The organism is Conservatibacter flavescens (genome assembly GCF_002795425.1).
Lineage (GTDB): Bacteria > Pseudomonadota > Gammaproteobacteria > Enterobacterales > Pasteurellaceae > Conservatibacter > Conservatibacter flavescens.
On the sequence record NZ_PHHA01000006.1, the window covers coordinates 1 to 57,671 of the forward strand.

Genomic DNA, 57,671 nt, shown 5'->3' on the forward strand with positions numbered 1-57,671 from the left:
TAGGATCATCCCGCTACAGAATAGGGAGTTAATTTTAATTTCTGTCTAAAAATGTTAGAGGCTTGCATGATGTGATCCAGTAATGCTTCTACTGCCCAATATTTTGTAAGTAGCTCTTCTTGCATCACGCGGGAATGATAATATTTAAATGTGCCGATTTTGGTGTGCATTAATTTCGCGATATTTGGATAGCCAAAACTTTCTGCGGCGCCGCAAATGGCTAAAAAATGGGCGAGTTCTTGTACCATCGGATCTTTGCTGTGTTTATGTTTATACAAATACGCATAAAGATCGGGATGAATATTATTGAATACCCCTGAGAATCCTTCCGATCCGGCTTTCATGGCTTCAAATGCGATAGCGGCATTGGCGTTGACGATGGTTAAGTTGCTATTTTGGGTCAATGCGACACGACGTTTTATGGTCTCTAAATCGCAAGAGACGTCTTTTAACACGAGCATATTATCAAATTCGGCAAAATAGCGGATTTCTTCATCAGTTAATAAGCGACGATAAGGCGCGGGGCATTCGTATAATCCCAATTTGATATTACTTGGTAGGCGCGCGAGCAGTTGTTCAAAATGTGTTTTTAAGGCTTTTGTGCCTTGATTATGGCAATCTAATCGGTTGGTAATTAAAATCACTGCATTTACGCCGGTTTGATAAATCGCGCTGAGTTCTTCCACTTGTTCATCTAAACTTTGGCCAACATGTGCCGAAGCCACAACCGGTATTCGCCCTGCTGTTTGCGCAAGTACGGTTTCGGTTATTTTGATCCTTTCTTCTAAGCTTAAAAATTGGATTTCGCTAGATTGGCATGCGGCAAATAAGGTATCTGCACCATTGTGGATATACCAATCGGTTAAGTCGCGTAATCCATCATAGTCAATTTCATGGTTAGCCTGAAATGGGGTCAACATAACTGGGATAATGCCTTGAATTGTTTTCATATTGTCACCTATATATTAATGTTGTGCTTTAAAGTTTTTGATTATGCCCCATACTTGTAGCATCACAATCAGTAAGAAGAATATCGCTAATCCTGCAGACACCGGACGCTCGACAAAGGCCATTAAGTTGCCATCTGATTTTGTGAGTGAGGCTAATACATTTCGTTCTAGCATTGGACCTAAGATCATACCGAGAATAATCGGTGAAATTGGGTAATGATTTTTTTGTAAAAAATACCCTAAAACGCCCATAACTAGCATAACAACAACCGCTTCCATTGAGTTGTTAATGGCGTAAGCGCCAACGATGCTAAATATGATCACAATGGGGTAGAGAATATCTTTGTTAATTTGAATTATCTTTTTTAAGAAATTCACCACAATGAGGGCTAAGGGGATAAGAGCAAGGTTTGCCAATAAGAAGATAATAAAGACTGCATATAATTTCTCAGGCTGAAATAAAAATAATGATGGCCCTGGTTGCATGTCTTTCATATACAGTACGCCGATAATAATCGCGGCCGCTGAGTCGCCCGGAATGCCAAACACTAATGATGGGATCCAACTTCCGGCTAAACTGGCGTTGTTGCTACTTGAGGCATCAATAATACCTTCTTCGGATCCTTTTCCATATTTTTCAGGTGTTTTGGAGAATTTTTTAGAAATGGCGTAGGAGATCCATGCTGCAATATCTGCCCCCGCTCCCGGTAACGCCCCAATTAATGTGCCAATAATGCTACTGCGCGCCACGCTGCCTTTGCGTTTATTTAGTGCTGAACCCACGCCTTTAAAAATATTTAATCCGGCTTTTTCTTGTAGCGCTGGAATTGTCGAGAGATTCTCGGTTTTATTGCGATTAGCATAATATTCTATGGCCCCTGAAATGGCGAATAACCCAATCATAGCCGGGATAAAACTGACTCCCTCATACAGTGAAACCAAGCCAAAGGTAAAGCGCGGTTGTCCTGTAAACTCATCAAAGCCAATGGTTGAAATGAGAATACCAAATAATAGGGTTAATAGGCTTTTTATAATAAATTTGCCTGCGATTAAGGTTGCGCAACTTAGTCCTAATAAGGATAACCACATATATTCAAATGAACTAAATTTTAGGGCAAATTGAGCCAACATCGGCGCGGCTAACCCCAAGATTAGCGTGCCTATCACGCCGCCAATCACAGAACTGGTTAAGCCTAATCCCAATACGCGATTGACTTTACCTTGTTTGACTAATAAATAAGAATCGTCGACATAAGCTGCGGATGCTGGTGTACCGGGAATACGCAATAACGCACCGGGAATATCGCCCGCATAAATGGAAGACGCGCCAACAGAAATCATTAAGGCTAATGCGGGTATGGGTTCCATAAAAAAGGTAAAAGGTACCATTAACGCAACAGCCATAGTTGCTGTTAGACCCGGAATTGCGCCGACAAATAAACCAAATAATCCGGCCAGCATAATGGCGATGATCGCGTTTAGATCAATATAAGCTAGCGCATTGACTAAAATATCCATAATCCATTCCTATTCAAATAATGCGCCCGTTGGCAGTGCGACTTGTAATACTTGTGCAAATACGCCGTAGATAGCCGCGCTTACCAACATTAAGAAAAGTGCGGTCAATATTTTATTTTTTTTCACCCATGGCAAGGCCATCAATATTAATATCAAGCCGGTTGTAAGAATAAAACCGATACGTTCGGAGAAAACGATATAAAATACAATGGCGAAACACACAAATCCCACTGCTTTTAACTGGTGATTTAGGTTGATGGATTGCACCACATAAGCATGTCTGATTTTTAATTCCATCACAAAATCCATTAGCGAAAATAACGCAACCAAACACCCGATAATGGTGGGATAAAATGCAGCGCCGTAGGCTGAAAAATCGGCATAGGTTATATAGCTATAACTCGCGATAAATAGGCCAAAGATACATAAAATTAAAGGGGTAAATAATCTAACCATCTTGTTATACCCGTTGTTAGCAACGGGTATCCTCACGTCAATAAATCATCAAATATTATTGAGAAGACAATAACTCTCCAAACTTCGCCTCCTCACTCGCCATAAATTGTTCTAGGGGCTGGCCATATAACTCCCCTACGCCAAATCCTTGTTTGTTGGCAAATGTTTGTAATTCGCCTTTGGCATAGACTTTTTTCATGGCATTCACAAGAGTTTCTTGCACATCCTGTGGCAAGCCTTTGGGCGCACTTAATACATTCCAACCGTATAATGCCCATTTATATGGCGTGACCTCTTGGTAGACCGGAACATCCGGATATAAAGGATCGTTTACTTCTGAGGTGATAGCCAGATGTTTTACCATGCCGGCATCTGTCATACTTTTGGCTTCCCCTGGTGAAGAGGTGATAAGATCCACGCCGCCTGATACCAGTTCTTGTAGTGCCGCACTTGCGCCTTGAGCAGGGACAAATTTGATTGCATCATTGGGTAAACCCGCACTTTTTAATATGCCTAATAAGTTTAAATGCCAAATGGAATTTAAACCGCTACCGGAGGCTTTTAGCTTGCCTGGATTGTCTTTCGCATACTGTAATAAATCGTTAATGTGATTAAATGACGAATTTTTAGCAACTTGTACACCGCCATTTACCACTGCTAAACGTACGATCGGGGTATAATCCTGATAACCGAGATCCGCCATTTTTTGATGACGCATTAACGCAATTTCTGCGGTTAGCACACCTAAGGTATAGCCATCTGGTTTGGCAACTTTGATGGCATTATGCCCAACTACGCCACTTCCTCCCGTACGATTAACCACGTTGACATTGGTTCCTAATTCTTCTTGTAATCCTTTCGCGACTAAGCGCGCAATCGTATCGGTGTTACCGCCCGCTCCCCAAGGCACAATAAGGGTGATTGGTTTTTCAGGATAAGCCGCCATTACCACAGAAGATGCAAAGATTGTGCTGATTAATAGTGTTTTACTGATGCGTTTTTTCATCGTTCACCTCATTTATGTAGGAAGGAATACTCAATCTATGATTTCGCTATAGATTGTTGCTGTTTAAGCTTGACCAAATGCCCTTTAGGCATATTAGAAGCCCCAAATCGTTCTACGCATAATGCCGCATATGCGGCGGCATAATCCGTCGCTGTAAATAAATCATCGCCCAATGCTAAACGTGCTAATAATGCACCATTAAACGCATCTCCCACGCCTGATTTATCATTCACTACCGCCTTATAAGCATTCACTTTCTGCACGCGCCCATTTGTAGAAGCCATTGCTCCTTGTGCACCCAACGTTAGCACAACATTAGGAACGCCCATTTCATGCAATATATTAATCGCCCGTAATGCCGAGTTTTCATCGCTAATGGCTATCCCCGTTAATTGCTCTGCCTCATATTGGTTGGGCGTGAGTAAATAAAGTGCGGTCAATATATCTAAAATTTCTGGTACAAATGGCGTGGGATCCAATACGATTTTTCGCTGATATTGCTGTGCGATTTGGACGACGGCTAAAATTGCCTCTAAATTATTTTCCATTTGTAACGAAATCAGTTCAGCTTGTTTAATCTCTTCTTCAATAGCATAAATATCTTCTAAATGAATTTTTTTATTGGCACCGCTATTGACGATAATTTGTTTTTCGCCATCATCTCTCACCAATACAATCGCTAGCCCTGTTGGTGATTCTGACGATTCAAAAATAATATCTTTGATCAGACGGTGGCTGTTTAAATATTTTTTTGCATATTGATAAAACTGGTCTTGCCCAATTTTTCCAACATAGGTTACCGGCATATTATTTGCCGCAATGGCAAGGGCTTGGTTAATCCCTTTTCCACCAATCATATAATTACTGCTTTGGCTTGAAATTGTTTCGCCCAATTTAGGGAAATCCGAAATTTTGACGGCAATATCAATGTTAAATGAGCCTAAAATTAAAACTGTATTCTTGCTTAATAAGTTTTTATGGATATGTTCCCGGTAAATATTTGCCACATCGGGATCGAAATCCTGAAAAAATAAAGATTGAATCTCGTGGAAATCTAGATTCATACCTGATTTTTTGATAATTCCGCCACGTACACGGGTTAATAATCCTTGTTGTTCTAATTTGTGAATATCTTGTCTGATCGTCTTTGCCGTTACGTCAAACTTTTTCGCCATGTATTCCGTAGGAATCACATGTGTCGTTTCCATTAAGAGCTTTAAAATAAAAAGTTGCCGTTCGTTTTGTGTAATATTTTTCATCACAAGCACTATACTGGCTTTTAGAGAGGAATAATGTGACGGAACAATAATTTTTAGGTGGGAAATGAACATTTAGGTTCATTTAAATGTTCATTAAAAAAGAAATCAAATAACTGGCTCAATTAAACATCTAGCAATACCAAAATCGCAGCTTCTCCTCCCCATTCTTTTGGCGCTTGATGTAATGCTCTTACTTTGGGGTGTTGAACTAACCAGCGAGGGATTTGGCGCTTGAGTGTATAGGTTCCGTAGCCGGTCATAATACTTGCACAATAGACATGTTCGCTTTCACAAGCTTGAATTAATGCGGCAAGTTCTTGTTTTGCCTGTTCGCGAGTTAGACCATGTAAATCTAAAAATAACTCTGGTGAAAAATCACCTCGTCGTAACTGTTTTAAAATATAAGAATCTTCACCTTCTCTTAAATATTTGACCGCACTTTCATCATTTAGAAGTGGCTCATATTCATCTGAAAAATAAAACAATGTGTCTTGTTTTTCTCGAATTTCTCGAATCTCTGCTTTTTTCTTTACATTCACGGTTCTCGGTGGCACAAAGGTATTTTGTGTTAGTTTTTTAGTGCCTTTAATCGACTCTCGAAATAATGCAATATCTTCCGCATCTAGCATAGTGTTTTCTCAATTAGATAATAGATAATTTAGTCTATGCCTCACTATAACATGCTAACACTCATTGACTCAAATATGTTATAAATAGCATCTTATGTTAAGATCACTGGATCTTATTTAGAGGAATAATTATGTCTGAATATGTGGATGTCGATTTAGTCGACAAAGATCTCCATACCATTAAAGATTACTTACGCTGGACTTATAGCAATTTTAACCATGCCGATATATTTTACGGACATGGGCAAGATAATGCTTGGAGCGAGGCGATGCAATTAGTATTAACAGCCCTACGTTTACCTTTAGATACGCCTTCCGATTTATTCGATGCGCGCCTGACACAAACGGAAAAAGAACGATTGATTGATTTGGTGATTAAACGTATTGAAGATCGAACGCCCGTTCCTTATTTAACACAATCGGCTTGGTTTTGCGGATTGGAATTTTATGTTGATGAACGTGTTTTAATTCCACGTTCGCCAATTGGGGAATTAATCCAATCGGGGTTTGCCGGTTTAATCAAATCTGAACCTAAACGCATTTTAGATATGTGTACAGGCAGTGGGTGTATAGCTATCGCTTGTGCAGATCGTTTTCCAGAAGCCGAAGTTGATGCGGTGGATCTCTCTGTTGATGCCTTAAATGTGGCAGAAATGAATATTGAACGTTACGGCTTAACCCATCGCGTTATTCCATTACAATCGGATCTTTTCCAGCAGTTGCCACAAGATCAATATGATTTAATTGTGACGAATCCGCCTTATGTGGATGCGGAAGATATTGACGATATGCCCGATGAATTCCGTCATGAACCGCTAATGGCACTCGAAGCCGGTGAAGATGGTTTAATACTGGTTAAACGTATCTTGGCCCAAGCGGCTGATTATCTCAGTGATGATGGGGTGTTAATCTGCGAGGTAGGAAATAGTATGGTGCATTTAATTGAACAATACCCTGATGTTCCCTTTAATTGGTTGCAATTTGAACATGGGGGAGATGGTGTATTTGCAATTGATAAAGCCACGCTGTTGCAGTATAAAACGCGATTTAGCCACTCTTTAGCATAAGAGGGGAACAATGGATACACAACAGGAAATCCAAGAGATGCAAGATCAGTATGGTCATTTGATGGCTTTGCTTCCTGCCCTTGAAAATAGTGTGGAACTCTGGCGTGAGGCGACTCAAAGAATGCAAACTCTTTGTGATTTTTATTTTAATCCAAAGTGGCTAGAATATTATGATGCTGCGGATCATTTTCAAATTGACACAAAGGGCAATTATAGTGTGTTGTCACAAGATGCAATTTGGAATCTTCTCGCTGAATATCAAACATTAACTGAACAGATAAAGCCTTTATTAGAACGTCTTGATTAGGTGAGCAAAACGTTATTTCTTTTAGGGCGTGCAATACGCCCTTATCCTTAACTGGGTTTGCCAGCGGTCTGAGACACCGTTATTTATTAAATAGCTTTTCAATCACTTTTAACACCAAATTACATTTAGGCACAACAGAATCTACAACTAAATATTCTGTTTTCGCATGCATATTACCGCCTGTAGGCCCTAAGCCATCAATGGTTGGACAACCTGCAGAAGCGGCAATATTTCCATCACTCATTCCCCCTGCATCAACCCAACTGATTTTACAGTCGAGCTCTTTTCCAGCTTCATCAAATAACAATTTTAATTTTGGTAAATACTCTTCATCTATCATTGGCGCTTCATCATTGACCAATCTTTTTTTCGCTGTCACCCCATCCACCAGCGGATTTTCCAATATGGATTTCAGCTGTTGTTCAAAAAACTCAACAGACGATGGTTTACGATAACGCATTTCAATGGTCAGTGAGGCAAAATCCGCAATCACATTGTGTGCCGTGCCACCATTGGTCATCACACAATTAAAGGTATGTCCGGCTTCAAAATCATTAAGTTTAGAAAATGCGACAATAAAATTTGCGGCTTCAACTAACGCTGATCGTCCTCGCTCTGGGTTATTCCCTGCATGTGCGGCAACGCCATGAAACTCAATATCATAAGTGACCATGCCTTTACGGGTGGCAACCATTGAACCATCTTCGCGAGCCGGCTCCATCACAAAGCAATAGCGCGACTTTTTAGCATATTCTCGAATACTCTCTTTCGCATACAGCGATCCGATTTCCTCATGAGAATTCAAATAAATGGCGATATTATATTTGCTCAAATCTAGCTCTTGCGCTATATAAAACGCCAATAAAGCACCGGCCTTGTCATCAATAATGCCTAAAGCATTAATGTGATTTCCTTGTCGAGTAAATGGCACATCTTTTCCTGAACCCACTGGAAATACCGTATCCATATGAGCGACAAATAAAATATCATACTGTTCAGCGGCTAAATTATTACTCACTAGCAAACAATCGGTGACTTTATCGGTTGCCATAGGGATTTTTTGATGAGATAGGCCAAGTTTTTCCGCTTTTTGAATAAACCAATCAGCAACTTGATTCACCCCTTCTAAAGCATAACTCGGACTTTCGATTTCCGTTAATTCTTTGAGTTCTGCTAAAAAAATATCTAATTGTTCATTGCGCATGCTCTTCTCCTATACCAAAAACTGCATAACAAACATAGCAAGATAAGCATTCACAATACAAATGCCAAATAAAACCGGATAATGTCTACCGGGTACGCCTAATACGCCTAAAATACGTCCCATATATTGCACGGTTGATCCCACAAGGGCCATACCAGGTAATAAAATGGCGATATGTTGTGCGTTTAATGTGCCTTCCTGTACTAAAGCCACCAACACACCAGCTGCCCCACCCCAACTTAAAAATGCCGCTAAAAAGACAGCAATAGATTCACCTGGCAAACCCAATGGGGTCATGATAAATCCAACATATTCTCCTAATAATTTTAACAGGCCTGAGGCATTTAAAATGTAAATAATGACAAATGCCATTAACACATTAGGAATGGTGCTATGAACCGCAATATTCCAACCTTTTCTTGCGCCTTCCACAAAAATATCAGTAATTAATTTTTTCTCTTTTATTTGTTCACTCATACTTCTGCCTCATCCTCTTTTACAAATTTTTTCACATATAAACGCATTAAATTTGCGCCAAAAATCTTAAATATAAAAATCACGCCCAAACACATCGCGATAGAAACAGGTGCGACATTCCCAAACTGATCACTCACTTGTAAAAGCGGCGCAAAAGATGAAAGAAAATTGGTTAACAATGCCCCTGCACTAAATTGAAAGGCCGAGAAAATTAACAATTCTTTATGCGTAATTTTGTCTTCATTACGCAAAAATTTAGTCGTTGAGCTACCTGCATCCGTACTTTGTGTGCTCGCAATCAGAGAAATGGAGCATACTCCGGGAATCCCCATTAATGGTTTTAAAATCGGACTGAGCCATTTTGAAGCCGCAGCTAAGGCCCCGTAATGTTCAAAAATAGCCACAAAACCCAACGCTAACATCACACTTGGCACAAGGGTGAGCGCAAATAAGAATCCACCTTTTGCACTCATTCCCCCTGATGTTTTCAACCAGTCGGGAAATTGCCCCGTGAGTTTACTAAAATCAAAAATGCCTCCCCATAAATCTTTGGCAAAACCGCCAAAGAAAATGACTGCACAAACCAAAGAGACGGTTCCAGCAATCAACATCTTAGGGCTTATTTCTTCTCTCATATTTCCTCCATTAGATAAAATTTCTCATCATACTATAATCGAAAAACCCTTCATAAACTGTGAACTATTTCACGAAATCACATTTCTGAAAAAGGATAAATTTATGCTAAACTGTTTATTATTTATTGTCTAACCATGAGCTATGTTGCATAAAATTAAACGCTTGATTAACCATTGTTTCCGCCATAGGATCAATTCGTCCAATAAACAACGCTTGAATAATCAAGACATGAGCTTGCTCGCCAGTAATTGTAATGGAGCGTTGATCTTGCATGATTTAGGGCAAAAATTTCATTCTCCTTTTGTGAATCTATATCTCACACCTAAAGACTTTATTCGTTATTTACAAAATATCCCATATTATCAAAATGTTAAATTAAATTTTGAGCAAGAAAGCCCTTATCCCATCGCCAAACTAGAGGATATTTCCATACATTTTATGCATTACCATTCTATTCAAGAAGCCGAAGAGAAATGGTATACGCGTAGCGCTCGGATCAATGACGACAATTTATTTATTATGATGACAGATCGCGACGGTTGTACTTACCAAGATTTACAAGCTTTTGATCAACTGCCTTTTCCAAACAAAGTTGTCTTCACTCATCAAGCCTATCCTGAGTTTTCTTCCGCTTTTTATATAAAAGGATTTGAGGCGCAAGGACAAGTAGGAGACTTATTTGAATACGCTGGCTGGTTTGGCCAAAAATATTACGATCAGTTTGATTATGTAAACTGGTTTAATCAGACTGCTGTCGCAAGGAAAATTCATCAAAAAGCCTGATTTTTTGTGAAAAAAGCCGTAAAATACCCGATGAAGTTTGCCCCTAAAGCAAAATCTTGCTAAAGTGCGGTAAGAAAATAAATTTTTTATTAGGAAAAAAGAATGAGCCAAGAATATTTAGATTTTGAACTTCCTATTGCAGAGCTTGAAGCGAAGATTGAATCTTTGCGCTCTGTAGCAAGCCAAGATGATAAAATCAATTTAGATGATGAAATCGCACGCTTGCAGAAAAAAAGCGAGGAATTAACGAAAAAAACCTTTGCTGATTTAGATGCTTGGCAGGTTTCACGCATGGCACGCCACCCAAATCGACCTTATACCCTTGATTATATTGAGCGTATCTTTACTGAATTCGAAGAATTAGCCGGTGATCGTGCATTTGCTGATGATAAAGCGATTGTTGGAGGATTAGCCCGTCTAGACGGCCGTCCAGTGATGGTTATTGGACACCAAAAAGGCCGTACGGTAAAAGATAAAGTCAAACGTAATTTTGGTATGCCTGCTCCAGAGGGCTATCGCAAAGCCTTACGTTTAATGCAAATGGCTGAACGTTTTAAACTGCCAATTATTACTTTTATTGATACACCTGGCGCATATCCTGGTGTCGGTGCGGAAGAACGTGGTCAATCGGAAGCGATTGCGCGAAATCTACGAGAAATGTCAACATTGACCGTGCCTGTTATTTGTACTGTCATTGGCGAAGGTGGATCTGGCGGTGCGTTAGCTATTGGCGTGGGTGACAAAGTCAATATGTTACAATACAGCACCTACTCTGTTATCTCGCCTGAGGGTTGTGCCTCGATCTTATGGAAAAGCGCAGAAAAAGCTTCAACAGCCGCTGAAGTGATGGGACTCACCGCCACGCGCTTAAAAGAGTTGAGCTTAATTGATAATATTGTCAAAGAACCATTAGGCGGTGCACACCGTAATTTTGATGAGATGGCGGCGAATTTAAAACAACGCTTACTCGAAGATTTGGCAGATTTAGATGTATTAGATCAAGAAAATTTACTCGATCGTCGCTACGAACGTTTAATGAGTTACGGCTATTGTTAAATTTTGTCGTTCTCAAAAAAGTGCGGTCAAAACGACCGCACTTTTCTGTTTTATATAACAACAATAATAAGGAATAAATATGAAAAACGTACTCTCTATTCAATCCCATGTTGTCTATGGTTATGCCGGAAATAAATCCGCAATTTTCCCTATGCAACTACTTGGTGTAGACGCGTGGGCGCTGAATACCGTGCAATTCTCTAATCACACTCAATATGGTAAGTGGACCGGTATGGTCATTCCTAAAGAGCAAATTGGTGAAATTGTACGTGGTATTGATGAAATCGGTGCGTTAAAGTCTTGTGATGCGGTTTTATCGGGTTATATCGGTTCTTCCGACCAAGTGCAAGAAATTATTAATACGGTTCAAAAAATTAAAAAAATTAACCCAAATGCGATCTATCTTTGCGACCCTGTAATGGGACATCCTGATAAAGGCTGTATTGTGGCTGATGGTGTAAAAGAAGGATTAATTGATATTGCCCTGCCAGCCGCTGATCTTGCTACGCCAAATTTAGTGGAATTACGTGAGCTTTCGGGATTAACTGTCGAAAATTTTGAACAAGCGTTAGCCGCCGTAGAAGCTATTCGTGCTAAAGGGCCAAAAACCGTTGTAGTAAAACATTTGAGCAAGGTTGGCAAAGATCCAAAACAATTTGAAATGTTATTGGCTAACGAACAAGGTATGTGGCATTTAAGTCGTCCATTACATGATTTTTCTCGCGATCCTGTTGGTGTTGGTGATTTAACCGCGAGCGTATTTTTAGCGAATTTACTCAATGGCAAATCAGATTTAGAGGCTTTTGAACATACGGCGAATGCGGTAAATGATGTCATGCAAATTACCCATGATATTGGCTCCTATGAGTTACAACTGATAGAAGCTCGCCATGTCATTGCTAATCCAATCAGCCAATATCGTGCAGAAAAAATTGCTTAATCAGTTGACCCCTTATCAGAAAACAAAAAATATTTTGCCTAGCATGGTGTTGCGTGCTAGGCAGATGTCTATACCCATGAATGAATAAATAATATTTCCTCTTGAATTTAGTCAATTCAGACCACATGTTGTTTTCATTACAGGCGTGAACGATACGCCAACCCTATTCGCATTAAGTTTATAAGGAAAAATCATGTCAAATCCATTACTTACCGAAACCCATTTACCCCAATTTTCGAAAATTGAGCCACAACATATCCAACCCGCTATTGAGCAATTAATCCAAGAATGTCGTGAAACTACAGAAAAACTCTTAAAAAATACACCGCACTTTACTTGGGAAAATTTTTGCCAACCTTTAGCCGAAGTTAATGATCGCTTAAATAAAGCCTGGTCACCGGTGGGACATCTCAATGCGGTGAAAAATAGCCCTGAACTACGTGAAGCTTACCAAGCTTGTTTACCCCTTTTATCCGAATACGGAACATGGGTGGGACAACATCAGGGGCTGTATAATGCTTATGTGCAACTAAAAAATAGCCCTGAGTTTGAGCATTACTCTGTGGCACAGAAAAAAGCCATTGAAAATAGTCTGCGTGATTTTAAATTGTCAGGAATTTCTTTACCGACAGAAAAACAACAGCGTTATGGCGAAATTGTCAGTCGCCTTTCCGAGCTCAATTCCCAGTTCAGCAATAATGTTTTAGATGCAACAATGGGTTGGGAAAAAATTATTGAAGATGAAAATGAATTAGTCGGTTTACCTGAATCAGCGCTTGCCGCAGCCAAATTGTCTGCAGAGAGCAAAGGTTTAAACGGTTATCGCTTCACCCTCGAGATTCCAAGCTATTTGCCTGTAATGACTTATTGTGAAAACCGCGCATTACGTGAAGAAATGTATCGCGCATTTGTAACCCGTGCTTCTGAACAAGGCCCTAATGCCGGCAAGTGGGATAATACGTCCATTATGGAAGAAATCCTAAACTTACGAGTAGAATTAGCAAAATTACTGGATTTTAACACTTATACGGAATTATCCCTTGCTACCAAAATGGCTGAAACACCGCAACAAGTTTTAGATTTCCTTGAGAATTTAGCCACACGCTCTAAAGCTCAAGGTGAAAAAGAGTTAGCTGAATTAACTGAGTTTTGCAAAAATTTTGAAAATGTGACCGCACTTGAGGCTTGGGATATTAGCTTTTATAGCGAAAAACAAAAGCAGCATCTATTTGCGATAAATGATGAAGAGCTTCGTCCTTATTTTCCTGAAGATCGGGTGCTTGCTGGATTATTCGAATTAGTCAAACGCATTTTTAATATTCATGCTGTCGAACGTTTTGATGTGGATACTTACCACAAAGATGTGCGTTTCTTTGATTTGCTTGATGAGACAAATACGCTACGTGGTAGTTTCTACTTAGATTTATATGCACGCGAAAATAAACGTGGTGGCGCGTGGATGGACGATTGCGTTGGACGCAAACGAAAAACAGATGGTTCTATTCAAACCCCAGTAGCTTATTTAACCTGTAACTTTAACAAGCCTATTGGCGATAAACCTGCTTTATTTACTCATGATGAAGTCACTACTCTATTCCATGAGTTTGGGCATGGTATTCATCATATGTTGACACAAATTGATGTGGGAGAAGTTGCTGGTATTAATGGTGTTGCTTGGGATGCGGTTGAGCTACCAAGCCAATTTATGGAGAACTGGTGTTGGGAAGAAGAAGCTCTCGCTTTTATTTCAGGGCATTATGAAACAGGCGAGCCACTACCAAAAGAAAAATTAGCTCAATTACTCAAAGCCAAAAATTTCCAAGCTGCGATGTTTGTATTACGTCAATTAGAATTCGGCCTATTTGATTTCCGCTTACATCATCATTATGAACCAGGAAAAGCCAATCAAATTTTAGATACCTTACGTAATGTAAAAACACAAGTATCGGTGATTAAAGGTGTAGACTGGGCAAGAACACCGCACAACTTTAGCCATATTTTTGCTGGTGGCTATGCTGCTGGATACTATAGTTATTTGTGGGCAGAAGTCTTATCTGCGGATGCTTACTCTCGCTTTGAAGAAGAAGGCATTTTTAATCAAACCACAGGTAAATCATTCTTAGATGAGATTCTTACACGCGGTGGTAGTGAAGAACCTATGGTATTATTTGAACGCTTTAGAGGGCGTAAACCGACTTTAGATGCCTTATTAAGACACAAAGGAATCGCATAATTGAAAAAGAGATGAATTTGACGTTCATCTCTTTTTTTTCTATTTATTTGACCCTTCTGGGTGTAAACCAATCCCTTGGTGGCGTTCCTGTAATTTTGCCATCACATCTGCCCATTCTAAATTACTGTCGTGTAATAAAACCGTGAGATGATAAAGCAGATCAGCGGTTTCAGAGACTAATTCTTCCTTGTCTTTTGAGATGGCGGCAATCACTGTTTCTACCGCTTCTTCCCCGACTTTTTGTGCAATTTTTTTCGTGCCTTTAGCATAGAGTTTTGCGGTATAAGAACTTTCTGGATCAGCTTTTTTACGCTCTGCCAACATACGTTCTAATTTGGCAAAAAATATGCCATTTTGAACTGCTTGTTGTTCAAATTGGTGAAAACAACTCTCCGCCCCAGTATGGCAAGTTTCACCAATGGGATCAGCGAAAATCAGTAAGGTGTCGTTATCGCAATCCAAACTCATATCCACCACATTGAGAAAATGCCCTGACGTTTCGCCCTTTGTCCATAAACGGTTTTTAGTGCGAGAAAAAAACGTTACTCGTCTTTCTTCAAGGGTTTTAGCAAGTGCGTCTTGGTTCATATAACCAAGCATTAACACCTCAGCTGTATGGATATTTTGTACAATAACGGGAAGTAAGTTATCGACTTTTTGCCAGTTGATTTTTGTTTGCATATTTTTCCTAAAATTTGACCGCTTGTTAAATCTTGTAGGGGCGGGTCCTGTGCCCGCCCATAAACATACTTTTATTCGGGCGGGCACAGGACCCGCCCCTACAATTATCTACGAACTTCCGTACCTTCTTTTGCGAGATATTCCTTCAACTCGCTGATATTGATAATCTGCTTATGAAACACACTTGCCGCTAATGCCCCATCTACACCAAGCTCAAAAGCCTCTTTAAAATGTAGCATTTCCCCTGCACCGCCTGAAGCAATTAACGGTACGTTGCACACTTCACGCACTGCTTTTAATTGGGCAAGATCGTAGCCATTACGCACTCCGTCTTGGTTCATCATATTTAACACGATTTCCCCTGCACCACGTTTTTGTACTTCTTGTACCCAATCAAGGGTTTGCCAGTTGGTTTGACGAGTGCGTTTTTCATCGCCTGTGTATTGGTTTACCCAGTATTTGCCCGTAGTTTGCTCAAACCAGCTATCAATCCCAACCACAACCGCTTGCACACCAAAACGATCTGCAAGACGAGAAATTAAGTCGGGATCGGCAAGGGCAGGTGAATTGATCGAAATTTTATCCGCACCAAACGCAAAAATCTGTTCTGCATCGGCAACCGTTTTGATCCCACCTGCCACACAGAAAGGAATATCAATCACTTCTGCCACGCGTTGTACCCAGCTTTTATCGACCGTACGCCCATCGCTCGAAGCGGTAATATCGTAAAAAACCAGCTCGTCCGCCCCTTCATCCGCATAGCGTTTTGCAAGCGGTACAATATCGCCGATAATTTCGTGATTGCGAAACTGCACTCCCTTGACCACCTGCCCGTCTTTTACATCCAAGCACGGAATTATCCGTTTTGCCAACATTCGATTGCCTCCGTTACACTAAATTTACCTTCTAACAAAGCTCGCCCAACGATTACTCCTGCCACGCCTGTGCCTTTTAATGCTTCAATATCGGCAAGCGAGCCAATCCCCCCTGATGATTGGAATTGGATTTCAGGGTATTTGGCACAGATTTCACGGTAGAGATCCACATTTGAGCCAGCTAATGTGCCATCACGGGAAATATCGGTGCAAAGGACGTGTTGTAATCCAACTGCTTGATATTCTTCAATTAACGCTTCAAGCGACACGCCACTTGCCTCTTGCCAACCGCTAATTGCAATGATTTTTTGACCGCTTGCGTCAATGTTTACGTCCAACGCTAGCACGAATTTTTCCGCACCGTACTTCTCAAACCAGCCTTTGACCATTGCTCGCTCTTTCACTGCTGTTGAGCCAATCACCACACGATTTGCTCCCACCGCTAATAGATCTGCTACATCTTGCTCGGTGCGAATACCACCGCCCACTTGAATAGGGCAATCAATCGCCTGAATAATCTCACCAATCAATTTGGTTTGACGTTTTGCTGGATCTTTTGCTCCAGTGAGATCGACTAAATGTAATTGCTCCGCCTCCTGTGCCACATAATCGGCAAAAAGTGCGGTCGGATTAGAAGAATAATTGGTTTGCTTGCCATAGTCCCCCTGATGCAAACGAACCACTTGTCCATCAATTAAATCAAGGGCTGGAATAATGATTGAGTGTTTCATTGTTGTGTTTCCTATTGTGTATTCTTATTTCTATTTTTTCGTTTTTTGATTTACCGCCTGAATAAGCTGTGCAAAATCAATCGCATTTTTTTGGGTAATAACTGATTGCCCTGTTTCTTGCTCTAAACTTTGGCGAGCAATCTTCGCAACATTTCCACCTCGTTGAGCCACTTTGCGATTTTCGTCTAGACCTTGAGGGTGGCTAATTTGAGTAATATCTTTTGTTGCCGTTTCTGCCAACATATTTAAGACTAATTCCGTTGTGGACATATTATCTCGCAAGTTTTCTTTTGTTAATCCCTTAAAATTTTTATATTCTCTGGTTTTCATTCCGCTCCAAGCTTGGGTGATTTCATCTGTTAAAATAGCATATTCTCTCCCTGCTTTTACACCGTGATCTTGCCAAGCATCAGTCAATTCCTTACGCACTTGAATTGCCTGTAAACGTTGGTTAATCCATTCTCGTGAATAGCCTTTTTGTAAATAGGTTTGTAATGCTCGATCAATAATTAATTCAGGATCGACTACTTCATCTAATCGCTCTTTACCCACTTCAGCTAGCCACATTTTAAACGGCTCGGCTTTAGGGCTTGGAATAGATTGGATAATACGGAAAATGCCTTGCATATCTGCTACATCAGTTTTATAGAATTTACCGTCTGTCGAACGTAATTTCAGTTGTCGACAAATTGTCGACAACTCAGCAAGTTCTTCTTCTGACATCCGTTTCTTAACACGATACCAATAATCACGTGGTTTTGTACTGTCAGTAAGAATTGCGACAACATCAATGATGCTGAATAACCACTCCTCTTGGCTTTCGTCCCAGATAGATCTTACCTGCTGATTTTCAAATAATTTTACTTCATTCATAAATACCTCAATGTGTCTGTTTAAATCAATCTATCTTATTATTCTCTATAAATTAAACTAAACAGAGAGTTGAGAGCTTGCGATCAGTATCACAAAATTAAATATTTTCCATAAAATTACGCAGCAATTGCGAACCTGCTTTACCAGAACGTTCAGGGTGAAATTGCACACCGTAGAAATTACTGTGTTGTAATGCAGCAGAGAATGGCACACCGTAATCACAGGTGGCAATAGTATGCTTATTTGGCAACACGGCATAGCTATGTACAAAATAGAAATGGCTGTCTTGCTCGATCCCTGCGAAAAGCGGGTGATCTTGCTCGTAATGTACCTTATTCCAGCCCATATGTGGCAATGGCAAGCCTGTATTTGGAAGCGGTTGCGTATTGCCTTGCATGAGGTTTAAGGTCGGTACATTTCCCTCACTGGAAAATTCAGTCATAAGCTGCATACCTAAACAGATCCCAAGTATGGGTTGAGTAACATTTTGGATTGTTTCAATCAAGTTACGATCATGCAAAATCTTCATCGCTGCCGCCGCTGTCCCCACACCGGGGAGCAATAGCTTGTCTGCCGATTTGATTTTGTCTAAATCACGACTAATTTCCGCCTGAATACCCAAACGGTCGAATGCAAATTTTACAGATGACAGGTTTGCACAGCCTGTGTCGATGATGGTAAGATTGGTCATTTTTTATCCTACAATGAAGTTAATCTATCACTAATCTTTTGCTCTAATTCGTAAACAAAAAGAGTTAAATCAGTTTTTAACTCTACTATTTCTTCTTTAGTTAAAGGCATTTCATACCCATCAATATTCATACCAAATCTATGAACGATATTATGTCTTTTATCTAAATGTTTTTGAATATTTCCAAAATCAGGTAATGGATCTATCACAAATCCTTTAGCCAAAATGGGAGTTAATGATTTAATGTTATGCCATACAATTTTATTATCTAACAAATCATACAACTCTTTTTTTACATCAATTCTTTTAAAATAAATATCGGCTAATGACATTTTTTTCTCAAATGCTTCTAAATTATTAATTAAATGACTTTCTAAATTTAATTTATCATTACTCAAATACTCCTTGGTTATTTCCCATAAATAGGTTTCAAAAGCAGTAATTAACAAACTGAATACAGAAGCTTTAATTAAAAAATCATCTTTTATATTCAGCAAATCAAAAGCTCTTGCTATTCTTAACTCAAACCTATCAAGTGCAGTTTCTTTAATCTCATAAAAGTCATCAATAGATGGAACAGGAGACCATTTATTACCAGCTATATCATATAGCTCTTGCGCTACATTATTTATAATTTCATCTGAAACAATATCACCAAATTCCCAGAATTCATCAAATGGATCAACTAGTGCACCATGTATGGGAATATATCCCCCTTCTTGAGATACATAGGGCAAAGATTCTGCTGGATCTTCATATTGGTTTGTGAACCATTGATACAAAGCTTCATATTGTTCTTCTGGAGTTGCTGTTTTTAACCAATCCATATCAATTTGATTTCCTTGAACAGCGTTCTCCGGTAATTCAATTCTATCTCTTTCAAAATACATTTTATAGCCCTCATACAAGCGGTCAAATATCCCAAAAACTTTGCAAACTCTAACCTTACTTTTTTTCCTAGCACTTGCGTGCTAGGTTACGCATAATGCTGTCGCTCTGCGACAAGTTAGTTATATTGGTTGCGGAGCAACCGCACTATGCATAACCCTATACATCAGTGTAGGGTTACAACACTCCTTTACTACTCGGCAACTCATTCCCCTCTACCCGAATACACTGTCTTAATGTACGTCCAAAGGCTTTAAACAGGCTTTCGATTTGGTGGTGAGCGTTGTCGCCTTTCACTTTTAAATGCAGGGTTGCCATCATTGCAAATGCGAGAGATTGGAAGAAATGTTCGGTCATTTCGGTGCTGAAATCGCCTACTTTATCCCGTTTAAATTTCGCTTTAAATTTCAGGTAAGGGCGTCCCGAGAGATCCATTGTGCATTCTGCTTTACATTCATCCATAGGCAACACAAAGCCAAAGCGTTGAATACCGCGTTTATCGCCAATCGCTTGTTTGAGTGCCGCCCCGAGTGCGAGGGCGGTATCTTCAACGGTGTGATGTTCATCAATATGCAAATCTCCTTTGCAAGAGACATTCATTCTAAATCCACCGTGGGTGGCGATTTGATCGAGCATATGGTCGAAAAAACCGACACCTGTGTGAATTTGGTTTACGCCAGCTTCATCTAACCAGACTTGTACCTTAATATCCGTTTCTTTGGTCGTACGCACGACTTCTCCATAGCGGGGGGCATTGTGATTATTGGCAACAGGCAGAGCGAGCAATTTTTCGGTGATTAGATCCCAATTTAATTTTTCGGGGTGATATTGTAATGCTTGAATGCCAAGGTTTTCTGCCAGTTGTACATCGGTTGCACGGTCGCCAATCACAAAAGAGCGGTCGGGATCGAATAAGTTTTTATCGATATAATTTTTCAATAATTTCGTTTTAGGTTTACGGCATTGGCAATTATCTTCAGGCTTATGTGGGCAAATCAAAACATCATCAAATTCAATGCCTTGCGAGCGGAAAATCTCCATCATCGCATTATGTGGCTTGTCAAAATCTTCCTGTGGAAACGAAGCTGTGCCTAAGCCGTCTTGGTTACTTACCATCACCAAGCGGTAGATTTTTTGTAATTTTAGCAAGGCTGGGATAACATTTTTCTCTAGCTTGAGTTTTTCAAGACTGTCGATTTGAAAGTCGGTTTTCGGTTCATCAATCAACGTACCATCACGGTCGATAAATAAGGTTGGTTGCATATTTGGTTCTCCTGTGTAATGTCAGATGCTGTATCGCTATAAGTCTTTTTCAAAAAATTCTTCGTTAATTTCAATTCCTGCTTCGGTTAGTAGGAATTTGGCTTCATCAATAAAATTCTGTGTTTTATGATGTTCTTTTTGATTTTTGATGTAATTGATGATTTTTTCTTTATCTCGTTCGCAATAAGTCAAAGAGCAATATCCCCGTGACCAAGCATAAAATTCAGGAAATAAATGTTTATTTTCATCAATCCATTTATGGGTTGTCGTTTTTAATTTCTGCACAAATTCAGCAACGCTAAGCGTAGAGTGAAGCTCTACCAAAAGATGAAGATGATCGGGCATTCCATTCACTCGATAAAGTACCGATTGATGCTCTCTCACAAAGCCCCAAATGTAGCGATAAAGATATGCTTCATTTTCTTCCACAATACTCGGCACGCCATATTTTGTACGGAAAATAATGTGGTAGATATTTCTAGTGTAGCTCATCGTTGCTCCTTAGGTGTCGCAGAGCGACATTACTATGCGTAACCACGCATGCTAGTGCGTGGTATTTGCTCATATCCTAGCACTTCGTACTAGGTTACGCATAGTGCTGATGCTCTGCATCAGACTGTTTTTATAGCATTCATCGTTTTTTCCATTTCGTCTTTCGTGCCTATCGTAATCCGAATACAATTCGCAAGCCCCAATGCTTTATGCTGATCGCGTAAGATAATGCCTTGATCCCATAGGGTTTGAAAAACCTTTTGACCATCGGTAAATTTCACTAAAATATAGTTAGCTTCGCTATCGAAAATCTGTACCACATTTGATAATTTGCTTAATTCCTCAATCAGCCACTGGCGATTGGTTAATACTTCCGTAATACGAGATTGTACCTGCTCTATCCCTTCTGATGATAAGGCTTGGGTGGCAATATCAGCGACAGGAACAGGTAATGGATAAGGGGCGATCACTTTTTGTAGTACGCTAATCAGCTCTTCATTGGCAAGCGTGAAACCGCAACGTAAGCCTGCTAAGGCAAAGGCTTTGGAAAGGGTACGAATAATGGCGAGATGAGGATAATTTTTCAGTTCTGTTACAAGGCTTGCTTCTGGGCAGAAATCGATATAGGCCTCATCCACCACCACAATGGCTCGACCTTGGGTCATTTGCAAAAGTTTGAGCAAATCAGACCGCTTAAGCAGATTACCTGTTGGGTTATTTGGGCTACAAACAAATACGACTTTTACGCCCTCAAGATTTTTCTCAATTTCCGTTAAGTCTAATTGAAAATCGGCAGTGAGGGGGACGGTTTTTGCGGAAATACCGCACGTTTCGCTACTGACCGCATACATTCCATAAGTCGGTGGGCAATATAATACGAAATCATCTGCCTCACAGAACGCTCGAATAATTAACTCAATACTTTCATCACCGCCTCGGCTGACCAACACATTTTCTGGTTGCACGCCTGCGTAACGAGCATAGCCTTCAATCACAGCTTGAGGTTGCGGATCGGGGTAGCGGTTAAAAGTGCGGTCAGATAAATCAAAATTTGGCGAGGTCGGGTATTCATTGGCATTTAGCCACACATCGCCCTTACCTCCAAGTCGGCGAGCGGATTGATAGGGCGTTAAGGCTTGAACATTTTTTCGAGAGAGTTGTGAGATTTGCATATTTATTATCCTTGTAGGGGCGGGTCCTGTGCCCGCCCGTAAGCATATCGAATATTCGGGCGGGCACAGGACCCGCCCCTACAGATTATTTTTCAATTTTTTCTAACCGAATACTCACCGCCTGTTTGTGGGCTTCTAGCTGTTCAGCAGCAGCCATGAGTTCAACCGTTCTTGCGAGATCTTTAAACCCTTGTGGGGTTAATTCTTGTACAGTCATTCGTTTGCTGAAATCGGCTAAGCCCAAACTTGAGCTTGTGCGAGAGTAGCCGTAAGTTGGCAATACGTGGTTAGTGCCACTCGCATAGTCGCCCATACTTTCTGGTGAATAAGCCCCTAAGAAAATTGAGCCTGCATTGTCCAATAATGGCAATAGTTGGCGTGGGTTTTCGGTTTGTACAATAAGGTGTTCTGGTGCATAAGCATTACTGATTTCGACACATTGCGGTAAGTTATCAGCGATGATAATTCGGCTATGTTCAAGGGCTTTGCAAGCAGTCTCTTTTCTCGGTAATGTTGCAAGTTGGCGTTCAATTGCTTGCTCGGTCGCCTCTGCTAAGGTTGGGCTGTCTGTTACCAATATAACTTGGCTGTCTGCTCCGTGTTCTGCTTGAGAAAGCAGATCGCTGGCGACAAAATCAGGATCGGCAAATTTATCCGCAATCACTAAGACTTCTGATGGCCCAGCTTGCATATCAATCGCCGTACCAAATTGGCTAACTTGGCGTTTTGCCTCAGTAACAAAGGCGTTACCCGGCCCAAAAATTTTATCCACTTTTGTTACCGTTTCTGTACCAAATGACATGGCAAAAACCGCTTGTGCACCGCCTACGGCATAAATCGTATCAATACCACACAGGTTAGCGGTGTAGAGAATTTCATCGGCAATTGGTGGTGGCGTGCAAAGTACCACTTTTTGACAGCCTGCAATTTTGGCGGGTATTGCCAACATTAACACTGTTGAAAAGAGAGGGGCAGAACCACCCGGGATATATAAGCCCACTTTGTTGATTGGGCGAGTAACAACTTCGCATTTCACACCGGCTTGGGTTTCCACTTCAATAGGCTGTGGTTTTTGAGCAGCGTGGAAGGTCTCAATATTGCGATAGGCATTTTGAATAGCCTGTTTTAGCTCTGCTGAAATACGATTGGCAGCTTGCTCAATATCTTCTTTTGTAACAATAAGGCTGGATAATTTCACCTTGTCAAATTTTTCGGTTAGTTCAAATAACGCCTTGTCGCCATTCGCCAATACATTTTCTCGAATCGTCTCTACTACTTGCTGGATATTTACTGATGAGCTAATCGCAGGGCGAGTCAGCACTTCTTTACGTTGTTGTTCTGTCAGATTTTTCCAAATGAGGGTTTGCATATTTTTTCCTTTTTTGACCACTTGTAGGGGCGGGTCCTGTGCCCGCCCGTTTATTATTTGGTTTGCGAGCTGGCACAGGGCCTGCCCTACATATTGATTACCCCAACATTTTCTCAATCGGTAGGACTAAGATCGAACTTGCCCCAATTTCTTTGAGTTGTTCCATTGTTTCCCAAAACAGGGTTTCTTGGCTTACAACGTGCATTGCAACACGGGTGTCGTCCTGTGCTAAAGGTAGAATGGTTGGGTTCTCTGCTCCAGGTAGTAAAGCGGTAATTTGTGCCAATTTATCTTTTGGAGCGTGCAACATAATATATTTGGATTCGCGTGCTTGGGAAACGCCTTGCATACGGGTGAGCAGTTTATCAACGAGTGCCTGTTTTTCGGCTTCCAAAGGCTCGGTACGTTGAATTAAGCAGGCTTTCGAGCGATAAATTACCTCAACTTCTTTTAAGCCATTTGCTTCTAATGTTGCCCCTGATGAAACTAAATCACAAATCGCATCAGCTAAGCCTGCACTCGGGGCGACCTCTACCGAACCGTTTAGTAAGGTGCTTTTGCAAGGGACATTTTGCGTTTTCATATAGCGTTTAAGCAAGTTTGGATAAGAGGTGGCAATGCGTGCGTTTGCAAAATCTTGTATGCCGTTGTAAGGACGATCACGATCAATCGCAAGGGATAAACGACAGCCACCAAAGTCTAATTGACGTAATTTTTGATAGCTAGCAGTCTCACCTGCAGCAATACGGCCGAGTTCTTCCTCTTCTAATACATTTTCCCCGATAATCCCAAGATCGACTACACCGTCAAATACTAAACCGGGAATATCATCATCACGCACGCGTAAAATCTCAATCGGCATATTCTCCGAATAAGCGATAAGGCGTTGCTCATTCCAATTGATTTTTACACCGCATTGGCTAAGCAACTCAGTACACTCTTTACTTAAACGGCCTTTTTTCTGTAGTGCGATTCTTAAACGATCTGTCATATTATGTCCCCTATTTCCTGTATATTTGTTATAAAAAAAATCTCCCGAAATTGCTTCCGAGAGATTTTTCTGTGTGGCTTTTATATCGCATTCACTCACTCGGAAGGTTTATCTTCCAAGCAACACCAAACGCCCGAAAGATAATCAGGTATCATGGTGATGATGGTGAGAAGTGCGGTATAAATTCATGTTTTTTCCTTAAAAAATAGACTGAATTCAAAATACTAAATCAAGCAAATGATTGCAAGCGTTTTTTATAAAATTTAATAAAATTTTTCTAACCCAATTTTGCTTTTACAAAAAACAATACCGGTCGATGTTGTAAATCTTTAAACTCGTTATGCCATTGAGGTTGTTCAGCAAGCATGGGTTCGGCGATTTGTTCGATTTGAAAACCAGTTTGAACAAGATTATTTATGATAGTAGCAACCGTGCGATGATAAGTTTTAAACGGTTGCTTAAACCAATTTCGCTCGCGCGCTCCCTCGTCTCGGTAATGATTAAGTCGATACGCAGTTTGTTGTTTATTTTCATCTTTTTCCCAACGACTTCCCTGTTTATGTGCTGTCGCAATCGGGTGTTCTTGTGAGAAAATCAATATGCCGTTAGGCTTCAATTTGCTTTTGATATCCGCTAATAATTTCGGAAAATCCTGCACATAATGAAAGGCAAAAGAACTTGTGATGACATCAAACTCCCCTGCGTCAAGTTGAGCTAAATCGCCCATATCCAACTGTTGCAACAAAAAGTGCGGTGGATTTTGAGAAAACTTTTCTAAATTCGACCGCGCTTTAGCTAACATCGCCGCCGATAAATCAATCCCCGCCACAAACATGGCTCCATGCTGCAAATAAAGGCTTAAATGCTCACCAGTACCACAACCAAGATCGAGCAATTTTTTGCCGTGCAAATCCGGCAACAAGCTCAACATCGTGGGCTTTTCAACAATTTCATTCAAGCTGATGGGGTTAGCACGTAATTTTTGATATAAATCGAAAAAGCCATCGCTATCGTAAATACTCTGTGTCATGTATTACCCTGTAAATACTGGCACGATACCTAATTTCATTCCCACTTGAGCAGCAATATTGATTACCCCAAATAGAATAATAAAATAAATCATAAAATTACCGCCATAGACCTGATATTGGCTTTGTGCAAATTTTTCACGGCTCGCTTTAACCAATAAAGCCGGCACAATCGCGGCCCAAATCGTAGCGGCCAATCCTGCATAACCAATAGCGCTCACAAATCCATAAGGGAATATTAAACTTAAAATTAAAGGAGGTAAAAATGTCACGATAACCGTTTTAGTACGGCCTAATGCACTATCATCAAATTTAAATAAATCGGCAATATAATCTGCCAATCCGAGCGTGACTCCCAAGAAAGAACTGGCTATTGCAAAATAAGTAAAGAAATTCAACGCGACTTGAATATAATCTGTTTGCACATATTGCCCTAGCGCTTGTACCAATGTTGCGACATCACCATCTTTCGCGATCACGGGCGCGAATGCTGAACGTGGTAAGTTCCCCTGTACCGCAAATTGCCAAAGAATATAAATGGCCAGTGCCAAACCTGATCCAATGAAAATAGCCTGCATAACACGCTTACCATTACGATGATAATATTTAACTAAGCCAGACACATTTCCATGAAAACCAAATGAGACCAAACATACTGGAAAAGCGACCAAAGCATAACGTAAATATTCCTGTTCACCTTGCGCAATGGTATTCAATAATACGTCTATTTTGATAGCGCCTAATAATCCTGTAGTCGAAAACAAAAAAGCAATGATCATGCCAACAATCAAGATAACAGATAAGCGCCCAACCATTTTTGTAGAAAACCATACAAAAGCAGCAATAATTAAACAAAAAATCAATGAGGCAGAAACTCTTCCGATTTCGACCGCACTTTGTTCATTACTCAATAAACTGTTGATAAACCCTTCTGTTAATCCCCCACCAGAAGTAATATAGGCATAGGTTAAAATATATAGCACAAAAGCGACGGACAATCCGTTAATAGCATTCCATCCCTGACCAAGCAAATCTTTCACAATCGTATCAAAACCAGCCCCTGTCGGGTAATGTAGATTAGCTTCAAGGATCATTAATCCTGAAGTCGTCATACAAAACCAGGTATAAATCAAAATAGCGATAGAACCTAAAAACCATACACCGGACATCGACGTAGGATTGGCCAGCATACCGGCACCGATTACTGTTCCAGCAATAATCATTGCACCATTTAAAAGGGAAGGTTGCTTAATAGGTTGAGCCATAACTTACTCCATATAAAATTTACTTTTGCACTATTATAGTAGTGCAACAATAAAAGTAAAGGTAATATACAAAGCAAATTATAATTTTATGACACGTAGCACAATTTCAACGATCCAACCAATACATAATGCAAAAATCAACGTTGAGATCCCGACTGTGCCTCCGAGTAGATAGCCAAGTAAACACACAAGTACTTCTAGACTGGTGCGTACAATACCGACTTTTAATTGAAACCGATGACATAATCCGACCATCAATCCATCACGGGGCCCTGCTCCCATATGGCAAGTCAAATACAACGCGGTACCGACACCAAAGGCAATTAAACCACATAAAATATATGTCCCTTTTCCCCAATATGTCGTCGGCGCGGGTAAAAATGCCACAGTCAATCCAAGTGCGAATGCGATCAAAATAATATTTAAAATAGTTCCTAGCCCGACTTTTAAGCGCAAAGGGAACCAAAGTAACATCACGATGACACTGATTAAAAATGATGCCCACCCAATACTCATGCCTGTTTGCACCGAAATTCCCTGTGATAATACCGTCCAAGGAGATGAGCCTAAATTCGCAAGCACCAATAAACCGTCACCAAATCCAGCCAAACAAAGAGAAAACAGCAACATCTGCAATGAATTCCATTCTAGGCTCCATTGATGTGCGGCTGTCCATTTGGTTTGTGGTAATACACCTTGTTTTGCTGTCATATTTTATCGTGGTTTAAGATTGAGTATAAATAAAGAGGTCATGTTGTTTTATCCTATGCTCATCATAGATAAAAATCAACCTGTATCCCTAATAGATTTCCTTTATAATCCATATCATTTTCGCATAAAAACGATTGCGTTCACAATTTTGACATTTAATAAAGATTTTTTGCAAAAAAAGCGGTAAACTTGCGAAAAAATTTTATTTCCAATTTTATCCCATATTGAGGTGTCTATGGATATATTAATGAGCCTACTCGGCATTGTTATTTTGTTAATCATTGCTTTACTCCTGTCTAATAATTGCAAAGCCATCAGTATTCGAGCCGTTGGCGGTGCATTATTAATTCAAATTTTAATCGGCGCATTTATTTTATATGTACCTGCTGGCCGTGATGCTTTATTAGCGATGGCAAATGGTGTAAGTAATGTCATTTCCTATGGTAATGAAGGGGTGAAATTCTTATTTGGTGGCTTAGCTTCCGACAAAGTGTTTGAGGTATTTGGTGGTGAAGGGTTTATCTTTGCGGTTCGCGTACTCCCTATCATCGTCTTTTTCTCTGCTCTTATTTCCCTGCTTTACTATATTGGTATTATGCAATGGATTATTCGTATTATTGGCGGCGCATTACAAAAAGCGTTAGGGACATCAAAAGCAGAGTCAATGTCTGCGGCTGCGAATATATTCGTTGGACAAACAGAAGCGCCTCTAGTCGTCAAACCTTATATTAGCAAAATGACCGAGTCTGAATTATTTGCAGTCATGTGTGGTGGATTAGCTTCTATTGCTGGATCTGTTATGGCTGGTTATGCCGGTATGGGGGTTCCGTTAACCTATTTAATTGCCGCTTCTTTTATGGCTGCACCTGCTGGGTTGTTATTTGCTAAAATTATGTACCCACAAACTGAGGTATTTAATGACGATATTGAAAAAGTCGATTTAGAAAAGCCAGCTAATATCCTTGATGCGGCAGCAGCTGGAGCGAGTTCTGGTATGCAATTAGCTTTAAATGTTGGTGCTATGTTAATCGCCTTTGTTGCGCTTATTGCATTATTAAATGGCATTTTAGGGGGCGTTGGTGCATGGTTTAATTACCCTGAATTATCCTTAGGATTAATTCTTGGTTGGATCTTTAAACCATTAGCTTGGGTCATTGGTGTGCCTTGGGAAGAAGCTGCAATAGCAGGACAAATGTTCGGAATTAAACTTGCTGTGAATGAGTTTGTCGGATATTTGGAATTTTCAAAATATCTTAGCCCTGAAAGTGCGGTACAATTAAGTGATAAAACCAAAGCCATTATTACCTTTGCGCTATGTGGTTTTGCTAACTTTAGCTCTATCGCGATTCTCATTGGAGGATTAGGCGGTATGGCTCCTAATCGTCGTGGAGATATTGCACGTTTAGGGATAAAAGCCGTCATCGCTGGTTCATTAGCCAACTTAATGAGCGCAACTATTGCAGGTTTATTTATCGGTTTAAGTGGTGCTATATTAGCGTAATCGAGGAAATATTGAACTTTTCAAAACACCATGGCTTGCCATGGTGTTGTTGTATTAGGCCAACGGAAACGTTTGCCTATAAAAATCGCTTAAGGAGAAATTAAGATGAAACGTGTATTTATTATGATGTTAGACTCTTTCGGTATTGGTTATTCAGATGATGCTGAAAAATTTGGTGATAAAGGCGCAAATACCTTAGGCCATATCGCACAACGCTGCGCTGAAGGCAAAGCGAATGAAAAAGGCCGAAGTGGCAAACTAAATTTACCAAATCTTTCCAAACTGGGATTAGGTTTGGCAGCCAAAGAATCCTGCGGTGAATTACCCGCCGGTTTTGAGCCTCAACCTGAACTCATTGGGGGCTATGCTTATGCGAAAGAAATTTCTTCTGGTAAAGATACCCCATCAGGACATTGGGAGATTGCAGGAGTACCTGTTTTATTTGATTGGGGCTATTTTCCTGAACATGAAAACAGTTTTCCCGCTGATCTTTTAGAACGTATTGTACAAAAAGCTGGCATTCCTGGTTATTTAGGTAATTGCCATTCTTCAGGGACAGTGATTCTTGATGAGCTAGGTGAAGAACATATGAAAACCGGCAAACCGATTTTTTATACATCTGTTGATTCTGTATTTCAAATTGCTTGCCATGAAGAGACTTACGGCTTAGAAAAACTCTATGAATTGTGCCAAATTGTACGTGAAGAATTAGAGGGATATAATATCGGTCGCGTTATCGCGCGTCCTTTTATAGGCAACAAAGCGGGTGAGTTTCAGCGCACAGGTAATCGTAAAGATTATTCTATTGAACCACCATCAGCCACCGTATTACAAAAATTAGTTGAAGAAAAGCAAGGAGAAGTCGTCTCTATTGGAAAAATCGCTGATATTTATGCTCATACGGGTATCACACATAAAGTCAAAGCTACAGGATTAGAAGAATTATTTGATAAAACACTTGTTGAAATACAACGTGCTGGACAAAACACTATCGTTTTCACTAACTTTGTTAACTTTGATTCCGATTTTGGGCATCGTAGAGATGTAGCGGGTTATGCGGCTGCATTAGAATATTTTGACCGCCGCCTACCGGAATTACTGAAGTTAATTCAAGGTGAAGATTTATTAATTATCGTCGCAGACCATGGTTGTGATCCTACATGGACTGGCACAGACCATACGCGTGAACACGTTCCTGTGTTATTATACGGGGCCAATGTGCCAAAAACTTTTTTAGGCCGTCGTGAAACCTTTGCAGATGTTGGACAAACTATCGCAAATTATTTGGATTTATCACCAATGGATTACGGCAAAACGATTATTTAAATGTTAAAGACACAAATAAAGAGGAAAAAATATGACTCCACATATTAACGCACCTGTCGGTGCATTCGCTGATGTTGTTTTGATGCCAGGGGATCCATTACGTGCAAAATATATCGCTGAAACATTTTTAGAAAATGTCGAGGAAGTTACCAACGTACGTAATATGCTAGGCTATACGGGTACTTACAAAGGGCGTAAAATTTCTGTTATGGGACATGGCATGGGCATTCCTTCTTGTTCTATTTACACCAAAGAATTAATTACGGAGTACGGTGTAAAAAAAATTATCCGTGTAGGCTCTTGTGGTGCCGTTCGTCAAGATGTCAAAGTACGTGATGTTATTATTGGTATGGGGGCATGTACGGATTCAAAAGTGAACCGAATTCGCTTCAAAGACAATGACTTTGCGGCTATCGCAGATTTTGATATGACCGCCGCTGCAGTAGAAGCCGCCAAAGCACAAGGTATCGCTGTACGTGTAGGTAATTTATTTTCTGCAGATTTATTCTATACACCAGATGTGGAAATGTTTGATATTATGGAAAAATACGGTATCTTAGGTGTAGAAATGGAAGCGGCCGGAATATACGGTGTTGCAGCTGAATTTGGTGCAAAAGCACTAAGTATTTGCACAGTATCCGATCATATCCGTACAGGTGAACAAACTTCCCCTGAAGAACGTCAAGTCACCTTTAATGAAATGATTACCATTGCGTTAGAATCCGTATTGATTGGCGATCGCTAACCTCACGCCCAACAAAGGTTGCATAAAATCAGAGGGGGGGTAATCTCCCCTTAATTATATACTCGGAGAACAATATGAATTTTATCGGAAAGCTATTAGGTGTCATCATTGGTTATCGCTTTGGTGGCTTTTTTGGCGCGATTGCTGGCGCATTCTTAGGTCATTTATTAGATAAAAAAATTTATACTTTAGGTAGTGTCACTTCAAGCTTCTTTAAAAAAACACTGACTCGCCAAGACTTATTTTTGCAAACAACCTTTGCCGTATTAGGGCATTTAAGTAAATCGAAAGGGCGTGTGACGGAAGGGGATATCCAACTAGCGACCAATTTAATGCAACAAATGCGCCTTGATGATGCAAGTCGTCAATTAGCGCAAGCGGCATTTAATCGAGGTAAACAGCCAGATTTCCCTATTCGCCAAGTGATCCGAGAATTTCGCCAAGGTTGTGGACAACGTAGTGACTTATTACGTATGTTTCTTGAAATTCAAGTACAAGCAGCCTTTGCTGATGCGCATTTGCATGAAAATGAAAAAGAGGTGCTATTTGTTGTTGCTGAAGAATTAGGACTATCACGCATGCAATTTGAGCAAATGCTTGCTATGGTTTACGCCTCACAGCAATTTACCCGTGGTGGTTATTACCAACAACAAGGTGGCTATCAACAACACAGACAGCAAGGCTATCAACAAAATAGCTATCGCCAAAGCCAATCATCCGGCCCAACTATCCATGATGCATATAAAGTATTAGGTGTTAATGACAGCGACGATCAAAAAACTGTAAAACGTGCTTATCGTCGTTTAATGAATGAACATCACCCAGATAAATTAGTTTCTAAAGGATTACCTGAAGAAATGATGGAAATGGCAAAAGAAAAAGCCCAACAAATTCAAGCCGCTTACGATTTAATTTGTAAAATTAAAGGTTGGAAATAATGATCACTTCTTGGGTTAAATAGCCATTATGCGTGTTATTCTAGCGCCAATGCAAGGGGTTCTCGATCCCCTTGTTCGCCAATTACTTACCGATGTTAATGACTATGATTTATGCATTTCCGAATTTGTACGAGTAGTCGATCAACTCTTACCTCACAAAGTGTTTTATCGTCTTTGCCCTGAACTTTATCAGGGCGGTTTCACCCCATCAGGCACACCCGTTCGCGTACAATTGCTCGGACAGCATCCCCAATGGCTAGGGGAAAATGCACAACGCGCCATAGAACTGGGCTCACAGGGTATTGATCTAAACTGTGGCTGCCCATCTAAAACCGTAAATGGTAGCCATGGCGGTGCAAGTTTACTCAAACAACCTGAACTCATTTATCAAGCAACAAAAGCCTTACGCCAAGCAGTCCCTCAAGACAAAACGGTCAGTGTTAAAGTTCGGCTAGGTTGGGATAGCGCTGATTTTGCCTTTGAGATAGCCGATGCAGTACAACAAGGTGGCGCTAATGAAATCACTATTCACGGACGTACCAAACTAGACGGCTATCGCGCTGATCGCATTAATTGGGCAAAAATTAATGAAATACGACAAAAACTGACGATTCCTGTTATTGCAAATGGCGAAATTTGGCATTGGCAAGATGGACAAAACTGCCTAGCCGTGACAGGTTGTTCAGATTTAATGATTGGTCGTGGAGCCCTTAACATTCCTAATTTAAGTTTAGTCATTAAACATAATCAGGCTAAAATGGCTTGGGAAGACGTCATGGCAATGCTACGCCGATATGCGGAAATGGAAAATATTCATGATACCGGCTTTTACCATGTTGCTCGAATTAAACAATGGCTACATTATTTACAAAAAGAATATGAAAAAGCCACCGCACTTTTTCAGCATATCAAAACCTGCCATGACGGTGAAGAATTAAAAGCGCGCATTGCACAATTCTAATTACCTTTTTTCTTCGCTCTAGGATGGGCAGAATCATAGACTTCTGCTAAATGCTGGAAGTTCAGATGAGTATAAATTTGTGTAGTCGATAAATTCGCATGCCCAAGCAATTCCTGCACAGCACGTAAATCAGAACTTGCCTCTAACATATGCGTTGCAAAAGAATGGCGTAACTTATGCGGATTTAAATGGCTGTTTAAACCTTGCTTAACGCCCCATATTTCCATGCGTTTTTGAATTGCTCGATGGGTAATACGATTACCTAATTGACTGACAAACAACGCATCATCTTTTGGATTAAACAATAATCGTACTTTTAACCATTCTTGCACGGCATGAGAAGCATGGCGCCCAAAGGGCAAAATACGTTCTTTATTTCCTTTTCCCAATACGCGCACTTCACGCGTACGTAGATTCAAACTTTGTAAATCTAAGCCTTGTAATTCTGATAAACGCAAGCCAGCACTATACATCAATTCCATCATAGCACGATCGCGAATATCAATCGGTTCCTTACTATTATTATTCAACAGTTGTTGTACTTGTTCTGTATCAATATTTTTTGGCAAATGCTTACCTGGTTTAGGCGCGGAAATCCCCACTGCTGGGTTAACACTTAATTCTCCTTGCGCCACTAAATACGCTAAAAACTGGCGCAATGCGGATAAACGCAAAGCTAAACTTTTCGCTTTAAGGCCTTCTTTATGACTTTGTGCCAATAAAAAACGCACTACACTTGGCGTTAACTGCTGCCAACTATTAATGCCATGTGGCTGCAATAATCCAACAACTTTATTTAATTGACGCTGGTAATTCGTCAAAGTATGTGGACTCACTTGGCGTTCAATGCGCAAATAAGCCCAGTATTTTTGCAACCACGTCTGCATCATATATCCTATGTTATAGCTTAATAACACCATCATAAATATGTGTCGCCTCCCCTGTCATATACAAGGGATGCCCTTCACCAGACCACTGGATAATTAAACTTCCTCCAGGCAAATCTACTTGGACTTTATTATCCAAAACCCCTTGCATAATCCCAACAGCCGCCGCAGCACAAGCCCCGCTTCCACACGCTTGAGTTTCTCCTGCCCCACGTTCATATACTCGTAATTTAATATGATTACGATTCAATACCTGCATAAATCCAACATTGACTCGCTCAGGAAAACGCTCATGCTTTTCTAACAATGGCCCCAAATCTGCCACATTCGCAGTTTCTACATTTTCTACTTGTAACACAAAATGAGGATTCCCCATAGATACAGCCCCGCCCAATACAGTTTGAAGTGCGGTACGAATAATATAATTTTTTTCAAATTTATTCGCAGTAAAAGGAATTTTAGCCGGCTCCCAAATTGGCTCCCCCATATTGACACGTATGCTATTATCCTCGTTTACGGTTAAGATCATTTTGCCATTTTGGGTACTGACCGCAATGTCTTTTTTATTCGTTAAACCTTTTAAGGTGACAAAACGCGCAAAACAACGCGCACCATTACCACATTGTGCCACTTCACTACCATCAGCATTAAAAATACGGTAATGGAAATCCAAATCGGGATCATAAGGTGGCTCAACCACCAGCAGCTGATCAAAGCCAATTCCTCGATGACGATCGGCTAAACGACGAATCATGTCTTCTGGAAAAAAAATATTTTGTGTCACGGCATCCACCACCACAAAATCATTTCCCAATCCATGCATTTTAGAAAATTGCATTAATATACCTCAAAAAAATTCATTATAATTAAAGGCATTATAATCATATCCCTAATACTTGTCTAACAGTTAACCGACCACAAATCCCCTTCCCCATAAAGCCACATAAAACGGTATAATGAGAGAAACTATACTGAGTTTTATGTTAAAATTGACCACAATATCACGACATATTTAAGGAAACTGATGGCTAAACTTTATTTTTATTACTCAACCATGAATGCAGGAAAATCCACCACATTACTGCAATCATCTTATAATTATCAAGAAAGAAACATGAATACCCTCGTGTATACTGCAGCCATTGATGATCGCTTTGGTGTTGGAAAAATTACTTCTCGTATTGGAATCAGTCAATCCGCCAATTTATTCAGCCCAAACACCGACTTATTTCAAGAAATCCAAACCCATTTACAAACAGAAAAACTCCATTGCATTTTGGTTGATGAAGCCCAATTTCTCACTAAAGCACAAGTCTATCAACTCAGCAATGTCGTAGATAAGCTTAATATTCCCGTACTCTGCTATGGTTTACGTACAGATTTTCAAGCGGAATTATTCGAAGGCAGCCGTTATCTATTGGCTTGGGCAGATCAATTAGAAGAACTCAAAACCATTTGTTATTGTGGGCGCAAAGCTAATTTTGTCCTACGTTTAGATGAGCAAGGTCAAGTCGTCACAGATGGAGAACAAGTTAAAATTGGCGGAAATGATCGTTATTTATCCGTTTGCCGGCAACATTATAAAGAAAAAACCGGCCATTTATAAACCGCAAGTTATCCCCTATTTTTATATTTATTAGTGATAAAAACACATTAATATCGCGTATTAATTAATCAGATTTATCACTAAATCTCAATTTTGTGATCTCAGTCAATAACATTTTATTAACATCACTTGATCTCAACCTGAAGCCACTCTAAAGTAGTAGAGACATTTAAAATTGGTAATAATGGCTGACTGCAGTATCGTCGCCTCTATTCTTTGGAGGATTACAATGCAACACGACACCCTTATTTTTAAACCATCTGATGAATTTCGTCGCCAAGCAAACCTCTCCGGTTTAGAAAACTATCAGGCATTATGGGAAAACGCTGATAACAATTATTTACAATATTGGAGCGATTTGGCTCGTGAATTGATCACTTGGAAAAAGCCATTTATGCAAATTTTTGATGATAGCAACCCGCCTTTTTATAAATGGTTTGCCGATGGGACATTGAATGTATCTTATAACTGTCTTGATCGTCATCTACCGGACAAAGGAGACAAAATTGCCTTAACCTTTGAATCGGATTTTGGGCAAGTCTCGCAATTTACGTATGCACAACTCCATAATCGAGTATGCCGCTTTGCCAACGCACTACGTGAATTAGGTATACAAAAAGGCGATCGTGTCATTATTTACTTACCTATGATCGTTGAAGCCATTATCGCAATGCAAGCATGCGCAAGAATTGGCGCAATTCATTCCGTTGTATTTGGTGGCTTCTCTGCGGGAGCATTACGTGATCGTATTGAGGATGCCCAAGCTAAAATAGTAATTACTGCAAATGCGGGCTTGCGGGGAGGAAAAATTATCCCACTAAAAGAAACCGTAGATGAGGCTTTAGAACTGGGCTGTAAAAGTGTTGAAAATGTGATTGTCTACCACCGCGTTAATATTGACACACCTTGGAAAAAAGGACGTGATTTATGGTGGAACGAATTATCAAAACATCAACCTGCTTTTTGCGAACCGGAATGGATGAACGCAGAAGATCCATTATTTATTCTTTATACCTCCGGCTCAACCGGCAAACCTAAGGGTGTCGTACATAGCACCGCTGGCTATTTATTGGGTGCCATGAATTCTTTTTATACTGTATTTGATCATAAGGCTGATGATATTTATTGGTGTACAGCTGACGTAGGTTGGATTACAGGACATTCCTATATTTGCTACGGTCCTCTTGCCAATGGAGCAAGCCAAATTATTTACGAAGGCGTACCAAGCTATCCTGATGCAGGGCGCATTTGGCGTATGATTCAGCGCCATAAAGTCAGTGTTTTTTACACTTCACCAACCTTAATTCGTTCTCTTACAAGACTTGGTGATCACATTCCTAAAAAATATGATTTATCGAGTTTACGCCTATTAGGTAGTGTGGGCGAACCGATTAACCCTGCCGCATGGTTATGGTTTTACGAAATTGTCGGGGGTGGACGTTGTCCTATTGTTGATACTTGGTGGCAGACTGAAACAGGTTCATTAATGTTATCTCCCGTTCCAGGCATTAATGCCATGAAACCAGGTTCTTGTACGCTACCATTACCAGGAATTATGGCAGATGTTGTTGATGAGCAAGGCAACAAATGTGAGACAGAAGAAGCGGGTGCATTAGTGATTAAACGCCCATTTCCATCTATGCTACGTAATGTTTGGGGCGATCCTGAACGTTATAAATCTAATTATTTTCCACAAGAATATGGTGGTGGAAAATATTATGTTGCCGGAGACTCCGCACACCGTGACAAAGATGGCTATTTTTGGATTTTAGGCCGCCTTGATGATGTGCTCAATGTCTCGGGTCACCGTTTAGGCACAGCCGAAATTGAGTCCGCACTTGTCGCCCATGAACAAGTTGTTGAAGCTGCTGTTGTTGGTAAACCTGACGAAATCAAGGGCGAAGCGGTTGTCGCTTTTGTTGTATTAAAAGGTATTCGTCCAGATGGCGAAGAAGCAAAACAATTTGCCGAAGAATTAAAATTATGGGTAGCCAACGAAATCGGCAAAATTGCGCGCCCTGATGATATTCGCTTCGCTGAAAACCTGCCAAAAACTCGCTCAGGAAAAATTATGCGTCGTTTATTGCGCTCCATTGCTAAAAATGAAATGATTACTCAAGATATTTCAACCCTTGAAAATCCACAAATCATCGGCCAATTACAACAGCAAGTCATTTAATATTTCCCCAATATTAGGGCAGCTATCTCACTGCCCTATTGATAAAAACTCCAGTTAAAACAAACCATTATAAAAAATAACTTTTTATTTTCAGAAATATTGCAAAAAAAAACAAATACTTATAATGGATCTGTACTTTATTAACCTAAAGGAGCAAACCATGAAACAAAATACATTTACTAAATTTGGCGTTACGTTATTCGCTTCACTTGTTTTAGCTGCTTGTGGCAGCAGTGGAGGCGGCGATGATAACAATAATACTTCCACTTCTACTTCTACCTCAACAGCAACACAGCCAGAGAAGCCATCAACAAATACTCAACCTACTTCCCCAACAACTTCAACTCAATCAACAACAGGTAAAGCCCTCGTTATTGAAGCAGAAACGGCTAAAGTGACTCCAAAACCATTAGATACCACAAATCTTTCAGAAATTGAAGTTGATGGTGTAAAATTAACAATTTCCCGACCAGGTATCTATTCTGGCGGCTGGTCACTCTTAAACATTGGTTCAACAGACACCCAAATGTGCTGTGGCAGATATGAATCCGTGAAAATCGGATACCAAAGCGAAGTCGGCAAAAATGGCTATGTATTTTATAATGGCGTGCCAACCGCTGCTAACGAAATCCCAACCACTGGTACAGCAACCTATACTGGGGACTCACTTTATCTCTCTCAGTTAGAAATAGCAGAAGAAGATACCTATAGAGGTAATGCGAATTTAGTCGCTAATTTTGCAGACAAAACCCTTACCGGGAAGTTAACTAACGAAATTGCTGAAGTTAATCTTGATGCTAAAATCAACCAAAACAGCTTTACTGGTAGTGCAACCTCTAACATTGAAAAAACCACAGCTGAAGTAGAAGGTAAATTCTACGGCAAAAACGCCCAAGAAATTGGGGGAATGGCCACTAGCGAAGATTGGATTGCCGTATTCGCTGGTAAAAAATAATTCTATCACTTTAATATATGGGCAAGTTTGACTTGCCCTTTCTGTCATGATATTACGTAATTTTTTCTTATTATCTACCGCACTTCTCGCCTCTATGGCGAATGCGATTACCTATGTAAAAGAACAACAGCCCGAACAAACGATTGCCATCGCTAATCCAACAACACCATTAAATGATACTCCGCAGCTGGGCGTGCCACAACAAACCAGTTTAGTCTTAGATAGATCAGAATTAAGGAAAAATCCTGAATTAATCCACCGCACTTTTACCCCTGCGCTATTAGAAAATAATATCGCGGCAATGCCAATCCTATTACCGCTGTACACCGAATTACCCGATCATGATCCTCATTTAGCCACATGGGGAAAGGCGATGCTCGCTCGACAACAAGGTGATTTTACGCAAGCGATTCGGCTCTATCGTCAATTATTTGCCCTTAACCCTAAAATTGTTGCACTACGTTATCAACTGGCACAAACCCTATTTTTAAATAACGATAATATTGCCGCAAAAGATCAGTTTGAAAAATTAAGAGCGGAATCTCTTTCACCGGAATTTCAACAATTGATCGAAAAATACCTTTCTGCATTAAATCAGCGTGATGAATGGTATATTGCCGCTAGCGTAAACTATTTAAATGAATCCAATGTCAATAATGCACCAAAATCCGCAACTATCGGCCAATGGAAAGGGTGGGAAAGTGAATCTGCCACAGGTTTTGCTTATTTTATTAATACTCATAAAAAGTGGTCATGGCAAAACGGCTTTTTTTCTAAATTAGAACTCTATGGCAATGGTAAATATTATTGGGATAATAAAAAATACAATGAACTTAATCTACGTCTTGGTATAGGAATAGGTTATCAAAATGCACGCAATGAATTTAGCTTAACCCCATTTCACGAAAAACGTTGGTATGCAGGAGGAAGTACCGGCAGCAATTCTCTTAAACAATTTTCTCAAAATTCTGGCTTACGTTTATATATGAGCCATTGGTTAAATACCAATTGGCAAATATCCACTGCTTTTGAATATGGAGAACAACGCTACACTAGCCGAAAATATCTCAATGGTAACAATTATTTAGCTTCAACTAGCCTACTCTATTTACCAAATAGTGAACAATATTGGTTATTTGGCCTAGACTATCAACGGGAAAACGCTCGCGATAAAGATAATGCGTTTCAACGTAAAGTGTTGCGCTTAGGTTGGGGGCAGGAATGGAAATGGGGCTTATCCACTTATTTCACCCTAAATTACGGCAGACGAGAATATCAAGCACCTGATTTCTTCAATATTCAGCAAAAAAATAATGAATATTACACCCAGCTTTCTTTATGGCATCGTAATATCCATTTTTGGGGAATCACACCAAAACTCAGCTTAAGCTACCAAAAAAATGATAGTAACCACCCTTTCTATCGCTATGATAAAACACGGCTTTTTTTAGAAATGAGTAAACGGTTTTAATGTCATTTTTCACTTAAGCTAATCACGATAATCAAATCAATTAAACTTAAACACGATAAATAATTTTCAAAAAATAACCGCACTTATATTAAAGTGCGGTTAAAAATTAAGATATTATTCAAATTCCTCAAGCCATTTTAACAAGATCGCTTCTAAAATCGCTTCATTTGATTTTTGTGGATCATCATCAAACTCATCTAATTCACAAATCCACTTATGCATATCGGTAAAGCGTACAGTTTTAGGATCAAGATCAGGATAAAGATCATACAATGCCCATGCAATCTCTTGGCTATCCGTCCATTTCATTAATGATTCTCCTCGCGAGCATGGTTAATCGTATATTTCGGAATTTCAATCACAAGATCTTCATCTCCCACCAGGCATTGACAACCTAAACGGCTTTCCATTTCCAATCCCCATGCTTTATCCAACATATCATCTTCCGCTTCTGTACTTTCATTCAGGGAATCAAAGCCTTCACGCACAATGACATGACAAGTTGTACATGCACAAGAGCCATCACAAGCATGCTCAATTTCAACACCCGCTTCGAGGGCTTTTTCTAACACATTATCCCCTTTTGCAGCATCAACTACCATACCTTCTGGACAAAGGGTTTCATGGGGTAAAAATATAATTTTTGCCATTTTTTCACTCTCAACAATTATTTTTTATCAATTTCATCAACTGAATGCCCTGTTAACACAGAACGAATCGATTTATTCATACGACGTGCAGCAAACTCCTGAGTAGCTTGATCTAAAGCTTTAATTCCCTGTTTAATGGCTACGGCATCATGCTGTTGGCGTAATTCATCTAAATTTTGGATTGCCGTTTTCACGTTCAACAATTCGGCATCATTTAATAAATCTTCATCTTGTAACAAAGCATTCCGCAAACTTTCTAACACTCGCTCCGCTTCTACACGCTGCTCAGCCAATAATCTGGCTTGAATATCTTCTTTCGCGTTTAGCATAGACGCTTTCAGCATATCCGCAATTTCATCATCAGTTAGGCCATAGGACGGTTTCACTTGAATAGTCGACTGTATTCCTGTCGATTTTTCCATCGCTGTAACACTTAATAAACCATCGGCATCAACCTGATAAGTCACACGTACATGTGCGGCTCCCGCAACCATCGCGGGGATCCCTCGCAAAGTAAAACGGGCTAAGGAACGACAATCTTCTACCATTTCTCGCTCACCTTGCACAACATGTACAGACATGGCTGTTTGCCCATCTTTAAAAGTGGTAAACTCTTGCGCTCTTGCGACCGGTATTGTGGTATTACGCGGAATAATTTTTTCTACCAAACCGCCCATTGTTTCAATTCCCAAAGAAAGCGGAATAACATCAAGCAATAACATTTCACTGTCAGGTTTATTCCCGACTAAAATATCTGCTTGAATGGCTGCACCTAATGCAACAACTTTATCAGGATCAATCGAGGTTAATGGTGTTTTACCAAAAAAAGTACCAACCTGTTCTCGCACTGCGGGCACTCGAGTGGAGCCCCCCACCATTACCACTTCCTGTACATCACTCACATCTACATTAGCATCTTTCAACGCTCGACGACAGGCCACTAATGAACGTTTAATTAATGGCTGGATTAATGTAGCAAATTCAGCTCGAGAAATTTCACCTTGCCAACGACCAAAATGCAACGCTGTCGTTTCATTATCAGTTAATGCAATTTTAGCTTGTGTCGCTAATTCGATTAGTTGGCGATGTTGTCCATCAGTTTCAGGTTTTATTTGAGACTGCTCTATAATCCAGTTTGCAAGTAGATGATCAAAGTCGTCGCCACCTAAAGCGGTGTCTCCCCCCGTCGCAAGAACTTCAAACACCCCTTTAGATAAACGCAAAATAGAAATATCAAATGTACCGCCACCTAAATCATAAACCGCAATAACCCCTTCTTGCCCACTGTCTAAGCCATAAGCAATCGCTGCAGCTGTCGGTTCATTTAATAAACGCAATACATTTAAATTCGCTAATTTTGCTGCATCTTTGGTTGCTTGACGTTGAGCATCATCAAAATAGGCAGGCACTGTAATCACAGCTCCAGACAGCGCACCACCTAAACGTTGCTCACCAAGTGCGGTCAGTTTTTTTAAAATTTCTGCCGAAATTTCTATTGGCGAACGCAAACCTTGTGCCGTCTCAATTAATGGTAATCCATTTTCACTCGCCACAAAGTGATAAGGTAAATTAGGATAACGCATATTGACATCAGCTAAACTACGACCAATAAGTCGTTTAACCGATACAATGGTATTTTTCGGATCTTGGCTAGCTAAACTACCCGCTTCGTATCCGATTGTTGTATTGTCCGATGAAAAATGCACAATAGACGGCACTAACGGACGCTCTTGTTCATCACATAAAATATCCGTTTTTCCGCTGCGAACCGTTGCCACCAAAGAATTAGTGGTCCCCAAATCAATGCCAACCGCTAAACGATGTTGATGCGGTGCTGTCGATTGACCCGGCTCTGCAATTTGTAATAATGCCATTTTATCTCTCTTTTACTAAACCTTTAGATACGCTAATTTAACCCCAAAAGCGCTCTTCAATACGTTCAACTTCAATATGTAATTTACGCACAAATTTAAGACGGTCAATGTGCAATTTCACTTCAGACCAATTTTGCGAAGCAATTTCTGCTGAAAGTGCGGTCAATTCTAAACGATTTTTTTCAGCTAAATCTTGTTGAAATTGCTCAAGCGCAGCTTCATCATGCCCTTGCTCGATCTCTTCCAGCTGTTCACGCAACGCCATTTGTTCCATCAGGAAATCAAGATCATGTGTCGTATTTTCTTTATCAATCTCTTGTCCTAAACCAATGGCTAAAATGGCTTCCGCACGTAAAATAGGGTCTTTTAATTGTTGATAAGCATCATTTATTTGCGCAGATTGCTGTAATGCCACCCGTTGTTCTTGTTCTGATTTTGATGCAAAATTATCAGGGTGTAATGCTTTTTGTAAGGCTAAATAACGCGCAGATAAAAGATTTAAATCCACTTCAAAAACCACTGGTAAATCAAATAATTCAAAGCTATTTTGCATGCAAAAATCCTATATACCTACACGCTAAAACTTTCGCCACAACCACATTGATCTTTGACATTCGGATTTTTAAATTTAAAACCTTCGTTTAATCCTTCTTTTTCAAAATCAAGCTGTGTCCCATCAAGATAGGTCAAACTTTTAGCATCTACAACGACTTTCACGCCATGTTGTTCAAAAACATGATCATCTGAATTAAGTTCATCAACAAATTCAAGCACATAAGCTAAACCTGAACAACCTGAGGTTTTAATCCCTAAGCGTAACCCAATGCCTTTACCACGATTTTCTAAAAATGTTTTTACTCTTGCCGCCGCACTTTCTGTCAAACCAATACGGCCAGAAAGAGGAGCTTCAGGAGAATATTGTTGTACTGACATAGTGACTCCTTAATTGCTCTAATAGAAATAAGCGGATCAATCGATCCGCATAACAGAGCATATATAAAAATTATTCGCCTTTTTTCGCTTTATAATCAGCAATTGCGGCTTTAATTGCATCTTCTGCAAGAATTGAACAGTGAACTTTAACAGGAGGTAATTCAAGCTCTTCCGCAATTTGACTATTTTTAATTGCGCCCGCTTCATCTAAAGATTTACCTTTTACCCATTCGGTAATCAATGAACTAGAAGCAATTGCAGAACCACAACCATAAGTCTTAAATTTGGCATCTTCAATAATACCGTCTTCACTCACTTTAATTTGTAATTGCATTACATCACCACAAGCCGGCGCCCCCACCATACCTGTGCCGATATCATTTGCTTTTTTGTCAAATGAACCCACATTACGTGGATTTTCATAATGATCGATAACTTTTTCACTATATGCCATTTTCTGTTCCTCTTAAATAAATATTGACAGGATTAGTGGTGTGTCCACTCAATTGTATTTAAATCAATGCCTTCCTTAAACATATCCCACAATGGAGAAAGGTCACGCAATTTTGCTACGGCTTTTTTCACTAACTCAATGGTATAGTCAATTTCTTCTTCTGTAGTATAACGGCCTACAGTGAAACGAATTGAACTATGGGCTAATTCATCATTTAACCCTAAGGCACGCAATACATAAGACGGTTCAAGACTTGCTGAAGTACATGCAGAACCTGATGATACTGCAATATCACGCAATGCCATCATTAATGACTCCCCTTCAACAAAGTTAAAACTAATATTTAAGTTGCTGTCTAAACGATGTTCCATCGAACCATTTACATAGGTTTCTTCAATATCTTTTAAACCATTATACAAACGATCACGCAGTGCTTTAAGACGTGGCATTTCTGTTGCCATTTCTTCTTTACAAATACGATATGCTTCACCCATGCCCACAATTTGATGCACTGGCAATGTACCTGAACGCATTCCACGCTCATGACCGCCTCCGTGAATAATCGCTTCTAAACGTACACGCGGTTTACGACGGACATATAATGCACCAATCCCTTTTGGTCCATATAATTTATGGCTAGACATTGACATCAGATCCACTTTTAATTCAGCAAGATTGATCGGTAACTTTCCAACAGATTGGGTTGCATCCACATGAAAGATGGTCTTATTGGCACGACATAATTCACCAATAGCTGCAATATCCTGGATCACGCCAATTTCATTATTCACATGCATAATTGAAACTAAAATCGTGTCTTCACGTAATGCTGCTTTAAATTCTTCTAAATCAATTAAACCATCTGCTTTCGGCGATAAATAGGTTACTTCAAATCCTTCTCGCTCTAATTGGCGACAAGTATCTAATACCGCTTTGTGTTCTGTTTTACAAGTAATAATATGTTTACCTTTGGTTTGGTAAAAATGCGCAACTCCTTTAATCGCTAAGTTATCAGCCTCTGTTGCACCAGAAGTAAATACGATCTCACGTGAATCCGCACCTAATAAATCTGCAATATGATTACGCGCAACATCAACCGCTTCTTCTGCTTGCCAACCAAATTTATGAGAACGAGAAGCCGGATTACCAAAAACACCATCAACGGTTAAATATTCCATCATTTTCTTAGCAACACGTTCATCAACCGGACAAGTTGCTGCATAATCTAAATAAATAGGTAATTTCATTTTCACTCCTAAAAGGTTAAAACATACGTGAGTTTTAACCGCACTTTTTAACTAACGATTTACAACTAATAAATTTTCTAAATGTTGATGAGGGTGAGAGGTTTCAGGGCGCTTTTCCCCATGTTTTTCATAATGCTTAGCGACTAATTCTGCCAATGTAATATTATTTAAAAACTCTTCAATGCGCACACTAAGTTGGTCCCACAACGAGTGAGTTAAACACTCATGCCCGCCCTGACAATTTCCTTTTCCTAGACATTTTGTGGCATTAATATTTTCATTCACTGCCGCAATCACCATGCCAACAGAAATCTCACTAGGCTCATATCCAAGCTGATAACCGCCTCCCGGACCACGCACGCTTTTTACCAAACCATGACGGCGTAATTTCGCAAAAAGTTGTTCTAAATAAGAAAGAGAAATATGCTGCCTGTCAGAAATATCCGCTAGCGTAACAGGCCCCTCTTTTGCGTGTAATGCAATATCTAAAATTGCCGTCACCGCATAACGCCCTTTCGAGGTCAATTTCATCTTTTATCCCCTCAGCAAACAAAATAAGTGTTAATGTTACATAACCTAGCAAATTAGTCAACTATTAGACTATTGAATCTATAAATTATACTAATAGGTATTAATTTTTGATGGCTTTTTCTACCGCACTTAACATTCCACGTAAAATATTTAATTCATTTTTTTCTACTGCCGCACGTTGATATAAACGACGTAATTTTTGCATCACTCCAGCATTTTGGATAAACCCTAATTGCTGATACAAACGTTCTGTGTGCTGATAAAAATAATCAAGTTCTTGAGCCGTCGCTAAAGGAGAAGGAGTGGCCACTGCCTGAGATATGCTCTGTGTATTTAGCCATGCCAGACGAATTTCATAACTCACTAACTGTACAGCCATCGCCAAATTTAATGAAGAATACTCAGGATTCGCGGGAATCGTTAAATGATAATGACATTTTAAAAGTTCCTCATTGGTCAGCCCTACTCGCTCACGACCAAATACAATCGCCGCATTTCCACTTTTCGCATACTCAGCCACTTTTTCGCCACATTCTCTCGGTTCAATCAGTGTACTTTGTAAATGACGTAAACGGGCGCTTGTACCAATGATCCAATGACAATCCGCTACAGCTTGTTCAAAACTTGAGACAATCTTGGCATTCCTAACAACATCTTCCGCCCCCGCAGCTAGAGCAATAGCCTGTTCATCAATGCCCTGTTTTGGTGAAACCAAACATAATTTGGTTAATCCCATCGTTTTCATGGCACGTGCTGCCGAACCGATATTCCCGGAATGAGAGGTCTCCACTAAAACGATTGTAATATTGTCTAACATGAACTTTCTAAAACCAACGCGAATCAAATAAAAGTGCGGTAGATTTTAACATAATTTTTGGTCAATGACTCTCGCAATTTTCCCTCAACTTAAGTATAATATGCACAACTTTTTGTTCTTTAAAATCTGGTGGAATTATGAATCCAATGTTAAATATCGCGATTCGTGCTGCACGAAAAGCAGGCAATATTATTGCCAAAGGTTATGAGCGTTATGCTGATGTACAAGTTTTACAAAAAAATCCAAATGATTATGTAACAAATATTGATAAAGAAGCGGAAGCTGCAATTATTGAAATTATCCGAAAATCTTATCCTGAACATACCATTATTGGTGAAGAATCTGGCGCAATTGAGGGCCAAGATCAAGATGTGCAATGGGTCATTGATCCACTAGATGGAACAACCAACTTTATGAAAGGTTTACCACACTTTTCCATCTCTATTGCTATTCGAGTAAAAGGCCGCACAGAAGTGGGCGTTGTCTATGATCCTATTCGTAACGAGTTGTTCACTGCTGTACGTGGTGAGGGCGCAAAATTAAATGATCAACGTCTACGCGTTGACAATAAAACAGAACTCACTGGCGCGATTCTTGCAACGGGTTTCCCATTCAAACAAAGCAAGCACATGCCTATGCAATTTGCCATGATGAATGCTCTAATCGCAGACTGTGCTGATTTTCGTCGTACAGGGTCGGCCGCGTTGGATTTATGTTATGTTGCTGCTGGCCGTGTAGATGGTTTCTTTGAAATCGGCTTAAAACCTTGGGATTGTGCGGCGGGCGATCTTATGATCCGTGAAGCGGGTGGCATTGTTTGTGACTATTTCGGCGGGCATACTTACTTAACTTCCGGCCATATTGTTGCTGGCGCACCACGTTTAGTCAAAGATATCCTAAATAAGATCCAACCTTGTATTACTCATGAGGTAAAATAAAGATAACAGGGAAGTTTGCTCAATGCCGACTTCCCTCTTCTTTCATTCAATAACAACATCGTTCATACCGATTTTTCATCGTATACTGGTATGAATATGACAAGGAATATGATGGCAAGAAAGAAAAAACAAAAAACTGATTTAGATTGGCTTGATGAAGAACAAGAAGAGATTATTTGGGTCAGTAAAAGCGAAATTAAACGTGATGCAGAAGCGTTAAAAAAATTAGGCGAAAAACTGGTGGAATTAAGCCAGGCAAAACTGGAAAAAATTCCCCTTGACGATGCCTTATTCGATGCCATTGAATTAGCACAACGCCTGCAAAAAGAAGCGCGTCGCCGCCAGCTCCAATATATTGGTAAGTTGTTACGCAATGTTGATGCTGAGCCTATTCAAGAAGCGTTAGATAAATTAGAAAACAAGCATAATCAGCAGCAAGCGATGCTACATAAATTAGAACGTTTACGCGATGAACTTATTGCAAATGGAGATGAGGCATTTGAGCAGCTCTTATTAGAGCAACCACAAACCGATCGCCAACATTTACGAAATCTCATTCGTATGGCACAAAAAGAAAAAATGCAAAATAAGCCGCCTAAAGCTTATCGAGAAATTTATCAATACTTAAAAACATTGATATTAGAAGACTAATGCCCAATAAATAGGGCTAGGTCGCTGACAAACCAAGCAAGATAATGGGCGTATATAAAATACGCCCATCTCAAATAGTATAATCATTAAGTCAAATGCCAAATCATCTTGGTAAACTCAAATTAAAACGCGCTAAGCCTTCAATCAGCTCTTCATCTGAAATGGTTAATGCTGGTGCAAAACGTAATACATTTGGTCCTGCGACTAGAATCATGACACCTTGTTCCACTGCATTCTTCACAAAATCAGCCGCCTTGCCATGATATTCTTCTACTAATTCAGCACCGATTAATAACCCTTCGCCACGAATTTGTTGAAAAATCTTCCTTTCTTGATTAATACGCTGTAATTCTGCCATAAATAGTGTTGAAGTGCGGTTAACTTTGGCTAAGAATTCTGGCTCAGCAATCACATCAATCACTTTACTCCCAATAGCACAAGCTAAAGGGTTTCCCCCAAAGGTTGTACCATGCACACCTGGCGAAAAACTTTTTGCTATCTTATCTGTTGTCAACATAGCACTTATTGGAAAGCCATTCCCTAACGCTTTCGCACTGGTTAAAATATCTGGCGTAACACCATATTTCATATACGCATATAAATGCCCTGTACGCCCCACTCCAGTTTGAACCTCATCAAAAATAAGCAAAGCCTGATATTCATCGCAAAGGGCTCTCAACGCTTGTAAAAATGCTAAATTAGCCGGTTTTACGCCGCTTTCCCCTTGAATAGGTTCAACGATGACAGCACAAACTTGCTCGTCCATAACGGCTTTAATTGCTGCTATATCATTAAAAGGCACATGAAAAATTTCACCTGGTTTAGGTCCAAACCCTTCCGAATATTTAGCCTGCCCCCCGACACTGACGGTAAAAAAAGTACGTCCATGAAAACTCTGTTCAAAGGCAATTATTTTATTTTTTTCTACACCGAAATGATCGACGGCATAACGACGAGCTAATTTTAATGCGGCTTCATTTGCTTCAGCACCTGAATTCGCAAACATCACTCTTTCGGCAAAAGTATGTTTCACTAATTTACTGGCTAGTTCAAGGGCTGGCTCACTAGTAAACCAATTACTAGAATGCCACAACGTTTCTCCTTGTTTATGCAACACCTCAACGATCTCATCCGGGCAATGTCCTAGTGCATTGACAGCAATACCACTCGTAAAATCAATATATTCTTTACCCGCCTGATCCCACACTCGGCTCCCTTTTCCTCTCACAGGGATCATTGGTGCTGGTGCATAATTTTGCACCATAATCTCATCAAATAATTCGCGCGTATATTGTGTCATCACAACATCCTTTTTTCTCTAGTTACATATTCATATTATGAGATAGCATAAATAAGAATGAATATTTAGTCAAATAAATGAATTAATATTCAATTTAATCGGCATATAAATCACGCCCATTTTCATCAGGTCGAGTCTTAAAGCGACGATGTAACCACATATATTGCTCCACCCCTTTTAAGATCTCTTTCTCAACAACTTGATTCATGCGTTCTGCAATAGCCTGTTCTGAAGATAAATCCGTAAAATCAACAGGCGGTGAGATCTTTACTGTATATCCCGAACCATCTCCATTACGTAAAGGGGCAAAAGGCACGACCTGGCTTTGTGGAGACGCTTTTAATAAGTAGTAAGAACCTGTTGTTGTACATGCATCAGGTACTGCAAAAAACGGCACAAATACCGCATTTTTCCGTCCGTAATCATGATCCGGCGCATACCAAATTGTTTCACCTCGACGTAGCGCCTTCATCATGCCGCGTAAATCTTTGCGATCTAACATGTCTTTATTAGAACGAAGACGACCTTTAGTCTGTAACCAATCCATCAAAGGATTGTCATTCGGTCGATATACTCCCACACCCGGATGATGTAACCCAATAATTCTCGCGCCCAATTCTAAGGTTAAAAAATGGACACCCACAAAAATCACCCCTTTTTGGTCATTTTCTTTTAAATATTCCAATCCTTCTACTTTTGACCACTTTTTTATCCGTTCATCAGACCAAAACCACGCCATGCCTGTTTCAATGATAGCCATTCCCGTTGCTTCAAGATTTGCTTGCAAAATACGTTCAATCTCTTCAGAGGAATATTGAGGAAAACATAAAGTCAAATTACGTCGCGCAATCTTCGCCCGTCGTTTCCCTACATTTAAACGCGCAAATAACCAACCCAGCCTTTTTCCTATTTTTAATAAACAAGGGTAAGGTAGCCATAGCAATAAACGCCATAGGCCAATTGCTAACCATAAGCCCCAATATTTTGGCTTTAAAAAATCAAGTTGGAAGGAAGGAAGTTTGTTATTTGTCTCTGCCATAATTCAAATCATGTTCAAAAGTACTTCAAGATTCTCTCAGTTTAACGGAATTTTGTAAAAATAGCATTTTGAAAATATACGATTATGTTAAAATTAGTCATATATTTTTTATTTGGAGAACACAAATGGCTCAATATTCTGCCCAATTTCCTCAAGCAAGCGTACTTGTCTTAGGGGATGTCATGTTAGATCGTTATTGGTTTGGCGCAACTAATCGTATTTCACCTGAAGCGCCTGTTCCTGTAGTACGTGTCCAAAATAATGAAGAGCGAGCTGGCGGAGCGGCAAACGTTGCGATGAATATTGCTGCCCTAAATGTCCCTGTACAACTGCTTGGTTTTACGGGTAAAGATGAAGCGGGGGTAGCATTAAATACGCTTCTTTCTGGGCATAATATTCATTGTGATTTTGTGCAACTCGATAGCCACCCAACAATTACTAAATTACGCATTTTATCCCGTCATCAACAGTTACTACGCCTTGATTTTGAAGAAGGTTTCCAACAAATTGATGGCACTAATTTGCTCAATAAACTGAAAAGTGCGGTCAAAAATTATAAAGCTTTAATCTTATCTGATTACGGTAAGGGCACATTAGCTCACGTGCAAAGCATGATTCAAATCGCACGAGCAGCAAACATTCCCGTACTTATCGATCCTAAGGGAACGGATTTTGAGCGTTATCGAGGCGCCACCTTACTTACACCAAATTTATCTGAATTTGAAGCCGTCGTTGGACAATGCAATTCAGAAGAAGAACTCATTGAGAAAGGATTAAAACTCATTGCAGATTTTGATTTAGAAGCTTTATTAGTCACACGATCAGAAAAAGGAATGACTTTGCTTCGTCCAAATCAAGCGGCTTATCATTTGCCCACAGAAGCCAAAGAAGTCTTTGATGTCACGGGGGCTGGCGATACCGTTATCAGTGTCCTAGCAACCGCCCTCGCTGATGGTCGCTCCTTTGAAGAGGCCTGTTATTTGTCTAATGTGGCTGCGGGCATTGTTGTGGGTAAACTCGGAACCTCTACCGTTTCTACTGTCGAGCTAGAAAATGCTATTCATGGAAGAACTGAAACCGGTTTTGGCATCATGACAAAAGATGCGCTCAAAAGTGCGGTCAAATTAGCAAAAGATCGTGGGGAAAAAATCGTGATGACCAATGGGTGTTTTGATATATTGCATCCAGGCCATGTTTCTTATCTTGAAAATGCACGTAAACTCGGCGATCGTCTTATTGTCGCAGTAAATACCGACGATTCAATTAAACGTTTAAAAGGTGAATCTCGCCCTATTAACGACTTAGCCGCGAGAATGGCTGTATTAGCTGGACTTGCTTCCGTTGACTGGCTTATTGCTTTCGATGAAGATACGCCACAACAGCTAATCGCTGAAATTTTGCCTGATTTGCTCGTTAAAGGCGGCGACTACCAACCAGAAGAGATTGCAGGAAGCAAAGAAGTATGGGCAAACGGAGGAGAAGTTAAAGTACTCAACTTTGAAAACGGTTGTTCAACCAGCAATATTATCAAAAAAATTCAAACCTTGCGCTAAGCCTGCCATTTAAACAAGTAATATTAGGGTAAACCATTCCCTAATATTACTGCTATTTAAACAAATTAACTTGCTAGATCTTCTAAAATATTTTGTTGCATCGCTGCCCAAATCACACCACTATCTTTACCATATTGACGAATTGTTGGTATCACTTCCTGCAGCTGTTGAGTTTCACATAAGCTTTTGAGGTTTTGATAAAATGCGAGGGCTAACTTTTTCGCTTCAATGCTTGAGAAATAAACCACCCCAACGCGCATATAAAGACTTCTAAAGCTATTCAACACCAAACCATAAATCGGGTTATCCGCTGCAAAAGCTAATTTACGGAAAATATCATAGTCAAACGATACAAACGTCTCAGCGGAATCCGTCAAATTCGGGAGGTTTTCAAATAGGGCGAGAGACTCTTGTTTTGCCACTTTAAACGCTTTCGGAATATAAATAGTCGCAATATTAGTACGAGCTGACAAAATATTCGCAATCAAACTGGGTACTCGTGTTTCATCAAGCTTAACGATTGATTCAATGATATTCACGCCGGAAGTTTCCCAGATATCATTCACTCTCGTTGGCTTACCATGTTGTATACTCAACCAACCATCTCTTGCAAGTCGCTGTAATACCTCACGTAGGGTCGTACGTGTCACACCGATTTTTTCTGCAAGTTCTCGCTCAGCCGGTAAATCTGAGCCTGGTGGAAAATAATTATTCCAAATGCTCCTAACAATATATTCTTCTGCTAAAGCAGCTGGACTTTGTGCTTTTAAAATCGGTTGATTGTTCATATTTTGAGTACCATTACTAAAGTTAATTTGATCTAGCTTACAAAATAAATATTTTCCTATTATCGTTCAATATATTTTATATTACAATCGCATAAGTTATTTTTATTGTAAAAGGATAAAAGTTATGAGCATTGCGCAAGCATTTTTTAAAAATTTTTTAGGAAAAAGCCCTGATTGGTACAAGCTCGCCATTATTATTTTCTTGGTGCTAAATCCCATTCTGTTCTTTTTTATCAGCCCCTTTGTCGCCGGTTGGGTACTTGTTGCAGAATTTATTTTTACTCTTGCTATGGCATTAAAATGTTACCCCTTACAACCTGGTGGTTTACTTGCTATCGAGGCTGTACTGATTGGCATGACCTCTCCTGAGCATGTTAAACAAGAAATTATGGCAAACTTTGAAGTCATTTTATTATTAATGTTCATGGTCGCTGGTATTTATTTTATGAAGCAACTCTTGCTTTATATGTTTACTAAATTGCTATTAGGCATTCGTTCTAAAATTATTTTGTCCCTTTCTTTTTGTGTAAGCGCAGCTTTTCTTTCTGCTTTCCTTGATGCCTTAACCGTTGTCGCGGTAATAATCAGTGTGGGCATGGGATTTTACGGCGTTTATCATAAAGTGGCTTCTGGCAATAACTTTGATGATTCCACCGACATTACTAACGACGAAAAAATCGCCAACAATAAAGCCACATTAGAACAATTTCGCCGTTTTCTGCGTAACTTAATGATGCATGCGGGGGTGGGAACAGCACTCGGCGGCGTGATGACCATGGTTGGAGAACCGCAAAATCTGATTATCGCAGAACAAGCCGGCTGGGATTTTAAAGAGTTCTTCTTTCGAGTGTTACCCGTCAGTTTACCCGTCTTTATTTGTGGCATAATCACATGTGTATTACTTGAGAAAATAAAGTATTTTGATTATGGCGCTAAATTACCACGTAAAGTTTGGGCTGTGTTAGCACGTTTTGATCGCGTTCAAGAACAAAAAATGACCAAACAAGAACAGCTCAAATTAATTGTACAAGCGCTCATTGGAATCTGGTTAGTGATCGGTTTAGCCTTCCATTTAGCCGCAGTCGGTTTAATCGGATTAACGGTAATCATTCTTTGTACCTCTTTTTGTGGCGTTACCTCTGAACACGCGGTGGGGCGTGCATTCCAAGAGGCATTACCTTTTACCGCACTATTAGTCGTATTTTTCTCTATTGTTGCAGTCATTATTGATCAACAACTTTTCGCCCCAATTATCAGCTTTGTACTGGCAGCCAGCGAAAGTACCCAACTTATGCTCTTTTATATCTTCAACGGATTATTATCGTCCATCTCTGACAATGTATTCGTCGGAACGGTATATATTAATGAAGCTAAAGCAGCGTTAAATTCAGGAGTGATTTCAAGAGAACAATTTGATCTGCTTGCTGTAGCAATTAATACCGGTACAAACTTACCTTCAGTGGCAACACCAAATGGTCAAGCGGCATTCCTGTTCTTACTTACTTCGTCATTAGCACCACTTATCCGATTATCCTATGGCAAAATGGTCTATATGGCATTACCGTATACAATTGTGTTATCCTTAGTGGGTTTATTTGCGGTTGAATTTATTTTACCTTCTGCAACACAATGGTTAGCGAGTGTTGGTTTAATCGCCATGTAATCGAAAAGGATAAATCATGTTAAAAATGCTAAAAGCCCTATCAGTACAACGCACCGGCTGGTTTTTATTGGTGCTGTCAGGGGTATTATTAGAACTTACCGCGCTCTATTTCCAATACGGTATGCAATTACAGCCTTGTGTCATGTGTATTTATGAACGTGTCGCACTCTTTGGCATTATTGTTGCGGGATTAATCGGGATGATCGCCCCTCGCTTTTTTATTATCCGCTTCTTTGCGTTAATCATCGGGCTGGCTTGTGCGATCAAAGGCGTGCTTTTAGCATTAACTCATGTCGATTACCAAATGAATCCTGCCCCCTGGAAACAATGTTCAATATTTGCCGAATTTCCAGAAACCTTGCCATTAGATAAATGGCTGCCTGTACTTTTCCAACCTACGGGATCATGCAGTGAAATTTCATGGGAGTTTTTAGGGATTACTATGGCGCAATGGCTTGTCGTTATCTTCGCCTTTTATAGCTTATTGTTACTGCTTGTCCTGATTAGCCAAGTACACAAAAGCCGGACACAACGACGTTTATTTAATTAATGGGAACACTATGTTCAAATCCTCTCTCGGTAACGAGAGAGGATTTCTTTTTCAAGAGGAAAATATGTCTATTATTGGTCCATATATTAATGCAATTGTCATTATATTAGGTGCGCTCATTGGTGGCGCATTAGGTGGCAAACTGCCAGAACGTCTACGAACAAATTTAACCCTTGTTTTTGGTCTTTGTTCTATGGCGATGGGAATTAGTATGATTGCCAATGTGGCACAAATGCCCGCAATGATTTTAGCCATTTTACTGGGTACGATCATGGGTGAAGTGATCCTACTAGAAAACGGGATTAACCGCCTTGCGACTTCTGCTAGAGGACTGATTGAAAAAGTGCTGCCGCCCAAAGCAGGTATCTCTCAAGAAGAGTTTTTACGCCAGTTTGTCGCAATTATGATCCTTTTCTCATTTAGTGGCACGGGGATTTTTGGTGCGATGAATGAGGGCATGACGGGGAATCCGAGTATTTTAATCGTCAAATCTTTCTTAGACTTTTTCTCAGCCATTATTTTTGCGACTACTTTAGGCTATGCTATTGCCACCATCTTTATTCCACAAACTTTAGTTCAAGTGCTTTTAGCTTACGGCGCTGTACTGATTATTCCGTTCACCACACCAGAAATGAAAGCGGATTTTGCCGCCACAGGCGGTGTGCTGATGGTCGCGACAGGTTTACGTATCTGTGGCATAAAAATGTTTCATGTCGCCAATATGCTACCGGCACTATTTTTAGCAATGCCAATTTCAGCATTATGGGCCACTATTTTTAGCTAAAAATCCCAAAAAACAAACCGCACTTTACTTTATTGAATGGAGCCAATCTAATGCATAATGTAAAACACTTTGCACAACGCTATGTCAACTGGGTAATCAAACTTGGGCGTGTACGTTTTTCCCTATTAGGCTTGGCTGTTTTGGCTGTATTCGCATTATTAGTACAAGGATTATTAAGTTTTGCTTTTGTGGGGCGCATTTATTGGCTTGATGTTATTCGTTCCATTGCCTTTGGTTTAATTTCAGCGCCCTTTGTGATTTACTTTTTTACCTTATTAGTCGAAAAACTCGAACGCTCCCGCCTACGATTAGCCGATACCAACACCCAACTCAATGCCAATATTATTGAAATCAATAAAATCCAAAAGGAAGTTGAACAAAAAGCGGAGTTTTTACGCTCCTTTATTGACGCCTCTCCCGATTTAGTTTTTTATCGTTCGGACACGGGCAAATTTCTTGGGTGCAACCGCGCCATGGAGCTACTCACTGGCAAACGAGAGCAAGAGTTATTACAACTCAGCCCGAAAGATCTTTTCTCACAAGATGCCGCCGAATATATGGCACAAACAGATCGAGAAATTTTACAAACCAACGAAGGGATCACTTATGAACAATGGCTAAAATATCCTAATGGGAAATTAGCTTGTTTTGAGATCCGTAAAGTGCCTTATTTTGATGTCGCTACACAGCGTCATTGTATTATGGGGTTTGGACGGGATGTCACTGAGCGCAAACGCTATTTAGATGTCATTGAAAAAAATAGCCGAGATAAAACAACTTTAATGGCAACAATTAGTCATGAACTGCGTACCCCTCTAAATGGTATTGTTGGATTAAGCCAAATCCTCTTAGATGGCCCTTTAACCAAAGAACAACGTAATTATTTAAATACGATTCATATTAGTGCCGTCGGCTTAGGGCATATCTTTAGTGATATTATTGATTTAGAAAAATTAGACACTAGACGAATAGAACTTTTACAGAAAGAAACTGATTTTACCGCCTTTTTAAATGATATCCACAATATTGCCACGCTAATGGCAGAAGGGAAAAAACTTAAATTTCACATGGAATACCATGCTGCTCTGCCTAATTGGATCATCATCGACAGGACAAGATTAAGCCAAATTCTCTGGAACCTGATTAACAATGCCGTGAAATTTACGGCAGAAGGGGAAATTAGACTCCAGATTGAACGCCCGGAACCACATACATTACGCTTTATTCTAAAAGATACTGGCATTGGGATTCCACAAAATGAACTCATTAAGATATTTGCCATGTATTACCAAGTAAAAGGCGGACACGCCAATACAGCAATGGGCAGTGGTATTGGTTTATCCATTTCTAAACGCATTGCTAAACTGATGGGCGGTGATCTCATTGCCGAAAGTGAACTAGGCAAAGGCTCGACCTTTACTCTCACCATTCAGGCAAAAGAAATCGCGACTCCTCTCACGGCAATCACGCCGAAAGTGAACCTAAATTTACATATTTTGTTAGTGGAAGATATTGAAGTAAATATTATTGTTGCCAAAAATATCTTAGAAAAACAAGGATATCGCGTTGATATTGCCATGAGTGGAAAAGAAGCTCTCCAACTATTTGAGCAAAATGATTATGACTTAGTGCTATTAGATATCCAATTACCTGATATGACTGGGTTTGATATTGCTCAACATCTTCGTCAAAAATATGAATCAGGTGAATATGACCATCTACCGCCATTAATTGCGTTAACGGCGAATGTGATGCAAAACAAACGAGATTATCAACAAC

General features: G+C 39.9%; 59 protein-coding genes and 1 other annotated feature (1 of these 60 running past the window's edge). Of the genes, 22 read left to right on the top strand and 37 right to left on the bottom strand.

The features are described 5' to 3' along the window. Positions 1–5: 5 nt before the first annotated feature. The 6 genes from CVP05_RS04075 to smrB form a co-directional block, all read right to left on the bottom strand. Positions 6–950 (bottom strand): dihydrodipicolinate synthase family protein, encoded by a 945-nt coding sequence (locus tag CVP05_RS04075; protein ID WP_100288307.1) that lies wholly within the window; start codon positions 948–950, stop codon positions 6–8. Between the two features lie 15 nt (positions 951–965). After that, a complete protein-coding gene (locus CVP05_RS04080) occupies positions 966–2,468 on the bottom strand; it encodes a tripartite tricarboxylate transporter permease (protein WP_100288308.1) in 1,503 nt (500 codons plus the stop codon). 9 nt (positions 2,469–2,477) lie between these two features. Further along, entirely contained in the window at positions 2,478–2,924 is a 447-nt protein-coding gene (locus CVP05_RS04085) for a tripartite tricarboxylate transporter TctB family protein (protein ID WP_100288309.1), read from the bottom strand. Positions 2,925–2,979: 55 nt separating this feature from the next. Further along, positions 2,980–3,930, bottom strand: a complete 951-nt coding sequence (locus CVP05_RS04090) for a tripartite tricarboxylate transporter substrate binding protein (protein ID WP_100288310.1) — start codon at positions 3,928–3,930, stop codon at positions 2,980–2,982. Positions 3,931–3,965: 35 nt separating this feature from the next. Next, the gene (locus CVP05_RS04095) at positions 3,966–5,189 is read right to left on the bottom strand and encodes a PfkB family carbohydrate kinase (protein WP_165773119.1); all 1,224 of its coding nucleotides are present in this window, start codon (positions 5,187–5,189) and stop codon (positions 3,966–3,968) included. 122 nt (positions 5,190–5,311) lie between these two features. Further along, complete coding sequence (gene smrB, locus CVP05_RS04100; RefSeq protein ID WP_100288312.1) at positions 5,312–5,818, bottom strand: endonuclease SmrB; 507 nt, start codon at positions 5,816–5,818, stop codon at positions 5,312–5,314. A gap of 131 nt (positions 5,819–5,949) precedes the next feature. On the opposite strand from smrB, the gene prmB reads away from it, so the two are divergent. Both prmB and CVP05_RS04110 read left to right on the top strand, forming a co-directional pair. Beyond that, on the top strand, positions 5,950–6,885 hold the full coding sequence (gene prmB / locus CVP05_RS04105) for a 50S ribosomal protein L3 N(5)-glutamine methyltransferase (RefSeq protein WP_100288313.1): 936 nt from the start codon (positions 5,950–5,952) through the stop codon (positions 6,883–6,885). Positions 6,886–6,895: 10 nt separating this feature from the next. Continuing rightward, positions 6,896–7,192 carry a DUF4298 domain-containing protein gene (locus CVP05_RS04110; RefSeq protein ID WP_100288314.1) on the top strand — a complete coding sequence of 99 codons (297 nt, stop codon included), beginning with the start codon at positions 6,896–6,898 and terminating at the stop codon, positions 7,190–7,192. A gap of 79 nt (positions 7,193–7,271) precedes the next feature. Here the strand turns inward: CVP05_RS04110 and CVP05_RS04115 are convergent, their stop codons facing one another. The 3 genes from CVP05_RS04115 to CVP05_RS04125 are packed head-to-tail and all read right to left on the bottom strand — an operon-like array spanning position 7,272 to position 9,508. Beyond that, entirely contained in the window at positions 7,272–8,396 is a 1,125-nt protein-coding gene (locus tag CVP05_RS04115) for a M20/M25/M40 family metallo-hydrolase (protein WP_100288315.1), read from the bottom strand. A 9-nt stretch (positions 8,397–8,405) separates the two neighbouring features. Next, a complete protein-coding gene (locus CVP05_RS04120) occupies positions 8,406–8,873 on the bottom strand; it encodes a YjiG family protein (protein WP_100288316.1) in 468 nt (155 codons plus the stop codon). Further along, a complete protein-coding gene (locus CVP05_RS04125) occupies positions 8,870–9,508 on the bottom strand; it encodes a nucleoside recognition domain-containing protein (protein ID WP_100288317.1) in 639 nt (212 codons plus the stop codon). The genes CVP05_RS04120 and CVP05_RS04125 overlap by 4 nt, the downstream gene beginning before the upstream one ends. Before the next feature lie 142 nt (positions 9,509–9,650). On the opposite strand from CVP05_RS04125, the gene CVP05_RS04130 reads away from it, so the two are divergent. The 4 genes from CVP05_RS04130 (at position 9,651) to prlC (ending at position 14,521) form a co-directional block, all read left to right on the top strand. Continuing rightward, complete coding sequence (locus tag CVP05_RS04130; RefSeq protein ID WP_100288318.1) at positions 9,651–10,292, top strand: DUF1919 domain-containing protein; 642 nt, start codon at positions 9,651–9,653, stop codon at positions 10,290–10,292. 102 nt (positions 10,293–10,394) lie between these two features. Continuing rightward, entirely contained in the window at positions 10,395–11,348 is a 954-nt protein-coding gene (gene accA, locus CVP05_RS04135) for an acetyl-CoA carboxylase carboxyl transferase subunit alpha (RefSeq protein ID WP_100288319.1), read from the top strand. Between the two features lie 79 nt (positions 11,349–11,427). Beyond that, positions 11,428–12,288 (top strand): pyridoxal kinase PdxY, encoded by an 861-nt coding sequence (pdxY, locus tag CVP05_RS04140; protein WP_100288320.1) that lies wholly within the window; start codon positions 11,428–11,430, stop codon positions 12,286–12,288. A 193-nt stretch (positions 12,289–12,481) separates the two neighbouring features. Continuing rightward, positions 12,482–14,521 carry an oligopeptidase A gene (prlC, locus tag CVP05_RS04145; RefSeq protein WP_100288321.1) on the top strand — a complete coding sequence of 680 codons (2,040 nt, stop codon included), beginning with the start codon at positions 12,482–12,484 and terminating at the stop codon, positions 14,519–14,521. A 39-nt stretch (positions 14,522–14,560) separates the two neighbouring features. Here the strand turns inward: prlC and hisIE are convergent, their stop codons facing one another. From hisIE to yczE, 14 genes are all read right to left on the bottom strand, one after another. Beyond that, positions 14,561–15,289 (bottom strand): bifunctional phosphoribosyl-AMP cyclohydrolase/phosphoribosyl-ATP diphosphatase HisIE, encoded by a 729-nt coding sequence (gene hisIE, locus CVP05_RS04150; RefSeq protein ID WP_279324776.1) that lies wholly within the window; start codon positions 15,287–15,289, stop codon positions 14,561–14,563. Between the two features lie 17 nt (positions 15,290–15,306). Next, entirely contained in the window at positions 15,307–16,077 is a 771-nt protein-coding gene (gene hisF, locus CVP05_RS04155) for an imidazole glycerol phosphate synthase subunit HisF (RefSeq protein WP_100288323.1), read from the bottom strand. Further along, positions 16,059–16,808 (bottom strand): 1-(5-phosphoribosyl)-5-[(5-phosphoribosylamino)methylideneamino]imidazole-4-carboxamide isomerase, encoded by a 750-nt coding sequence (gene hisA / locus CVP05_RS04160; protein WP_100288324.1) that lies wholly within the window; start codon positions 16,806–16,808, stop codon positions 16,059–16,061. Before hisA ends, hisF begins: the two co-directional genes overlap by 19 nt. 30 nt (positions 16,809–16,838) lie before the next feature. Next, entirely contained in the window at positions 16,839–17,681 is an 843-nt protein-coding gene (locus tag CVP05_RS04165; RefSeq protein ID WP_100288325.1) for a BRO family protein, read from the bottom strand. 97 nt (positions 17,682–17,778) lie between these two features. Next, the gene (gene hisH, locus CVP05_RS04170; RefSeq protein WP_100288326.1) at positions 17,779–18,372 is read right to left on the bottom strand and encodes an imidazole glycerol phosphate synthase subunit HisH; all 594 of its coding nucleotides are present in this window, start codon (positions 18,370–18,372) and stop codon (positions 17,779–17,781) included. Positions 18,373–18,380: 8 nt separating this feature from the next. After that, complete coding sequence (locus tag CVP05_RS04175) at positions 18,381–19,262, bottom strand: hypothetical protein (protein WP_100288327.1); 882 nt, start codon at positions 19,260–19,262, stop codon at positions 18,381–18,383. 175 nt (positions 19,263–19,437) lie between these two features. Beyond that, on the bottom strand, positions 19,438–20,523 hold the full coding sequence (gene hisB, locus CVP05_RS04180; RefSeq protein WP_100288328.1) for a bifunctional histidinol-phosphatase/imidazoleglycerol-phosphate dehydratase HisB: 1,086 nt from the start codon (positions 20,521–20,523) through the stop codon (positions 19,438–19,440). A 36-nt stretch (positions 20,524–20,559) separates the two neighbouring features. Then, complete coding sequence (gene tnpA / locus CVP05_RS04185; RefSeq protein WP_100288329.1) at positions 20,560–21,015, bottom strand: IS200/IS605 family transposase; 456 nt, start codon at positions 21,013–21,015, stop codon at positions 20,560–20,562. A gap of 119 nt (positions 21,016–21,134) precedes the next feature. After that, complete coding sequence (gene hisC / locus CVP05_RS04190) at positions 21,135–22,187, bottom strand: histidinol-phosphate transaminase (protein ID WP_100288330.1); 1,053 nt, start codon at positions 22,185–22,187, stop codon at positions 21,135–21,137. A gap of 85 nt (positions 22,188–22,272) precedes the next feature. Next, positions 22,273–23,556 (bottom strand): histidinol dehydrogenase, encoded by a 1,284-nt coding sequence (hisD, locus tag CVP05_RS04195; protein ID WP_100288331.1) that lies wholly within the window; start codon positions 23,554–23,556, stop codon positions 22,273–22,275. A gap of 97 nt (positions 23,557–23,653) precedes the next feature. Next, on the bottom strand, positions 23,654–24,547 hold the full coding sequence (gene hisG, locus CVP05_RS04200; RefSeq protein WP_100288332.1) for an ATP phosphoribosyltransferase: 894 nt from the start codon (positions 24,545–24,547) through the stop codon (positions 23,654–23,656). A 30-nt stretch (positions 24,548–24,577) separates the two neighbouring features. Continuing rightward, positions 24,578–24,713: a sequence feature (His leader region), on the bottom strand. Between the two features lie 111 nt (positions 24,714–24,824). Further along, the gene (locus tag CVP05_RS04205) at positions 24,825–25,577 is read right to left on the bottom strand and encodes a class I SAM-dependent methyltransferase (protein WP_100288333.1); all 753 of its coding nucleotides are present in this window, start codon (positions 25,575–25,577) and stop codon (positions 24,825–24,827) included. Positions 25,578–25,580: 3 nt separating this feature from the next. Next, a complete protein-coding gene (locus CVP05_RS04210; protein ID WP_100288334.1) occupies positions 25,581–26,840 on the bottom strand; it encodes an aromatic amino acid transporter in 1,260 nt (419 codons plus the stop codon). Between the two features lie 78 nt (positions 26,841–26,918). Further along, a complete protein-coding gene (gene yczE, locus CVP05_RS04215) occupies positions 26,919–27,551 on the bottom strand; it encodes a membrane protein YczE (RefSeq protein ID WP_100288335.1) in 633 nt (210 codons plus the stop codon). Positions 27,552–27,786: 235 nt separating this feature from the next. Here yczE and CVP05_RS04220 point away from each other — a divergent pair, with 235 nt between their 5' ends. The 5 genes from CVP05_RS04220 (at position 27,787) to dusC (ending at position 33,022) form a co-directional block, all read left to right on the top strand. Next, positions 27,787–29,052, top strand: a complete 1,266-nt coding sequence (locus CVP05_RS04220) for a NupC/NupG family nucleoside CNT transporter (protein ID WP_100288336.1) — start codon at positions 27,787–27,789, stop codon at positions 29,050–29,052. Between the two features lie 105 nt (positions 29,053–29,157). Then, positions 29,158–30,378, top strand: a complete 1,221-nt coding sequence (locus CVP05_RS04225) for a phosphopentomutase (protein WP_100288337.1) — start codon at positions 29,158–29,160, stop codon at positions 30,376–30,378. 31 nt (positions 30,379–30,409) lie between these two features. Beyond that, entirely contained in the window at positions 30,410–31,123 is a 714-nt protein-coding gene (gene deoD, locus CVP05_RS04230; RefSeq protein WP_100288338.1) for a purine-nucleoside phosphorylase, read from the top strand. Positions 31,124–31,197: 74 nt separating this feature from the next. Next, positions 31,198–32,061, top strand: coding sequence for a co-chaperone DjlA (gene djlA / locus CVP05_RS04235; RefSeq protein WP_100288339.1), 864 nt, complete (start codon positions 31,198–31,200; stop codon positions 32,059–32,061). Between the two features lie 28 nt (positions 32,062–32,089). Beyond that, positions 32,090–33,022 (top strand): tRNA dihydrouridine(16) synthase DusC, encoded by a 933-nt coding sequence (gene dusC / locus CVP05_RS04240; RefSeq protein WP_100288340.1) that lies wholly within the window; start codon positions 32,090–32,092, stop codon positions 33,020–33,022. Here the strand turns inward: dusC and xerC are convergent. Together xerC and dapF are read right to left on the bottom strand one after the other, a co-directional pair. Beyond that, positions 33,019–33,909: a tyrosine recombinase XerC gene (xerC, locus tag CVP05_RS04245; protein WP_100288407.1), complete on the bottom strand. Its 891-nt coding sequence runs from the start codon at positions 33,907–33,909 to the stop codon at positions 33,019–33,021. The two genes, dusC and xerC, sit on opposite strands and share 4 nt — an antisense overlap. A 13-nt stretch (positions 33,910–33,922) precedes the next feature. Next, entirely contained in the window at positions 33,923–34,747 is an 825-nt protein-coding gene (dapF, locus tag CVP05_RS04250; protein ID WP_100288341.1) for a diaminopimelate epimerase, read from the bottom strand. A gap of 186 nt (positions 34,748–34,933) precedes the next feature. On the opposite strand from dapF, the gene CVP05_RS04255 reads away from it, so the two are divergent. From CVP05_RS04255 to CVP05_RS04270, 4 genes are all read left to right on the top strand, one after another. Beyond that, entirely contained in the window at positions 34,934–35,515 is a 582-nt protein-coding gene (locus CVP05_RS04255) for a thymidine kinase (protein WP_100288342.1), read from the top strand. Between the two features lie 229 nt (positions 35,516–35,744). After that, positions 35,745–37,694, top strand: coding sequence for an acetate--CoA ligase (gene acs / locus CVP05_RS04260; protein ID WP_100288343.1), 1,950 nt, complete (start codon positions 35,745–35,747; stop codon positions 37,692–37,694). 160 nt (positions 37,695–37,854) lie between these two features. Further along, entirely contained in the window at positions 37,855–38,649 is a 795-nt protein-coding gene (locus tag CVP05_RS04265; RefSeq protein WP_165773120.1) for a Slam-dependent surface lipoprotein, read from the top strand. A gap of 46 nt (positions 38,650–38,695) precedes the next feature. After that, a complete protein-coding gene (locus tag CVP05_RS04270; protein WP_100288345.1) occupies positions 38,696–40,120 on the top strand; it encodes a surface lipoprotein assembly modifier in 1,425 nt (474 codons plus the stop codon). A gap of 114 nt (positions 40,121–40,234) precedes the next feature. On the opposite strand, the gene iscX is transcribed toward CVP05_RS04270, so the two are convergent. From iscX to trmJ, 9 genes are all read right to left on the bottom strand, one after another. Continuing rightward, on the bottom strand, positions 40,235–40,429 hold the full coding sequence (gene iscX, locus CVP05_RS04275; protein WP_100288346.1) for a Fe-S cluster assembly protein IscX: 195 nt from the start codon (positions 40,427–40,429) through the stop codon (positions 40,235–40,237). Then, positions 40,429–40,770 carry an ISC system 2Fe-2S type ferredoxin gene (gene fdx / locus CVP05_RS04280; RefSeq protein ID WP_100288347.1) on the bottom strand — a complete coding sequence of 114 codons (342 nt, stop codon included), beginning with the start codon at positions 40,768–40,770 and terminating at the stop codon, positions 40,429–40,431. Before fdx ends, iscX begins: the two co-directional genes overlap by 1 nt. A 17-nt stretch (positions 40,771–40,787) precedes the next feature. After that, on the bottom strand, positions 40,788–42,644 hold the full coding sequence (gene hscA, locus CVP05_RS04285) for a Fe-S protein assembly chaperone HscA (RefSeq protein WP_100288348.1): 1,857 nt from the start codon (positions 42,642–42,644) through the stop codon (positions 40,788–40,790). A 37-nt stretch (positions 42,645–42,681) separates the two neighbouring features. Further along, entirely contained in the window at positions 42,682–43,197 is a 516-nt protein-coding gene (gene hscB, locus CVP05_RS04290; RefSeq protein WP_100288349.1) for a Fe-S protein assembly co-chaperone HscB, read from the bottom strand. 17 nt (positions 43,198–43,214) lie between these two features. Beyond that, positions 43,215–43,577: an iron-sulfur cluster assembly protein IscA gene (gene iscA / locus CVP05_RS04295; protein WP_100288350.1), complete on the bottom strand. Its 363-nt coding sequence runs from the start codon at positions 43,575–43,577 to the stop codon at positions 43,215–43,217. Between the two features lie 70 nt (positions 43,578–43,647). Continuing rightward, on the bottom strand, positions 43,648–44,031 hold the full coding sequence (gene iscU / locus CVP05_RS04300; protein ID WP_100288351.1) for a Fe-S cluster assembly scaffold IscU: 384 nt from the start codon (positions 44,029–44,031) through the stop codon (positions 43,648–43,650). A 32-nt stretch (positions 44,032–44,063) separates the two neighbouring features. Continuing rightward, the gene (locus tag CVP05_RS04305) at positions 44,064–45,278 is read right to left on the bottom strand and encodes an IscS subfamily cysteine desulfurase (RefSeq protein WP_100288352.1); all 1,215 of its coding nucleotides are present in this window, start codon (positions 45,276–45,278) and stop codon (positions 44,064–44,066) included. Between the two features lie 51 nt (positions 45,279–45,329). After that, the gene (iscR, locus tag CVP05_RS04310) at positions 45,330–45,809 is read right to left on the bottom strand and encodes a Fe-S cluster assembly transcriptional regulator IscR (protein WP_100288353.1); all 480 of its coding nucleotides are present in this window, start codon (positions 45,807–45,809) and stop codon (positions 45,330–45,332) included. A 100-nt stretch (positions 45,810–45,909) separates the two neighbouring features. Continuing rightward, positions 45,910–46,626 (bottom strand): tRNA (cytosine(32)/uridine(32)-2'-O)-methyltransferase TrmJ, encoded by a 717-nt coding sequence (trmJ, locus tag CVP05_RS04315; protein WP_100288354.1) that lies wholly within the window; start codon positions 46,624–46,626, stop codon positions 45,910–45,912. 137 nt (positions 46,627–46,763) lie between these two features. On the opposite strand from trmJ, the gene suhB reads away from it, so the two are divergent. Further along, the gene (suhB, locus tag CVP05_RS04320; protein WP_100288355.1) at positions 46,764–47,564 is read left to right on the top strand and encodes an inositol-1-monophosphatase; all 801 of its coding nucleotides are present in this window, start codon (positions 46,764–46,766) and stop codon (positions 47,562–47,564) included. Positions 47,565–47,675: 111 nt separating this feature from the next. Further along, the gene (gene yjgA / locus CVP05_RS04325) at positions 47,676–48,215 is read left to right on the top strand and encodes a ribosome biogenesis factor YjgA (RefSeq protein WP_100288356.1); all 540 of its coding nucleotides are present in this window, start codon (positions 47,676–47,678) and stop codon (positions 48,213–48,215) included. 103 nt (positions 48,216–48,318) lie between these two features. Here yjgA and CVP05_RS04330 read toward each other — a convergent pair whose 3' ends face one another. Further along, positions 48,319–49,515 (bottom strand): aspartate aminotransferase family protein, encoded by a 1,197-nt coding sequence (locus CVP05_RS04330; protein WP_100288357.1) that lies wholly within the window; start codon positions 49,513–49,515, stop codon positions 48,319–48,321. A 94-nt stretch (positions 49,516–49,609) separates the two neighbouring features. After that, positions 49,610–50,554, bottom strand: a complete 945-nt coding sequence (locus CVP05_RS04335) for a Kdo(2)-lipid IV(A) acyltransferase (RefSeq protein WP_100288358.1) — start codon at positions 50,552–50,554, stop codon at positions 49,610–49,612. A 125-nt stretch (positions 50,555–50,679) separates the two neighbouring features. Between CVP05_RS04335 and hldE the strand changes: the two genes are divergently transcribed. After that, positions 50,680–52,107 carry a bifunctional D-glycero-beta-D-manno-heptose-7-phosphate kinase/D-glycero-beta-D-manno-heptose 1-phosphate adenylyltransferase HldE gene (hldE, locus tag CVP05_RS04340; RefSeq protein ID WP_100288359.1) on the top strand — a complete coding sequence of 476 codons (1,428 nt, stop codon included), beginning with the start codon at positions 50,680–50,682 and terminating at the stop codon, positions 52,105–52,107. A gap of 65 nt (positions 52,108–52,172) precedes the next feature. Here hldE and fadR read toward each other — a convergent pair whose 3' ends face one another. Further along, entirely contained in the window at positions 52,173–52,895 is a 723-nt protein-coding gene (gene fadR / locus CVP05_RS04345; protein ID WP_100288360.1) for a fatty acid metabolism transcriptional regulator FadR, read from the bottom strand. Positions 52,896–53,019: 124 nt separating this feature from the next. Here fadR and nhaB point away from each other — a divergent pair, with 124 nt between their 5' ends. The 4 genes from nhaB to arcB all read left to right on the top strand — a co-directional run. After that, entirely contained in the window at positions 53,020–54,558 is a 1,539-nt protein-coding gene (nhaB, locus tag CVP05_RS04350; RefSeq protein WP_100288361.1) for a Na(+)/H(+) antiporter NhaB, read from the top strand. A 16-nt stretch (positions 54,559–54,574) separates the two neighbouring features. Beyond that, positions 54,575–55,108 carry a disulfide bond formation protein DsbB gene (gene dsbB, locus CVP05_RS04355; RefSeq protein ID WP_100288362.1) on the top strand — a complete coding sequence of 178 codons (534 nt, stop codon included), beginning with the start codon at positions 54,575–54,577 and terminating at the stop codon, positions 55,106–55,108. A 64-nt stretch (positions 55,109–55,172) separates the two neighbouring features. Beyond that, a complete protein-coding gene (locus CVP05_RS04360; RefSeq protein ID WP_100288363.1) occupies positions 55,173–55,892 on the top strand; it encodes a DUF554 domain-containing protein in 720 nt (239 codons plus the stop codon). A 50-nt stretch (positions 55,893–55,942) separates the two neighbouring features. Continuing rightward, positions 55,943–57,671: the 5' portion of an aerobic respiration two-component sensor histidine kinase ArcB gene (gene arcB / locus CVP05_RS04365; RefSeq protein ID WP_100288364.1), read on the top strand. The gene runs 503 nt beyond the window's last position; 1,729 of the gene's 2,232 nt are visible here — the first part of the coding sequence; its start codon is at positions 55,943–55,945; its stop codon lies off the right edge, out of view.

What these genes read in the sequence shown, in the direction of transcription:
- CVP05_RS04080 (WP_100288308.1), bottom strand. Translation starts at nt 2,468, where the DNA reads ATGGATATTTTAGTCAATGCGCTAGCTTATATTGATCTAAACGCGATC.
- iscX (WP_100288346.1), bottom strand. Translation starts at nt 40,429, where the DNA reads ATGAAATGGACGGATAGCCAAGAGATTGCATGGGCATTGTATGATCTT.
- CVP05_RS04085 (WP_100288309.1), bottom strand. Translation starts at nt 2,924, where the DNA reads ATGGTTAGATTATTTACCCCTTTAATTTTATGTATCTTTGGCCTATTT.
- dapF (WP_100288341.1), bottom strand. Translation starts at nt 34,747, where the DNA reads ATGCAATTTTCTAAAATGCATGGATTGGGAAATGATTTTGTGGTGGTG.
- CVP05_RS04335 (WP_100288358.1), bottom strand. Translation starts at nt 50,554, where the DNA reads ATGGCAGAGACAAATAACAAACTTCCTTCCTTCCAACTTGATTTTTTA.
- CVP05_RS04210 (WP_100288334.1), bottom strand. Translation starts at nt 26,840, where the DNA reads ATGGCTCAACCTATTAAGCAACCTTCCCTTTTAAATGGTGCAATGATT.
- trmJ (WP_100288354.1), bottom strand. Translation starts at nt 46,626, where the DNA reads ATGTTAGACAATATTACAATCGTTTTAGTGGAGACCTCTCATTCCGGG.
- CVP05_RS04305 (WP_100288352.1), bottom strand. Translation starts at nt 45,278, where the DNA reads ATGAAATTACCTATTTATTTAGATTATGCAGCAACTTGTCCGGTTGAT.
- hscB (WP_100288349.1), bottom strand. Translation starts at nt 43,197, where the DNA reads ATGCAAAATAGCTTTGAATTATTTGATTTACCAGTGGTTTTTGAAGTG.
- CVP05_RS04075 (WP_100288307.1), bottom strand. Translation starts at nt 950, where the DNA reads ATGAAAACAATTCAAGGCATTATCCCAGTTATGTTGACCCCATTTCAG.
- CVP05_RS04205 (WP_100288333.1), bottom strand. Translation starts at nt 25,577, where the DNA reads ATGACACAGAGTATTTACGATAGCGATGGCTTTTTCGATTTATATCAA.
- CVP05_RS04115 (WP_100288315.1), bottom strand. Translation starts at nt 8,396, where the DNA reads ATGCGCAATGAACAATTAGATATTTTTTTAGCAGAACTCAAAGAATTA.
- hisC (WP_100288330.1), bottom strand. Translation starts at nt 22,187, where the DNA reads ATGCAAATCTCACAACTCTCTCGAAAAAATGTTCAAGCCTTAACGCCC.
- suhB (WP_100288355.1), top strand. Translation starts at nt 46,764, where the DNA reads ATGAATCCAATGTTAAATATCGCGATTCGTGCTGCACGAAAAGCAGGC.
- CVP05_RS04110 (WP_100288314.1), top strand. Translation starts at nt 6,896, where the DNA reads ATGGATACACAACAGGAAATCCAAGAGATGCAAGATCAGTATGGTCAT.
- hisH (WP_100288326.1), bottom strand. Translation starts at nt 18,372, where the DNA reads ATGACCAATCTTACCATCATCGACACAGGCTGTGCAAACCTGTCATCT.
- acs (WP_100288343.1), top strand. Translation starts at nt 35,745, where the DNA reads ATGCAACACGACACCCTTATTTTTAAACCATCTGATGAATTTCGTCGC.
- deoD (WP_100288338.1), top strand. Translation starts at nt 30,410, where the DNA reads ATGACTCCACATATTAACGCACCTGTCGGTGCATTCGCTGATGTTGTT.
- smrB (WP_100288312.1), bottom strand. Translation starts at nt 5,818, where the DNA reads ATGCTAGATGCGGAAGATATTGCATTATTTCGAGAGTCGATTAAAGGC.
- CVP05_RS04330 (WP_100288357.1), bottom strand. Translation starts at nt 49,515, where the DNA reads ATGACACAATATACGCGCGAATTATTTGATGAGATTATGGTGCAAAAT.
- hisG (WP_100288332.1), bottom strand. Translation starts at nt 24,547, where the DNA reads ATGACAGATCGTTTAAGAATCGCACTACAGAAAAAAGGCCGTTTAAGT.
- fadR (WP_100288360.1), bottom strand. Translation starts at nt 52,895, where the DNA reads ATGAACAATCAACCGATTTTAAAAGCACAAAGTCCAGCTGCTTTAGCA.
- CVP05_RS04360 (WP_100288363.1), top strand. Translation starts at nt 55,173, where the DNA reads ATGTCTATTATTGGTCCATATATTAATGCAATTGTCATTATATTAGGT.
- CVP05_RS04175 (WP_100288327.1), bottom strand. Translation starts at nt 19,262, where the DNA reads ATGTATTTTGAAAGAGATAGAATTGAATTACCGGAGAACGCTGTTCAA.
- CVP05_RS04270 (WP_100288345.1), top strand. Translation starts at nt 38,696, where the DNA reads ATGATATTACGTAATTTTTTCTTATTATCTACCGCACTTCTCGCCTCT.
- CVP05_RS04265 (WP_165773120.1), top strand. Translation starts at nt 37,855, where the DNA reads ATGAAACAAAATACATTTACTAAATTTGGCGTTACGTTATTCGCTTCA.
- CVP05_RS04095 (WP_165773119.1), bottom strand. Translation starts at nt 5,189, where the DNA reads ATGAAAAATATTACACAAAACGAACGGCAACTTTTTATTTTAAAGCTC.
- xerC (WP_100288407.1), bottom strand. Translation starts at nt 33,909, where the DNA reads ATGCAGACGTGGTTGCAAAAATACTGGGCTTATTTGCGCATTGAACGC.
- hisF (WP_100288323.1), bottom strand. Translation starts at nt 16,077, where the DNA reads ATGTTGGCAAAACGGATAATTCCGTGCTTGGATGTAAAAGACGGGCAG.
- iscU (WP_100288351.1), bottom strand. Translation starts at nt 44,031, where the DNA reads ATGGCATATAGTGAAAAAGTTATCGATCATTATGAAAATCCACGTAAT.
- hldE (WP_100288359.1), top strand. Translation starts at nt 50,680, where the DNA reads ATGGCTCAATATTCTGCCCAATTTCCTCAAGCAAGCGTACTTGTCTTA.
- CVP05_RS04125 (WP_100288317.1), bottom strand. Translation starts at nt 9,508, where the DNA reads ATGAGAGAAGAAATAAGCCCTAAGATGTTGATTGCTGGAACCGTCTCT.
- fdx (WP_100288347.1), bottom strand. Translation starts at nt 40,770, where the DNA reads ATGGCAAAAATTATATTTTTACCCCATGAAACCCTTTGTCCAGAAGGT.
- hisD (WP_100288331.1), bottom strand. Translation starts at nt 23,556, where the DNA reads ATGCAAACCCTCATTTGGAAAAATCTGACAGAACAACAACGTAAAGAA.
- djlA (WP_100288339.1), top strand. Translation starts at nt 31,198, where the DNA reads ATGAATTTTATCGGAAAGCTATTAGGTGTCATCATTGGTTATCGCTTT.
- CVP05_RS04120 (WP_100288316.1), bottom strand. Translation starts at nt 8,873, where the DNA reads ATGAGTGAACAAATAAAAGAGAAAAAATTAATTACTGATATTTTTGTG.
- iscR (WP_100288353.1), bottom strand. Translation starts at nt 45,809, where the DNA reads ATGAAATTGACCTCGAAAGGGCGTTATGCGGTGACGGCAATTTTAGAT.
- yczE (WP_100288335.1), bottom strand. Translation starts at nt 27,551, where the DNA reads ATGACAGCAAAACAAGGTGTATTACCACAAACCAAATGGACAGCCGCA.
- dsbB (WP_100288362.1), top strand. Translation starts at nt 54,575, where the DNA reads ATGTTAAAAATGCTAAAAGCCCTATCAGTACAACGCACCGGCTGGTTT.
- prmB (WP_100288313.1), top strand. Translation starts at nt 5,950, where the DNA reads ATGTCTGAATATGTGGATGTCGATTTAGTCGACAAAGATCTCCATACC.
- iscA (WP_100288350.1), bottom strand. Translation starts at nt 43,577, where the DNA reads ATGTCAGTACAACAATATTCTCCTGAAGCTCCTCTTTCTGGCCGTATT.
- CVP05_RS04220 (WP_100288336.1), top strand. Translation starts at nt 27,787, where the DNA reads ATGGATATATTAATGAGCCTACTCGGCATTGTTATTTTGTTAATCATT.
- hscA (WP_100288348.1), bottom strand. Translation starts at nt 42,644, where the DNA reads ATGGCATTATTACAAATTGCAGAGCCGGGTCAATCGACAGCACCGCAT.
- CVP05_RS04255 (WP_100288342.1), top strand. Translation starts at nt 34,934, where the DNA reads ATGGCTAAACTTTATTTTTATTACTCAACCATGAATGCAGGAAAATCC.
- accA (WP_100288319.1), top strand. Translation starts at nt 10,395, where the DNA reads ATGAGCCAAGAATATTTAGATTTTGAACTTCCTATTGCAGAGCTTGAA.
- hisA (WP_100288324.1), bottom strand. Translation starts at nt 16,808, where the DNA reads ATGAAACACTCAATCATTATTCCAGCCCTTGATTTAATTGATGGACAA.
- hisB (WP_100288328.1), bottom strand. Translation starts at nt 20,523, where the DNA reads ATGCAACCAACCTTATTTATCGACCGTGATGGTACGTTGATTGATGAA.
- prlC (WP_100288321.1), top strand. Translation starts at nt 12,482, where the DNA reads ATGTCAAATCCATTACTTACCGAAACCCATTTACCCCAATTTTCGAAA.
- yjgA (WP_100288356.1), top strand. Translation starts at nt 47,676, where the DNA reads ATGGCAAGAAAGAAAAAACAAAAAACTGATTTAGATTGGCTTGATGAA.
- tnpA (WP_100288329.1), bottom strand. Translation starts at nt 21,015, where the DNA reads ATGAGCTACACTAGAAATATCTACCACATTATTTTCCGTACAAAATAT.
- CVP05_RS04130 (WP_100288318.1), top strand. Translation starts at nt 9,651, where the DNA reads ATGTTGCATAAAATTAAACGCTTGATTAACCATTGTTTCCGCCATAGG.
- nhaB (WP_100288361.1), top strand. Translation starts at nt 53,020, where the DNA reads ATGAGCATTGCGCAAGCATTTTTTAAAAATTTTTTAGGAAAAAGCCCT.
- CVP05_RS04090 (WP_100288310.1), bottom strand. Translation starts at nt 3,930, where the DNA reads ATGAAAAAACGCATCAGTAAAACACTATTAATCAGCACAATCTTTGCA.
- dusC (WP_100288340.1), top strand. Translation starts at nt 32,090, where the DNA reads ATGCGTGTTATTCTAGCGCCAATGCAAGGGGTTCTCGATCCCCTTGTT.
- CVP05_RS04225 (WP_100288337.1), top strand. Translation starts at nt 29,158, where the DNA reads ATGAAACGTGTATTTATTATGATGTTAGACTCTTTCGGTATTGGTTAT.
- pdxY (WP_100288320.1), top strand. Translation starts at nt 11,428, where the DNA reads ATGAAAAACGTACTCTCTATTCAATCCCATGTTGTCTATGGTTATGCC.
- CVP05_RS04165 (WP_100288325.1), bottom strand. Translation starts at nt 17,681, where the DNA reads ATGAATGAAGTAAAATTATTTGAAAATCAGCAGGTAAGATCTATCTGG.